46 protein-coding genes and 1 pseudogene (2 of these 47 cut by a window edge) are annotated in these 57,671 nt (G+C 35.7%); 27 read left to right on the top strand and 20 right to left on the bottom strand.

Going from position 1 to position 57,671, the window contains the following annotated elements:
- Positions 1-654 carry the 3' end of a methyl-accepting chemotaxis protein gene (locus ACNARN_RS01870; protein ID WP_198620007.1) on the top strand. It extends 945 nt beyond the left edge of the window, so 654 of the gene's 1,599 nt are visible here — the last part of the coding sequence; its start codon lies beyond the left edge, outside the window; the stop codon is at positions 652-654.
- An 89-nt stretch (positions 655-743) separates the two neighbouring features.
- Here ACNARN_RS01870 and ACNARN_RS01865 read toward each other — a convergent pair whose 3' ends face one another.
- Positions 744-1,742, bottom strand: a complete 999-nt coding sequence (locus ACNARN_RS01865) for a 2-hydroxyacid dehydrogenase (protein WP_109372260.1) — start codon at positions 1,740-1,742, stop codon at positions 744-746.
- Positions 1,743-1,891: 149 nt separating this feature from the next.
- Between ACNARN_RS01865 and ACNARN_RS01860 the strand changes: the two genes are divergently transcribed.
- The 3 genes from ACNARN_RS01860 to ACNARN_RS01850 are packed head-to-tail and all read left to right on the top strand — an operon-like array spanning position 1,892 to position 5,074.
- Positions 1,892-4,528, top strand: coding sequence for a YdbH family protein (locus ACNARN_RS01860; protein ID WP_416304070.1), 2,637 nt, complete (start codon positions 1,892-1,894; stop codon positions 4,526-4,528).
- Entirely contained in the window at positions 4,525-4,731 is a 207-nt protein-coding gene (locus tag ACNARN_RS01855; protein ID WP_100159376.1) for a YnbE family lipoprotein, read from the top strand. The genes ACNARN_RS01860 and ACNARN_RS01855 overlap by 4 nt, the downstream gene beginning before the upstream one ends.
- Before the next feature lie 10 nt (positions 4,732-4,741).
- Entirely contained in the window at positions 4,742-5,074 is a 333-nt protein-coding gene (locus tag ACNARN_RS01850) for a YdbL family protein (protein WP_198620009.1), read from the top strand.
- A 97-nt stretch (positions 5,075-5,171) separates the two neighbouring features.
- Here ACNARN_RS01850 and ACNARN_RS01845 read toward each other — a convergent pair whose 3' ends face one another.
- From ACNARN_RS01845 to ACNARN_RS01825, 5 genes are all read right to left on the bottom strand, one after another.
- Positions 5,172-5,735: a fimbrial protein gene (locus ACNARN_RS01845; RefSeq protein ID WP_416304069.1), complete on the bottom strand. Its 564-nt coding sequence runs from the start codon at positions 5,733-5,735 to the stop codon at positions 5,172-5,174.
- A 21-nt stretch (positions 5,736-5,756) separates the two neighbouring features.
- On the bottom strand, positions 5,757-8,126 hold the full coding sequence (locus ACNARN_RS01840) for a fimbria/pilus outer membrane usher protein (RefSeq protein WP_416304068.1): 2,370 nt from the start codon (positions 8,124-8,126) through the stop codon (positions 5,757-5,759).
- Positions 8,116-8,817: a molecular chaperone gene (locus ACNARN_RS01835; RefSeq protein WP_416304067.1), complete on the bottom strand. Its 702-nt coding sequence runs from the start codon at positions 8,815-8,817 to the stop codon at positions 8,116-8,118. Before ACNARN_RS01835 ends, ACNARN_RS01840 begins: the two co-directional genes overlap by 11 nt.
- 93 nt (positions 8,818-8,910) lie before the next feature.
- Positions 8,911-9,462 (bottom strand): fimbrial protein, encoded by a 552-nt coding sequence (locus ACNARN_RS01830; RefSeq protein WP_198625662.1) that lies wholly within the window; start codon positions 9,460-9,462, stop codon positions 8,911-8,913.
- A 338-nt stretch (positions 9,463-9,800) separates the two neighbouring features.
- Positions 9,801-10,424, bottom strand: coding sequence for an FMN-dependent NADH-azoreductase (locus ACNARN_RS01825; protein WP_198620014.1), 624 nt, complete (start codon positions 10,422-10,424; stop codon positions 9,801-9,803).
- A gap of 233 nt (positions 10,425-10,657) precedes the next feature.
- On the opposite strand from ACNARN_RS01825, the gene hrpA reads away from it, so the two are divergent.
- The gene (gene hrpA, locus ACNARN_RS01820; RefSeq protein WP_198625661.1) at positions 10,658-14,554 is read left to right on the top strand and encodes an ATP-dependent RNA helicase HrpA; all 3,897 of its coding nucleotides are present in this window, start codon (positions 10,658-10,660) and stop codon (positions 14,552-14,554) included.
- A gap of 252 nt (positions 14,555-14,806) precedes the next feature.
- On the opposite strand, the gene ACNARN_RS01815 is transcribed toward hrpA, so the two are convergent.
- Both ACNARN_RS01815 and ydgH read right to left on the bottom strand, forming a co-directional pair.
- Complete coding sequence (locus tag ACNARN_RS01815) at positions 14,807-16,201, bottom strand: basic amino acid/polyamine antiporter (RefSeq protein ID WP_109372269.1); 1,395 nt, start codon at positions 16,199-16,201, stop codon at positions 14,807-14,809.
- Between the two features lie 264 nt (positions 16,202-16,465).
- The gene (gene ydgH, locus ACNARN_RS01810; RefSeq protein ID WP_100158325.1) at positions 16,466-17,419 is read right to left on the bottom strand and encodes a DUF1471 family protein YdgH; all 954 of its coding nucleotides are present in this window, start codon (positions 17,417-17,419) and stop codon (positions 16,466-16,468) included.
- 386 nt (positions 17,420-17,805) lie between these two features.
- On the opposite strand from ydgH, the gene pntA reads away from it, so the two are divergent.
- Both pntA and pntB read left to right on the top strand, forming a co-directional pair.
- On the top strand, positions 17,806-19,335 hold the full coding sequence (gene pntA / locus ACNARN_RS01805; protein WP_416304066.1) for a Re/Si-specific NAD(P)(+) transhydrogenase subunit alpha: 1,530 nt from the start codon (positions 17,806-17,808) through the stop codon (positions 19,333-19,335).
- Between the two features lie 11 nt (positions 19,336-19,346).
- Positions 19,347-20,735: a Re/Si-specific NAD(P)(+) transhydrogenase subunit beta gene (gene pntB / locus ACNARN_RS01800; protein ID WP_198620018.1), complete on the top strand. Its 1,389-nt coding sequence runs from the start codon at positions 19,347-19,349 to the stop codon at positions 20,733-20,735.
- A 72-nt stretch (positions 20,736-20,807) separates the two neighbouring features.
- Here pntB and uspE read toward each other — a convergent pair whose 3' ends face one another.
- Together uspE and ACNARN_RS01790 are read right to left on the bottom strand one after the other, a co-directional pair.
- Positions 20,808-21,758 carry a universal stress protein UspE gene (gene uspE / locus ACNARN_RS01795; RefSeq protein WP_416304065.1) on the bottom strand — a complete coding sequence of 317 codons (951 nt, stop codon included), beginning with the start codon at positions 21,756-21,758 and terminating at the stop codon, positions 20,808-20,810.
- Positions 21,759-21,899: 141 nt separating this feature from the next.
- Positions 21,900-22,658 (bottom strand): FNR family transcription factor, encoded by a 759-nt coding sequence (locus ACNARN_RS01790; protein ID WP_036912995.1) that lies wholly within the window; start codon positions 22,656-22,658, stop codon positions 21,900-21,902.
- A 506-nt stretch (positions 22,659-23,164) separates the two neighbouring features.
- Here ACNARN_RS01790 and ACNARN_RS01785 point away from each other — a divergent pair.
- The 7 genes from ACNARN_RS01785 to ACNARN_RS01755 all read left to right on the top strand — a co-directional run bounded on the left by ACNARN_RS01785 (position 23,165) and on the right by ACNARN_RS01755 (position 31,351).
- Complete coding sequence (locus tag ACNARN_RS01785) at positions 23,165-23,317, top strand: hypothetical protein (RefSeq protein WP_198625658.1); 153 nt, start codon at positions 23,165-23,167, stop codon at positions 23,315-23,317.
- Positions 23,318-23,331: 14 nt separating this feature from the next.
- Positions 23,332-24,216 carry a 4Fe-4S binding protein gene (locus ACNARN_RS01780; protein WP_416304064.1) on the top strand — a complete coding sequence of 295 codons (885 nt, stop codon included), beginning with the start codon at positions 23,332-23,334 and terminating at the stop codon, positions 24,214-24,216.
- A 124-nt stretch (positions 24,217-24,340) separates the two neighbouring features.
- Complete coding sequence (locus ACNARN_RS01775; protein WP_198620021.1) at positions 24,341-25,366, top strand: NAD(P)H-quinone oxidoreductase; 1,026 nt, start codon at positions 24,341-24,343, stop codon at positions 25,364-25,366.
- Positions 25,367-25,882: 516 nt separating this feature from the next.
- A complete protein-coding gene (locus ACNARN_RS01770) occupies positions 25,883-27,718 on the top strand; it encodes a tyrosine decarboxylase (RefSeq protein ID WP_368926670.1) in 1,836 nt (611 codons plus the stop codon).
- Between the two features lie 418 nt (positions 27,719-28,136).
- Positions 28,137-29,033 (top strand): PadR family transcriptional regulator, encoded by an 897-nt coding sequence (locus tag ACNARN_RS01765; protein WP_368926672.1) that lies wholly within the window; start codon positions 28,137-28,139, stop codon positions 29,031-29,033.
- Positions 29,026-29,181: a hypothetical protein gene (locus ACNARN_RS01760; RefSeq protein ID WP_164996164.1), complete on the top strand. Its 156-nt coding sequence runs from the start codon at positions 29,026-29,028 to the stop codon at positions 29,179-29,181. Before ACNARN_RS01765 ends, ACNARN_RS01760 begins: the two co-directional genes overlap by 8 nt.
- 658 nt (positions 29,182-29,839) lie before the next feature.
- On the top strand, positions 29,840-31,351 hold the full coding sequence (locus ACNARN_RS01755) for a carbohydrate porin (protein WP_416304063.1): 1,512 nt from the start codon (positions 29,840-29,842) through the stop codon (positions 31,349-31,351).
- Between the two features lie 124 nt (positions 31,352-31,475).
- Here ACNARN_RS01755 and ACNARN_RS01750 read toward each other — a convergent pair whose 3' ends face one another.
- Positions 31,476-32,261, bottom strand: coding sequence for an ATP-grasp domain-containing protein (locus ACNARN_RS01750; RefSeq protein WP_198630515.1), 786 nt, complete (start codon positions 32,259-32,261; stop codon positions 31,476-31,478).
- A 252-nt stretch (positions 32,262-32,513) separates the two neighbouring features.
- On the opposite strand from ACNARN_RS01750, the gene ACNARN_RS01745 reads away from it, so the two are divergent.
- The 5 genes from ACNARN_RS01745 to ACNARN_RS01725 all read left to right on the top strand — a co-directional run bounded on the left by ACNARN_RS01745 (position 32,514) and on the right by ACNARN_RS01725 (position 37,442).
- Positions 32,514-33,170 carry a hypothetical protein gene (locus tag ACNARN_RS01745; RefSeq protein WP_416304062.1) on the top strand — a complete coding sequence of 219 codons (657 nt, stop codon included), beginning with the start codon at positions 32,514-32,516 and terminating at the stop codon, positions 33,168-33,170.
- Between the two features lie 281 nt (positions 33,171-33,451).
- Positions 33,452-34,015: an alkyl hydroperoxide reductase subunit C gene (ahpC, locus tag ACNARN_RS01740; RefSeq protein WP_006536680.1), complete on the top strand. Its 564-nt coding sequence runs from the start codon at positions 33,452-33,454 to the stop codon at positions 34,013-34,015.
- 69 nt (positions 34,016-34,084) lie between these two features.
- On the top strand, positions 34,085-35,650 hold the full coding sequence (ahpF, locus tag ACNARN_RS01735; protein WP_416304061.1) for an alkyl hydroperoxide reductase subunit F: 1,566 nt from the start codon (positions 34,085-34,087) through the stop codon (positions 35,648-35,650).
- 164 nt (positions 35,651-35,814) lie between these two features.
- A complete protein-coding gene (locus ACNARN_RS01730; protein ID WP_198619477.1) occupies positions 35,815-36,807 on the top strand; it encodes an alpha/beta hydrolase family protein in 993 nt (330 codons plus the stop codon).
- A gap of 155 nt (positions 36,808-36,962) precedes the next feature.
- The gene (locus ACNARN_RS01725; protein ID WP_198619478.1) at positions 36,963-37,442 is read left to right on the top strand and encodes a hypothetical protein; all 480 of its coding nucleotides are present in this window, start codon (positions 36,963-36,965) and stop codon (positions 37,440-37,442) included.
- Positions 37,443-37,537: 95 nt separating this feature from the next.
- Here ACNARN_RS01725 and ACNARN_RS01720 read toward each other — a convergent pair.
- A pseudogene (locus ACNARN_RS01720) lies at positions 37,538-37,762 on the bottom strand (PEP-utilizing enzyme); the annotation flags it as partial.
- A gap of 12 nt (positions 37,763-37,774) precedes the next feature.
- A complete protein-coding gene (locus ACNARN_RS01715) occupies positions 37,775-38,098 on the bottom strand; it encodes a hypothetical protein (protein ID WP_416304060.1) in 324 nt (107 codons plus the stop codon).
- Positions 38,099-38,438: 340 nt separating this feature from the next.
- Between ACNARN_RS01715 and ACNARN_RS01710 the strand changes: the two genes are divergently transcribed.
- The 5 genes from ACNARN_RS01710 (at position 38,439) to ACNARN_RS01690 (ending at position 43,138) form a co-directional block, all read left to right on the top strand.
- On the top strand, positions 38,439-38,939 hold the full coding sequence (locus tag ACNARN_RS01710; protein ID WP_368926710.1) for a GNAT family N-acetyltransferase: 501 nt from the start codon (positions 38,439-38,441) through the stop codon (positions 38,937-38,939).
- Positions 38,940-39,130: 191 nt separating this feature from the next.
- Complete coding sequence (locus ACNARN_RS01705) at positions 39,131-40,039, top strand: AEC family transporter (RefSeq protein WP_416304059.1); 909 nt, start codon at positions 39,131-39,133, stop codon at positions 40,037-40,039.
- A gap of 114 nt (positions 40,040-40,153) precedes the next feature.
- Positions 40,154-40,723, top strand: coding sequence for a hypothetical protein (locus tag ACNARN_RS01700; protein ID WP_416304058.1), 570 nt, complete (start codon positions 40,154-40,156; stop codon positions 40,721-40,723).
- A 6-nt stretch (positions 40,724-40,729) separates the two neighbouring features.
- A complete protein-coding gene (locus ACNARN_RS01695) occupies positions 40,730-41,620 on the top strand; it encodes a hypothetical protein (RefSeq protein ID WP_416304057.1) in 891 nt (296 codons plus the stop codon).
- A gap of 66 nt (positions 41,621-41,686) precedes the next feature.
- Positions 41,687-43,138: an AMP nucleosidase gene (locus ACNARN_RS01690; protein WP_196734528.1), complete on the top strand. Its 1,452-nt coding sequence runs from the start codon at positions 41,687-41,689 to the stop codon at positions 43,136-43,138.
- A gap of 98 nt (positions 43,139-43,236) precedes the next feature.
- Here ACNARN_RS01690 and ACNARN_RS01685 read toward each other — a convergent pair whose 3' ends face one another.
- Together ACNARN_RS01685 and ACNARN_RS01680 are read right to left on the bottom strand one after the other, a co-directional pair.
- Positions 43,237-44,229, bottom strand: a complete 993-nt coding sequence (locus ACNARN_RS01685; RefSeq protein ID WP_198619482.1) for a tyrosine-type recombinase/integrase — start codon at positions 44,227-44,229, stop codon at positions 43,237-43,239.
- 342 nt (positions 44,230-44,571) lie between these two features.
- The gene (locus tag ACNARN_RS01680) at positions 44,572-45,606 is read right to left on the bottom strand and encodes an isoaspartyl peptidase/L-asparaginase family protein (protein ID WP_102086673.1); all 1,035 of its coding nucleotides are present in this window, start codon (positions 45,604-45,606) and stop codon (positions 44,572-44,574) included.
- Positions 45,607-46,457: 851 nt separating this feature from the next.
- Here ACNARN_RS01680 and ACNARN_RS01675 point away from each other — a divergent pair.
- Genes ACNARN_RS01675 through ACNARN_RS01665 form a run of 3 tightly spaced genes read left to right on the top strand, consistent with a single transcriptional unit; the run spans position 46,458 to position 51,424 of the window.
- Entirely contained in the window at positions 46,458-47,531 is a 1,074-nt protein-coding gene (locus ACNARN_RS01675) for an HlyD family secretion protein (RefSeq protein WP_102086674.1), read from the top strand.
- Positions 47,532-47,539: 8 nt separating this feature from the next.
- A complete protein-coding gene (rbbA, locus tag ACNARN_RS01670; RefSeq protein ID WP_180949084.1) occupies positions 47,540-50,296 on the top strand; it encodes a ribosome-associated ATPase/putative transporter RbbA in 2,757 nt (918 codons plus the stop codon).
- The gene (locus ACNARN_RS01665; RefSeq protein ID WP_102086676.1) at positions 50,297-51,424 is read left to right on the top strand and encodes an ABC transporter permease; all 1,128 of its coding nucleotides are present in this window, start codon (positions 50,297-50,299) and stop codon (positions 51,422-51,424) included.
- Between the two features lie 22 nt (positions 51,425-51,446).
- Here ACNARN_RS01665 and kdpE read toward each other — a convergent pair whose 3' ends face one another.
- The 5 genes in view from kdpE to kdpA are tightly spaced (at most 11 nt apart) and all read right to left on the bottom strand, a layout consistent with a single transcriptional unit that may run on beyond the window.
- The gene (gene kdpE / locus ACNARN_RS01660; RefSeq protein ID WP_100158294.1) at positions 51,447-52,130 is read right to left on the bottom strand and encodes a two-component system response regulator KdpE; all 684 of its coding nucleotides are present in this window, start codon (positions 52,128-52,130) and stop codon (positions 51,447-51,449) included.
- The gene (kdpD, locus tag ACNARN_RS01655) at positions 52,127-54,847 is read right to left on the bottom strand and encodes a two-component system sensor histidine kinase KdpD (RefSeq protein WP_102086678.1); all 2,721 of its coding nucleotides are present in this window, start codon (positions 54,845-54,847) and stop codon (positions 52,127-52,129) included. Before kdpD ends, kdpE begins: the two co-directional genes overlap by 4 nt.
- A gap of 1 nt (position 54,848) precedes the next feature.
- Positions 54,849-55,445, bottom strand: a complete 597-nt coding sequence (kdpC, locus tag ACNARN_RS01650) for a potassium-transporting ATPase subunit KdpC (RefSeq protein ID WP_102086679.1) — start codon at positions 55,443-55,445, stop codon at positions 54,849-54,851.
- Between the two features lie 10 nt (positions 55,446-55,455).
- On the bottom strand, positions 55,456-57,513 hold the full coding sequence (gene kdpB / locus ACNARN_RS01645; RefSeq protein ID WP_102086680.1) for a potassium-transporting ATPase subunit KdpB: 2,058 nt from the start codon (positions 57,511-57,513) through the stop codon (positions 55,456-55,458).
- An 11-nt stretch (positions 57,514-57,524) separates the two neighbouring features.
- On the bottom strand, positions 57,525-57,671 hold the final stretch of the coding sequence (kdpA, locus tag ACNARN_RS01640; RefSeq protein ID WP_416304056.1) for a potassium-transporting ATPase subunit KdpA. 1,557 nt of this gene lie beyond the right edge of the window; 147 of the gene's 1,704 nt are visible here — the last part of the coding sequence; the start codon falls outside the window, past its right edge; it ends in the stop codon at positions 57,525-57,527.

The raw sequence follows: 57,671 nt of genomic DNA, 5'->3' as shown, positions 1-57,671 counted from the left end.
GAAGCTAGCAAATTAGCACTAACAGCAACGGCATCTGCTCAAAATGGCGAAAATGTGATGGATAGCGTGGTAGAGACCATGTCTTCAATCTCTGAAAGTGCGAAAAAAATTGCAGATATCAATGACATTATTAACAGCATAGCCAATCAAACGAATATTTTGTCACTGAATGCGGCAGTTGAAGCAGCAAGAGCAGGTGAGCAAGGTAGAGGATTTACCGTTGTTGCGTCTGAAGTGCGCAGTTTAGCTAGCCGCAGTGCCGAAGCTGCAAAAGAGATCAATGAGTTGATTACGCACTCTGTTAATAAAGTGCATGTTGGTTCGCAACAGGTTGCTCAAGCTGGACGTTCAATGTCAGAGATCGTTACAACCATTAATCAGGTAAATGACTTTATGCAACAGATTGCCCTTGCTTCTAATGAACAAAGCATGGGTATTAACCAAATCGCGTTGGCCGTCAGTGAAATGGATACCGTTACTCAGCAAAATGCAGCATTGGTTGAAGAATCAGCAGCTATCACAGCAAATATGGATGATGAAGCTCATCAATTAGCTAAATTGGTTTCACAATTTACAGTAGATGAAGAGAACGAAATTCTTTCACGTTTTGATTCAACACAATCAACAGAAGTTATCGACACTCAAGGAAAATAAGTGTCGTATCGATGATAAATAAAATAAGCCCCCTTGGCTAATCTATGGCGAAGGGGGCTTTTTATTACATTTATTCTTAATGCCTAGAATTAAGCTTTGATCTGATTAACGCACTCATTACCTGAAGCAATCTCTTTAATATTGTGCAGAGTTGTTTCACTAATACTGATTAAGGCTTCTTCTGTTAAAAATGCTTGATGCCCAGTAAATAACACGTTATGGCAAGAAGAAAGACGACGGAAAATATCATCCTGAATAACGTCATTTGATTTATCTTCAAAGAAAAGATCGCGTTCATTTTCATAAACGTCCATTCCCAGTGCACCAATTTTGCCTTGTTTCAATGCATTAATCGCAGCCGCAGAGTCAATCAATGCACCACGACTGGTGTTAATAATCATCACACCATCTTTCATCTGTGAAAAAGCAGTTTCATTTAATAGATGATGATTATCTGCGGTTAATGGGCAATGTAATGAAATTACATGGGAGTTTGCGTAAATCGTCGCCAAATCAACATATTCGGCACCTAAATCAAGTACAGCTTGGTTTGGGTAAGGATCATAGGCAAGTAACTTCATGCCAAAACCCTTTAATATGCGTAATGTTGCTAATCCTATTTTACCTGTACCAATAATACCGGCAGTACGATTATGCATATTAAAGCCAGTTAAGCCTTCTAATGAGAAGTTAGCATCACGAGTACGTTGATAAGCTCTGTGTATACGACGATTAAGTGACAGCATCATACCAACAGCATGTTCTGCAATAGCCTCTGGTGAGTAAGCAGGAACACGAACAACAGTAATGCCTAATTCAGCAGCGGCTTCTAAGTCAACATTATTAAAGCCCGCGCAGCGTAATGCGAGAATACGTATATTAAGGCTAGCAAGTTCTTGTAAAACCGCACGATTTGCATCGTCATTGACGAAAATACAGACAGCATCAGCGCCAACGGCATTTTTTGCAGTTTGTTCTGTTAAATTAAAATCGAAATATTCAATATCATAATGATATCCATTATGTTGATTGACCCATTCCATGTGCTTACGATCATAATGTTTAGTACTATAGGAAACGATTTTCATCCAGTCTTCTCTACTCTCGATTAAATTTTTATTCAGAGGCTAGAAAAACAAGAATTATCCAGCCCCAATATGAAAGAAATTAATACTATCATTATAAACAATTTAACGAGGTAAGTGGATGATTCAGGTTTGTTTAAAAGGAATATAATGTGTTGTTAAGAAAAACAATCAAATGGACAGGGACGATACTACTAGGCGCCGGCCTAATAGGCACTGCTTTATGGGTGTCTATTCCTCGTTGGTTACCTGTTGTTGCTCATTATTACTTACCTGAAGGTGTAACTCTTTCTTTATCACAGCCCAAATTACAGCGTATGGGTGTTTCAATTGAAAACATCGTATTAAAGACAGAGAGTTGCACTTTAGCTAATCTTGATAACTTTGTTTTCTCTTATCAAAAAGAACAGATTGATAAACTGCAATTTAATAGCCAGCAACTTGCCATTGATGAACAATGTTTTTCAATGATGCCTGTAAGTAAGCAAGAAGAAACTGCAACCGTTCCTCTTGAGATAAATTCACTACTGACTTCAATACCTCATTTATTTGTCAACATCGAAAATGTACTCTTAAAAGAAAATGCGCGTTATCAAGGTTCTTTGCAATTAAGAACACAAAATAATGGAAGATTAATGACTTACCAAGGAGAAAATGTACAACTTGGTATTTTTATTAGAGATAACCAATGGCTTGATATTAAACGGTTCAAAGTTAATTTGCCTGATAACAATAACATTGAACTTGCTGCTGAAATAGCGCTTCCTCTTGATGTTGCTTCATTACCAGAAAAAGGAACCATTGATGCGACACTATTGACGTCTCACTACGCTCACCCATTGGTTATTATTCTTGAATGGGTAGGAAAATCTGGCACGATTTCGCTTGCTGAACAAGGTGGTGGCCATGCATTGGCTTTATTACCTTGGAAAGTGACATCCGAAAATATAGTGATTGAACAAGGTCGTTGGGAATGGTTTGGATTGGATCAACCTTTGCGAGGCGGTGTAAATATTAATATCGCTCAATGGCAAAAAGGATTGGCGGATTTAAGACTAACTGCACGATTAAACGTGATGACAGAAGGCAAAGCGGGAAAAGGGAATTTAGTGATATCGATTCCTGAAACCGCAGTAAATTGGTTAGATGCACAAATCCCTATTCAAATCACTGGTATTGTTAATAAAGAATTAATGCAAGCCAGTGCGCAATTACCTGTTAAAGTCACTGGCATGTTGACCGATCCTACTGTTGAATTTCAATCTGGCTCTTTGTTTCGTTTTAAAGGACCACTCACTGAAACGCTTACCATCACAGATGCTCGTTTACCTTTAGCTGGAACCACACTTTCATCAAATGGTTTTAATGGTCGTTTAAATGCGATAGTCGTTGCCCAAGATAGCATTTGGGGGGATTACCGTATTCATTTTCAAGGTAAGGCGATTGATTTTTTACCTGACAATGGGACTTGGCAATGGCGCTATTGGGGAGAAGGGGATTTATTACCTTTAAAAGCACGTTGGGATATCGCAGGAACAGGGTACTGGGCTGATAAAGTGGTTAGTTTTGAGAAACTCAATACAGGTTTTGATGTTTTAAAATATCAAAATACTACGATGACTGCCCCTCGATTATCTTTAGAAAGTCCGTTTCGTTGGGTAAGAGATGATAAAAAGCCTGTATTTAATGGAAAACTAAAATTAACGAGTCAACGTATTGATTTTCCTGCTGGTGGTTTTTTAGATAAGGCCGATTTTATTGCCACAGTTAATGGTGATTCCCCTTTTAATTTTAATGTAAAAGGCGAATTAAGTGCTAAACCCAATATAGGACCTATTGCAATAAATACGCGTTGGGATGGCGCAAGATTAAGAGGTCAAATGCGTTGGCCTTCACAACCTATTGATGTTTTTCAATCGCTCTTGCCTGAAGATTTAGGGATCACTCTTGATAAAGGTGAACTCTACACACAAGCAGATTTTTCTATTGCACCAGAACAAGGATTAATAGCAGGAGGGCATCTTGTTGTTAAACAAGGTGGAATGTGGCTTAAAGATGGTGTTTTAGAAGGTTTAGATTTTATTTTGCCTTGGCGTTTAAATGGCGACGAATGGCAATTAGGTGTTAAACAGCCTGTCCAGTTACGGATAAAGCGTGTTAATAATCTTTTTGACATGACGGATATTACGGCTGATCTTCAAGGTTTTTACCCTGCAACAGAAAATAAACCGTTAGTTCTATCTAATGTGAATGTTGCTATGCTTGATGGAACCATTTCATTGGCAAAACTCACAATTCCACAACATGATGCAGCGATTATTTCTCTTGATAACATTCAATTAAGTCATCTTTTTACTTTGTTAAAAGTGACGCAGTTTGCGGCATCAGGTAAAGTTAGTGGTGAATTTCCGTTTTTTATTAATAATAACCAATGGATTATTAAAGATGGTTGGCTGGCTAATTCATCTTATTTAACGTTAAGACTTGATAAGGATTTTGTGGATTCTATTGATGAAAATAATATGTCTGCGGGCGTTGCTATGGCATGGTTGCGCTATTTAGAGATCAGCCGTTCTTGGACTCGCGTTAATTTAAGTAATTTGGGTGAGTTGGTATTAGAAGCAGAAATCAATGGAACGAATCCTCTAGAAGATAAACGTCGACAAGTTAATTTAAATTATCGACATGAAGAAAATGTCTTCCAATTATGGCGAAGTTTACGATTTGGTTCACAATTGGAAGAGTGGTTAGAAAAGAGCTTATCAGATTTAGGGAGTGAGTCAGAGTGAAACCATTATTCTTAAGAAAACTATTCTTACTAACAGCTTTGATGATGGGAATATCAGCATTAACAGGATGTATTCGGTTAGAAGTCGCCACACCGGATAAGCCCATTAACATTAATATGAATGTAAAAATTGAACATGAAATTAATGTAAAAATAGACCGACAAGTTGAAGATCTCTTAAAAAATAACAGCGCCATTTTTTAAAGGATAAATGATGAATTATAAAAAATATTTTTTAAGTTTTGCGCTAATGATAGCTTTAGGCAGTGCAAATGCCATAGCATTAACGCTTGATGAAGCAAGATCACAAGGATTAGTAGGGGAAACCTTTAGTGGTTATATTGAGCTTGTGCAAACTAATAACAAGCAGGCTCAACAACTTGCTGATGAAATAAATCAAGCAAGAAAAGCAAAATATGCTGAAATTGCTAAAACTAACCAAGTAACACCTGATTCTGTTGCTCGACTAGCAGGTGAAAAATTAGTCGCAAGAGCTAATGAAGGTGAGTTTGTAAAGGGGATTAATGGAAAATGGGTAAAGAAGTAGTTAAATCTTAAATACAGACTTAACCTCATTTTATTTTTAAAGCACGATATATTATAAATTTCTATCGTGCTTTTTTGTAGCTAATTTTTATGACTAATTAATCATTACCACTAAAATTAACAATATCGTCATTGATCATGACAATGAAATTAATGTTTGAGCGTATATAACCGGATGCAGGAGGCATATTATCTTTTTTAACATAGTTAACTAAAAAATAAAATTCAGCTTCTCCATCAGTCAGTTCTTCAGTAAATTCGCTCCTTTTATTAAGATTGATGGGTCTTTCTTCCTCATTGTACAATAATTGAAAAGCAATATTATTACTTGCATCGGGAGCACTAATCATATTTTTCAAGTAACCTGTTGTATTATCAATACTCGTATTTTCAATTTTTAAGCGAATATTCCCATTACTCTTAGAACAATCTTTTATATTAATAAGGATAATGTGAGGATCAATATTCGCTAATTCTCCTTTCTCATATGAAGAAAAGTCATTTCCGTTAATAGAAAATCTATCACTTGTATTTTCATAAATATGATCTATATCACAGCTTAGAGGAATATCGTGATCACCACGTCTTGGTATTGATGAAAATGAAAATGATGAATAGAGTAAAATTATAATTAAATAGAAGAAATATTTTTTATTTTTCATATTTAGTACTTTTGTTTTGAATTAAAGACAATTAACTTCTTTTTTTATCAGGTTTTTTTTCTTTTCATCGGAACTCAAATTATAATTAAATTGACACTGTTTATCTTCTCCCCATTTTACTTTTATTAATCCATGATCAGGAATACCAGAAAGAAAAATAACATTATTTTCTGTCACCAATCCTTGGGAAATAATATTATCCTCTTTATCTAGTACGGTAACTGTTGAAGCAAAAGGAAGTGGGGTTATTGATTTGAAAATAATACGATAACCTGTTTTCATTGGAAAAGTAATTTTAGATATTGCACCTAATGTAGGAATAATACTCTTGCTGTAATATTCGGTTTCAACGGATTGGGGGAGTGTAGTCGCATTTAGTTTGATTTTATTTATTCGATAAGGCGTGATGTTATTTAAAATTAGGTTACCAAAGATATCTGTTTCTAAATTAGATGAAAATGATGTTTTAATACCAGTAATACCCTGTGTACTCACTAATGCAAAGGTTTTTCCTAAACGGGGTGTCAGAGTAATACCTTCGGAATGAAGTACTAATGCACCATTAATTGAAAAATTAAGATTGTAATTATTCTCTGATTTATTTCCAGAGAAACTATAAGATTGATAATTATTTTGATAGCGTGTATTAGCAGAAAATTGATTATATTTTCTTTTAGGATGATGTGTATGTTGATAGTTTATTGAATATCCTAAATTATTATTAAGCAATGCTCCTCCTAGATTTGTACTATTTGTATAACGTTTATTATTGACTTGATAGCATGTTTGATTGTTCATCCAATGATGATGTTCAATATTACCTATAGGAATATGAAAATTAAATGAAAAATAATGATCCGAAAAATATTTCTCTTTTTTGAAATCATACTTTAAATGATAATTTACCCTATTAAATGAGGATGAAAAGGATGCTCCAATTTCAAATTCTTTCGATGAATCATGGTATGTTTTACCGTGATAATGCAAAGAGAAGTAGCCTAACTCATTAATATTTTGAGATAAAGATAGTGAATGGTTTTTTTTAATATTGTTTTTTGATAATGAATTACCTAAATAATGATAGAAAGACATTCCCGAAGTAAAGTGAGTTTGTGTCATGGGAATACTTTTCTGATAACGAAATTGATATTTAATTTTATTATTGTTATTTTTTTCATAACTTATATTTGTCGCTAAACCACCTAAAATACCTAAATCTAGAGATAGTCCAGATAAATAGGTTTGTCTTTTATCATGTTTTTTTATTGCACTGTAAGAAGTGATTTTTTGGCTTAGACCATATGAAAATTCGCCTAAAAGAAAAAGAGATTTTTTGTTATTTGGATGATCAGATAATGTGCCTGAGATGATATTATATTGATAACTTCCTTTATTTAATTGATTCGGTAATGATGCAAAATAGTGTGTCGAAATTTTTACTCTTCCATCTGCTTCTTTGATCTCCAAAGTGAGTTTTTCACTTCCTATTGAAGGTAATGAATTTAAAAGAAAGGGGCCAGGAGGAACCGTTGTTTCATAGATGATCTTATCACCCTGCTTTATGATAATTTGAGCTTGTGTATCAGCAATACCTTCAATAATCGGGCTATTAGCATAAAGAGTTTTGTTCGAAATTAAATTATTGGATATTAATTGAAAGCCAATAATTTTATCATTTGATAATATTCGTGTCGTAGGTGAAAATTTACCTCCATAAAAAAGAGAAGAAAAAGAATTAATTTGTCGATAGGTGTAAATTGATGAAAGCTTAGATTGATAACGATCTTTATTCCAATTAAATCCACTTTGACTACGTACACGCCAAGCTCCCATGTTAATACCTGAGTGTAAATTAAGTTTTTGCTCAGTCGATTTTTTTTGGTGATATTTAATCCAATAGGAATATTGAGTGAATAATGCGGTAATTCCGTCATCCCAATCTTGTTCATTGATGACATAGTCTGTTTTTTTTATTAATGCTTTTTGCGGAATGATTAAATTTAATTTTTGATTGGAAAATTGGTATTTAAAATCTATCGAATAATCGCTTAAAGGAGTTATTTCCTGATTTTCTTTTGCTATTTTATAAAAACCAGTATCAATACCAAGAGAGGTTAAATCATTGATAGAAAGACAAGGAGTTAACTTGTTATCTACATTTTTAAAATAAAGGAGCTTTGCCATTTTCTTTCTATTATTAATATGAATAATCGAATGATAAAACCCTTCAGGTTTTTTATCTTCAAGAAGTAGTTTAATCGTTTCATCATTAATATTAGAAAATGAATTAGAATAAAGAGAGAGGAAATTATTCTGAGCGATAGCATCTTTGGTGCAAATAATTATAAAAATAAAGAAAGTGAACTCCATTTTTTTATATTTAATCTTCATTTATTATGGCCTTATCTGTTGCATTTATTTCCACGCCATATTGATTAATTGTTTTCCATTTAATTAATCCATCTTCTTTAATTATATTTTTTGTATTGTGTTTTTTTAATGGAGGTATGGTTTTGCTTTTATTCATCAGTAGTACACCATTGTAACTAACATTAAGCAAAGTAATAAAGTAGGGTGTGGGATTGTTTATAATAAACTCATTATTTTTATTTTTTAAAAACTCAATTCTTTTATAAGCATCTTTTGCACCTTTTTCTATTGATATTGGTCTATATATTAAATTATAGACAGAATTCATTGATATATGTAATAAATTTCTATTTTCATCTGAATTAGATAGCAATGGTATTCTCTTAATGTTTATTTTATATAGTGTTTCTCGATCTTTTTTTTCTATTTCATCTGTTTTAAAAATTTTTAAAGAATAGCTTTCATTTTTTTCTATTTTAAAAAGTGGGGGAGTGATAATAAAAGGTAATTCTGTATCATTATTTTCATCATAATGAGAAATCCAGCTTTGTATAAAATAATCATTATTTGTGTTATTTTTTATTTCAATAATCTCCTGACCTTTACTTTCAATAAAAATAAATTTATCCTTATTTATTTCTATTGATGCGTAACCATAAGTAGGGATGATTATAAATAGAGATAGTGTGGTGGTTATTATTTTTTTAATCATTTTCTATTGTTATATAGTAATATTATATTATTATTTATAAATAAGGAATGTTAAAACAAAGCTGGATAACCAGCTTTGTTTACTTTTTAAATTTTAATTTAGGTCTTCAATATCAGAATAAATAACATCAAAACTTAAGCTAGCCGTTACTTGGCCAGGTGTTGCGCTTGCATTGTCTGGTTTTTTATAATTGGCTAGAAATTCATAACTTGCCGTATTATCATCACCATCAATATTTACTTTAAATGCTGGATTTTCTGCTATTGATAAGTCTATTTCATTTCCATCTGCATTTAAAATAGCAACAGATACATTACTACCATCTTTTGCTGTATTTTTTAATATACTTTCTCCATTATTTTTAACTCTTAATTTTATATTCTGAAGGCCATCAGAACAATTTGTAAAATTAATGTTAATTGGTAGTGCGTCCACGTTTGCCAAATGGGTATCTGCAAAATTATTTGCTTGAACGTCATGTAATTTAATTGGTGCTATATTTTGTAACTCACAGCGAAGATTTGGTGTTACTAAGCCACTAATTTCAACTGAACCTATACCATTTTCTACATATTCAACTGCATTTGATTGGGTCGATAAAAAACTTGTAGATAAAATGAGCATTGAGAGTAAATTCTTTTTCATTTAAAATTCCATTTATTGAATTAATAAAATTATTTAATAATCTTCTTATCTCTAGAAGCAAAAAAATATTATTAATTTATCTTTTTAAAATCAAATTTAATTCAATCCTATATATCTATTTTTAGCGTGAATAATAGAATAAATTCTTTTTTTAAAACTAATTCTTAAATTATATTTTTAATAAATCAGGTTATTTCAGAATTATCTTCTTTTAAGGTTTTTTAGTTATAACTCAATAAGGTCTTTTTTATAAAAAATTAAGTGATATTGATATATCTTTAATATTTAGATATAAAAAAAGCACCTAGTTAGGTGCTTTTATAAAAAGATAAAATTAATTATTTTGCGGTGATATTTTTTGTACTAATTACAGTATCAATTTCTTTTTGTGCTTGCAGATGAGATTGCTGTGCATATTCTTCACCAAATGCAGTACCCTCAGCCATAATAAATTGTACGTCATTGATACCGATAAAAGCTAAAAACTGTGTAAGGAATGGAACAATCAAATCAGAAGGTTTATCTTTATGAACACCACCACGACTGGTTAATACAACAGCTTGTTTGTTTTCGAGTAAACCAACAGCACCCGCTTCTGTATAAGTAAATGTTTCGCCTGCGCGAGCAATAAAATCGATATAATGTTTTAATTGCGCTGAAATTGAGAAGTTATACATTGGTGCAGCAATCACAATCATATCGTGTGCTTTTAATTCATTAATTAGTTCATCTGATAAAGCTCTAGCTGATTTTTGCTCATCAGAGAGTATGGAAACATCTTTGCCAAAGGCAAATAAGGTGGCTTGATCTAGAGCTGGTATAGGATCTTTAGCGAGATCACGTACAGTAATCAGGTCGTCTTTATGGTTTTTTTGCCAATTTTCAATTAAGTAATCGGTCATTTTATTACTGTGTGAATAGCTATCTAAAATGCTGGATTTCAGTACAAGGATCTTTTTCATTATTTTCTCGTGGTCTATAAAATGTTCTATTTATTTAAATTTATTAGTTAAGAGTAGTTTACCCAATCTTTAAAATATCACATCACAATCCTTTGAATATGCTATTCAAAATTATTGATTATATGAAATCATATACTAAGAAATTTAATCAAGCCTTTATGTGCAGATAGTCTGTTGTGATATTATGAACTCAATAGTTTTGATTAGAATAACCTCAAAAAGGATAATAAAAGGTGACATTATCATCTGCCACGCTCTATCAAGAAATAGAGCAATTATCGTTGCGGGAGCAGCAGCGATTAAGAAAACGTCTACGTGGCGTCGCTAAAATTAATAATGAAGAGTCTAAACAAGCGGTATTAAGTGCAATTAAAGAAGATATTAATACGGCACAACAGATGATAATTCGCCGTCGTGCTAATTGTCCTGAAATTACTTACCCAGAAAACCTGCCTGTTAGTCAAAAGAAAGATGCTATTTATAATGCAATAAAAGATAACCAAGTCGTTATTATTGCAGGGGAAACTGGCTCTGGTAAAACAACACAGATCCCTAAAATTTGTCTTGAATTAGGACGAGGGATCAAGGGGTTTATTGGACATACTCAGCCTCGTCGTTTAGCTGCACGTTCAGTAGCTGAACGTATCGCTCATGAATTAAAAAGTACGTTAGGCGGATCTGTAGGTTATAAGGTTCGCTTTAGTGATCATGTTGGCGATAATACCCTCGTTAAGCTAATGACAGATGGTATTTTATTGGCGGAATTACAGCAAGATAAGCTGTTACTACAATATGACACTATCATTATTGATGAAGCCCATGAACGTAGTTTAAATATCGACTTTATTCTTGGCTATTTAAAGCAGTTATTACCTAAGCGCCCTGATTTAAAAATCATTATTACTTCTGCAACCATCGATCCTGAACGTTTTTCCAAGCATTTCAATCAAGCACCGATTATTGAAGTATCTGGTCGAACTTATCCTGTTGAAGTGAGATATCGTCCTATTGGTGGTGACGAACTTGACAGTGATAAGGATATGACCGATGGCATTGTTGATGCTATTGATGAATTAAGCAGAGAAAGTGCGGGTGATATTCTTATTTTTATGAGCGGTGAGCGAGAAATTCGTGACACTGCTGATGCGCTGAATAAATTACAACTTCGCCATACTGAAGTATTACCTTTATTTGCCCGTTTATCTAACAGTGAACAAAACCGAATTTTTCATCCTCATAATGGCAGGCGCATTATTTTAGCCACTAACGTTGCCGAAACTTCATTAACTGTGCCAGGTATTAAGTACGTTATTGATACCGGTTTTGCGCGTGTTAGTCGTTATAGTTATCGCACTAAAGTACAACGACTTCCAATAGAGCCTATTTCTCAAGCTTCAGCAAATCAGAGAAAAGGGCGTTGTGGTCGTGTTTCTGATGGTATTTGTATTCGTCTTTATTCAGAAGATGATTTTATTTCTCGTTCTGAATTTACTGATCCAGAAATATTAAGAACTAACCTTGCATCTGTTATTTTGCAAATGACGTCGATAGGGTTAGGTGATATTAGTGCTTTCCCATTTATACAGCCACCTGATAAACGCAATATTCAGGATGGTGTCCGTTTATTAGAAGAACTAGGCGCGTTACAAGACGAAACCGACCACAATGGTGCTTATCGTTTAACCCCAATGGGGAAACAACTTGCACAACTTCCTATTGATCCTCGTTTGGCGAGAATGGTACTTGAAGCACGTAAATATGGTGCAGTAAAAGAGTTGATGGTTATTACATCCGCACTTTCAATTCAAGATCCTCGTGAAAGACCGATGGATAAACAACAAGCTTCTGATGAAAAGCATCGACGCTTCCAAGATAAAGATTCTGATTTCTTGTCTTTTTTAAATATGTGGGATTATTTAAAAACTCAACAAAAAGAGTTGAGCCATTCCCAATTTAGAAAGCTATGTCGCCAAGAATTTTTAAACTTTATGCGTGTTCGAGAATGGCAAGATGTTTATACGCAATTGCGACAAGTTGTTAAAGAATTAGGTTTTCCTGTTAATAGCGAACCCGCTGATTTTAGAAGTATTCACGTTGCTCTACTCAGTGGCTTGTTGTCACATATTGGTCAAAAAGATGCCGATAAACAAGAATTTACAGGTGCGAGAAATGCTCGTTTTTCTATTTATCCTGGCTCTGGTTTATTTAAAAAACCACCAAAATGGACAATGGTGGCAGAGTTAGTCGAGACGTCTCGTTTATGGGGACGAATCGCAGCGCGCGTTGAACCTGAATGGATTGAACCTATCGCCGAACATCTAGTGAAACATCACTATAGCGAACCACATTGGTCAAAAGCGCAAGGCGCTGTAATGGCTAATGAAAAAGTTACGTTATATGGTTTACCTATTGTTGCCTCTCGACCTATTAATTATAGCCAAATTGATCCGTTATTATGTCGTGAGCTATTTATCCGCCATGCGTTAGTAGAAGGTGATTGGCAAACTCGTCATGCATTCTTCCGTGAAAATTTAAAATTACGGACTGAAGTGGAAGAGTTAGAGCATAAATCTCGTCGTCGTGACATTCTTGTCGATGATGAAACAATGTTTACTTTCTACGATCAGCGAATACCACAAGACGTTGTTTCATCACGTCATTTTGATAAATGGTGGAAAGAAGCACAAAAAGCATCACCTGATCTGCTTAACTTTGAAAAAAGTATGCTTATCAAGGATGATGCCAAACGTGTTAGCGCACTAGATTATCCAAATTATTGGCATCAAGATAATTTAAAATTACGCTTAACTTATCAATTTGAACCGGGTACAGCGGCTGATGGTGTCACTGTTCATATTCCATTACCGATTTTAAATCAGGTAAAAGACGAAGGTTTTGATTGGCAAATTCCAGGTATTCGTCATGAATTGATAGTGGCCTTAATTAAGTCATTACCAAAGCCTATCCGTCGTAATTTTGTACCAGCACCTAATTATGCTTCTGCTTTTTTAGAACGTGTTCCTCAAGTTGAAGGCGGCTTACTCGATAAACTCGAAAACGAATTACGCCGAATGACAGGAGTGACCGTTGATAGAGAGAGTTGGCAACTTGATCAAGTTGCTGATCACTTAAAAATGACATTCCGTGTTGTTGGCGATAAAAATAAAACGCTGGCAGAAAGTAAAGATCTCAATAAATTAAAAGAGAACTTAAAGGAAAAAGTGCAAGAAACATTATCAGCAGTAGCGGATGATGGTATCGAACAACAAGATTTACATATTTGGAGTTTTGGTGATTTGCCTCAGCGTTATGAGCAAAAACGGGGTGGCTATTCAGTGAAAGCTTATCCAGCACTCGTTGATGAAAAAAACAGTGTGGGTATTAAGCTTTTTGAAACAGAATCTGAACAGCAAGCTTCAATGTGGGAAGGAGTAAGACGACTATTATTATTAAATATTCCGTCACCGATAAAATACCTACATGAGAAATTACCAAATAAAGCAAAACTTGGTCTTTACTTTAACCCTTATGGTAAAGTGTTAGAGTTGATTGATGATTGTATTGCTTGTGGTGTTGATAAACTAATGGCGTCTTATGGTGGTTTAGTTTGGCAAGAAGGCGAGTATCAAAAACTGCAAGAATATGTCAGAGCTGAACTAAACGATGCTGTAGTCGAAATAGCAAAACAAGTTGAATCTATTTTGACTCAAGTTTTTGCCATCAATAAACGTTTAAAAGGGCGGGTGGATATTAGCGTTGCTTTTGCATTGTCTGATATTAAAGCTCAACTTAGTCAGTTAGTTTTTCCTGGTTTTGTTACCTCTCATGGATGGAAACGTCTTGCGGATATTCCTCGTTATTTGAGTGCAATTGAAAAACGAATGGAAAAACTGGCCATTGATCCTAATCGCGATCGCGCTCAAATGAGCAGAGTTGAAAATGTTATTCAACAGTGGCAACAGTGGTTAGGTAAGCTAACAGAGAAACAAAAGCAGCAAGAGGAAGTGCAAAATATTCGTTGGATGATAGAGGAACTGAGAGTAAGCCTGTTCGCTCAACAGATAGGTACACCGTATCCAATATCAGATAAACGTATATTGCAGGCGATGGAACAAGTTAGTTTTAACTAATTTAATAGTGACATTTTTAAACCCACGGGAACTCATGCTTCTTGTGGGTTTTTATTGCCTAGCTAATAAATAGCTAGCTATTTATTAGTTACAACATACAATGTATTTCTTAATTTATAACTACCTAACCATCGATATTAAAAAAAACAGCTTAGCAGGGGAATTTTTTTGACTTAAGTGAAATTGATTTTTGGAGAGAAGGAAGGGAAAGGTAAGAGAGGCACTGTTTTTCGAGTACCTCTCAGATTGTCTTTAGTAAATAGTTAAGTAGCCTAATGCCGGAATAGCGCCAAATAAGACTAGTGCTAACAGAATTCGCTCACTTATATGCAATGGTTTTTTATCTTTATACTGCTTGCGTGTATATAAAAACATTAGGATACCTGGTGCATACAGAACGACAGAGAGTAATAAATTAATAACACCTGATGCATAAAGTAGCCATAAACCGTAAAGACTTGCAGGTATGGCTATTAATAATAAGGCACGGCTACTGCGTGCAATTGCCACTTTAAATAAAAATGCACCGACGAGAAAGTAAGGAACAAGGATCATCTCTGATGCAATGGTCAGTAATGTATTGTAGTTACTTCCCGTCAACCAAATTAAAACTAAAGAGAATTGGACTGCACAATTGGTAAACCATAATGAAGATGAAGGCGCATCATTTTTATTCTGCTTCCCTAATTGTTTAGGGAAAGAGTGATGTAGTGCGGCAATATAAGGCACTTCTGCCGCCATAATTGTCCAACTTAAATATGCACCACATACAGAGAGAATAAGACCCGCTGCAATAATTATCTCGCCTATGTTACCAATAAGCTGAACAAGTAACGGCGCCATTGACGGGTTTTTCATCGCTGCTAATTCTGCTTGGCTAACTAAACCTTGCGATAATAAAGTGACAAGAATATAGATAACTAATGCGATGACAACGGCGAGTACTGTTGCTAAACCAACATCACGACGATTTTTAGCTCTTGCGGAAACTACGACCGCGCCTTCAATACCAATAAATACCCACAGTGTAATCAACATGGTATTTTTGACTTGATCCCAAACAGGGACACCCAGATTTACACCTTTAAAATCAAGGGTAAATATATCCATATTGAAAGCTAATAGGGCGACAATAACAAATAACCCTAAAGGAAGGAGTTTTGCCATTGTCGCCATTAAATTAATGCTGGCTGCAGTTTGAACACCACGTAATACAAGAAAATGGACAACCCAAAGTAAGATTGACTCTCCAATTAATGCTTGCCATGTATTCCCATCACCAAAAATAACGTTCTCTGGTGTATCTGTAAAAAAACTAAAGGCAGCAAAAACAATAACAAGATAAGAAACGTTAGCAACAACAGCGCAGACCCAATAACCCCATGCTGAACAAAAACCAATAAATTCACCAAATCCTTCTTTCGCATAGGTAAAAATGCCACCATCAAGATCAGGTCGAAGGCGCGAGAGGAGTAATAAAGATGTAGCAAGAAAGAGGATGCCAATGCCAGTTATCACCCAGCCAATAATCAATGCGGCAGGGCTGGCAACTTCGGCCATATTTTGAGGCAAACTGAATACACCTGCACCAACCATTGAGCTTAATACTAACGCGGTGAGTGATATTAAGCCAAGTTTCTTATTCAAGGATAATTACCTACGTGATTAAAATTGTAAATAAATAGCGTATTTTCTTGTTTTTTGGTCAGTAAATAGAATAAATATGAATATCTCAAATTTAAATAAAGATAAAAACACTAAAAAACAGCGAGATTTTACGGAGAGTTGACTTGGTTGTCTATGCATTAAATCATAAAAATTATGCACTTTTACAAAATGAGGTTGGTTTTGATGATATTTTGAGTAAAAAAAACCTCGCATCAGCAAGGTTTTTTTAATTAGGACGCTTTATTACTTGAATAGGTCAGCGGTAATAGTGACTGTACCACCATCACTTTGCCATTCATTTGTAATATGGTAATACTTGGCACCTTTTGCAGCTGCACGTTTAGCAACTTGATAAGAAATCTCTGGTGAGTTTACAAAGTATCCGCTAAATGTAATGGTATCAAATGGATCCATTAATGCAGCAGCTGCTTTGTTGACTTCTTGGATTTCAGTACCATCAGGTAATGTGACAGTGTAACGACCACTAGCACCCGAAGTTTGTGTATCAGCAAATGTTCCTACACTTCTATCAAAATCAGTGTTTGATGCAAGACCTGGTTTCTCAACTTTATTGGCAGCGGCTCCGCCTTCTGCAATAAGTGCGCGACCTGCATCTGAGTCATAAGGAACGACAGCCTCTGGTGCTTGAATTGCACGTTTAGGCGCATCTTTTTTGTAGATATAAGCTGTTACTTCTTGGTTACCACCATCATTTGTTGATACGTTACGTACAATAAAGAATGATGCAGCACCTTTTTTAGCAGCTGCTTTTGCAATTGCGTCGTTAATATCAGGGGTTGTAGGGTAGTAACCGCGGATAGAAACTGTATCAAATGGTTGTAGCAGAATTGCTTCAGGTTTTGGTAGTTCTTTCACGCCATGAAAGACGCGATAGCTTTCTTGATCTGCTTTGGGTGCATCTTTATGGTATAGATCAGCAGTAACACTCATGTTGCCGCTATCACTAATATCATCTAGGCCTTGAATATAGAAACTATCAGCACCGACTTTATCCGCACGACGAGATACCGCATCAGCGGCTTCATAAATAGCGTTAAAACGACCGATAACTGTAATTCTTTCAAATGGTTTTAGTTCTGCAGCTTGTTCGGGTGTTAATTCCTGAGCAGCCTGCGCAACAGTGATATTAGTTAAAGACAACATCGCTGCTGCGATGACTGAGGTTTTCAGCTTCATACAAAATCCTTCCGCCTTGCGCAATTAATATTGGTCATGTGCTGAACGTCGTGGTTTATCACATAGGGATTAATTATTACATGTAATAATAGCATTTGTCGCATTATTTTATTTAGCGAATCACCACAGAGTCAAATGACCAGTATATGTTACCAGATATTTACCTGAATATAGTGAATAATTCATAAATATGCCTTTTCGACTAAAATGATCTAATTAAGTTCAATTTTAGCTTTACACAGATATAGATTATTGGTTTTATTTTCAGTAGGTTATTAGAACTCCGATTAATGGCATGCATATTATTATTTTTAACATTTTTTTTGCATGAATGTGAAGTTAACGGAGAAGTTTTAACAGAACTCTATGGATAAGAAGGGAAAATTATGCGAATTGGTATACCCAAAGAGCGACTTTCTAATGAAACAAGGGTTGCAGCTACACCAGCTACAGTGACTCAACTCATAAAATTAGGATTTACAGTCGCAGTTGAAAATGGCGCAGGTATTGCCTCAAGCTTTGAAGATAAAGCTTATCAGGACGCCGGTGCCGAGATCCTCGCTCTTCAAAATGTTTGGGAATCAGACATTATTTTGAAGGTAAATGCACCTCTGGATAATGAAATTACGTTGCTACAAGATGGCGCGACACTGGTAAGTTTTATTTGGCCAGCTCAAAATGCGGCATTACTCGAAAAGTTAGCTGAAAAGAATATTAACGTGATGGCAATGGATAGTGTGCCACGTATTTCTCGTGCACAATCTCTTGATGCGTTAAGTTCAATGGCAAATATTGCAGGCTACCGTGCTGTTGTAGAAGCTGCCCATGAATTCGGAAGATTCTTTACTGGACAAATTACCGCCGCAGGTAAAGTACCACCAGCTAAAGTGATGGTTATTGGTGCTGGAGTTGCAGGTCTTGCTGCGATTGGTGCCGCAGGAAGTCTTGGTGCAATTGTTCGCGCATTTGATACTCGCCCTGAAGTTAAAGAGCAAGTTCAAAGCATGGGTGCTGAATTCCTTGAGCTTGATTTTAAAGAAGAAGCGGGCAGTGGTGATGGCTATGCTAAGGTAATGTCAAAAGCATTTATTGATGCTGAAATGGCATTATTTTCAGAACAAGCAAAAGATGTTGATATCATCATTACAACGGCATTAATTCCAGGAAAACCCGCTCCTCGTTTAATTACGAAAGAGATGGTCGATTCAATGAAGCCAGGAAGTGTTGTAGTCGACCTTGCGGCTCAAAATGGTGGCAACTGCGAATATACCGTGCCTAATGAAGTCTTTACGACAGAACATGGTGTAAAAATCATTGGTTACACTGATTTAGCTGCTCGTTTACCAGCACAGTCATCTCAACTTTATGGTACTAACTTAGTTAATCTATTGAAATTATTGTGTAAAGAAAAAGACGGTAATATCAATATTGATTTTGATGATGTTGTCATCCGTGGTGTGACTGTAATTCGTGCGGGTGAAGTAACATGGCCTGCGCCACCAATTCAAGTTTCAGCACAACCTAAAGTTACTCCTGCTGCAAAACCACAAGAAAAACCCGTTGCTAAACCGGTTTCACCTTGGAAGAAATACAGTTTATTAGCGATAGCCTTTTTATTGTTTGCATGGCTTGCAAATGTTGCACCGAAAGAGTTTTTATCTCACTTTACGGTATTCGCACTTTCTTGTGTTGTAGGTTATTACGTTGTTTGGAATGTAAGTCATTCATTGCACACGCCATTAATGTCAGTAACAAATGCAATTTCAGGCATTATTGTCGTTGGTGCTTTACTCCAAATTGGTAGTGGTGGCTGGGTTAGCCTATTTTCGTTTATCGCAATATTGATTGCGAGTATTAATATTTTTGGTGGATTTACTGTTACTCAACGTATGTTGAAAATGTTCCGTAAAGGATAAGGGAGACAATTATGTCCAGCGGAGTTGTTACAGCGGCATATATTGTCGCCGCAATATTATTTATTTTCAGCCTTGCCGGCTTATCAAAGCATGAAACCTCTAAACAAGGTAACTACTTTGGTATTGCAGGGATGGCAATTGCATTGTTCGCAACCATTTTCGGGCCTTATGCTGGCAATGTGAGTTGGATCATTATTGCAATGGTAATCGGTGCCGTTATTGGTATTCGTTTAGCTAAAAAAGTCGAAATGACTCAAATGCCAGAATTGGTCGCAATCTTGCACAGCTTTGTAGGTTTAGCGGCAGTTTTAGTGGGCTTTAACAGTTATCTTGACCACAATACAGCAATGGATCCTGTTATGGTGAATATCCACCTAACAGAAGTCTTTTTAGGGATCTTCATTGGTGCTGTTACATTTACGGGTTCGATTGTCGCTTATGGTAAATTAAGTGGGAAAATGTCATCTAAACCGATGATGTTACCTAATCGTCATAAATTAAATCTTGCAGCTTTAGTGGTTTCTTTTTTATTGATGGTTTGGTTTGTTAAAACTGACAGTGTTGGTTTACAAGTTTTCTTAATCATCATAATGACTGTGATTGCCTTGGCATTTGGTTGGCATTTAGTTGCGTCAATTGGTGGTGCGGATATGCCAGTTGTTGTTTCGATGCTGAACTCTTACTCAGGATGGGCAGCAGCAGCAGCAGGCTTTATGTTAAGCAATGACTTGTTAATTGTAACGGGTGCATTAGTGGGTTCTTCAGGTGCTATCCTTTCTTATATTATGTGTAAGGCGATGAATCGCTCTTTTATTAGCGTAATAGCGGGCGGATTTGGTACTGATGGCTCAGCCTCAACAGAAGAAGGTGAAATGGGTGAGTACCGCGAAACAACCGCGGAAGAAGTGGCTGATATGCTGAAAAATTCAACCTCAGTCATTATCACTCCAGGTTATGGATTAGCGGTTGCTCAAGCACAATACCCTGTTCATGATATTACTGAAAAATTACGCCAGCGTGGTGTGAAAGTGCGTTTTGGTATTCACCCAGTAGCAGGGCGTTTACCGGGTCACATGAATGTATTGTTAGCAGAGGCTAAAGTGCCTTATGACGTTGTATTAGAAATGGATGAAATCAATGATGATTTCTCTGACACTGATACAGTCTTGGTTATTGGCGCTAACGATACAGTAAACCCAGCGGCACAAGATGATCCAAATAGCCCAATTGCAGGTATGCCAGTATTAGAAGTGTGGAAAGCGCAAAATGTTATTGTGTTTAAACGCTCAATGAATACAGGTTATGCAGGGGTTCAGAATCCACTATTCTTTAAAGAGAATACACAGATGTTGTTTGGCGATGCTAAAGCCAGTGTGGATGCAATTTTAAAAGCACTGTAATAGATACAGATAGCGAATAGAAAAAAGCCAGTCAAAATTTTGACTGGCTTTTTTATTTAGTATACAGAGCGTTTAATCGTGATCATTATCAACAGTAATAGGGCAGGTAAAACCATCAGGTTTGATAGCCAATAAATCACATTTGATATGATCAATCAGTTGCTCCGCAGTATTTCCTAAAAATGCGGCTGAAAGCCCCGTCCTTCCTAAAATACCCAAAACAACAATGCCAGCATTTAACTCTTCACAAACTTGAGGGATCACTTGTTCTGGCAATCCTTCTTTAACATGTGTTTTCTCTTCGGGAATGCTGAATTTCTGGCGAAGTTCCTTCATCGCAATAAGGTGTTGACCGCGTAGTGCATTGTTATAAAGATTAGGATCAAAATCAGGTAGCTCAATCGCAATATTAATCGGCGCAACGGGATAGGCGCTAAGTAAATGAACATCAGGATCTTTTTGTATGCGATGAGATAAGTCGGTTGTTAGCTCAATCAGTTTCAGATTAAGGGCATCATGATAAGATTCTTCATTCGATAAATTTGCGGCGACAACGATAGTACCGTATTCAGGCCACTCTTTATCTTTGACCATCCAAACAGGGCAAGGACATTTTCTAAGCAATTGCCAATCCAGAGGCGTAAAAATGAGTGAACCTAATTTATCATGTTGGTGAGCCATTTTTATGAGTAAGTCATGTTGATGTGCAACAACTTCTTCAATAATGGCTTCATAGGGGCGATTATGCCAAATGACTTTTATATCAATCTCTATGCCCGCTTCAAGGTAATAGCGTGCTTGCTGTTTGATCCAAGCTGCCTTTTGGCTGATAACACCTTTACGCATTGCATTACGTTCATCGGGAGATAAAAGGGTTGTCATGTCATAAGAGAGATCATAAACAGGTAGAAAAGCTTTTATCCGCCCACCATTACGCTGAACGATATAGACAGCACGGCGAAGTGCTGGTTGGTCATCTTGGTTAGGATCAATGACAACGAGAAGGTTTTGATATTTTTCCATTGTAATATCCTCTTTAGGGCTGGATTTATCCATCTACAATTTAAAGATAACCCAAGAAGATAAAATGCAATAGTACAAAATAGAAAACGGGGCACAAATTTGTGTGCCCCGTTATAAAATTAGCGTGTGAAATGTAACAGATTAAACTTCAACTGATGAAGGAAGTTTGCCTGCAAGTTCACTTAACAGTGTACTATCTTCGATAGTAATGTATTTGCCTTTAACGCTTAACATGCCACTTTTCTGGAAGCGACCCAGTAAGCGACTAATTGTTTCGACAGTTAAACCTAAGTAATTACCGATATCACCACGAGTCATGGTTAAACGGAATTCGCGAGGAGAAAAACCACGCTGTGCGAAACGGCGTGAGAGGTTATAAATAAAAGCAGCCAGACGTTCTTCTGCATTCTTTTTCGATAGCAGTAAGATCATTTCTTGGTCACCTTTGATTTCACCACTCATTAGGCGCATCATTTGTTGACGTAAGTTAGGCATTTTGCCTGACAGGTCATCCAAAGTTTCGAATGGAATTTCACAGACCATAGATGTTTCTAAAGCTTGTGCGAAACTTGGATGTTCAGTATTAATAATGGCGTCAAAGCCAACCAAATCACCAGCAAGATGAAATCCTGTTATTTGCTCGTCGCCTTCTTCCGTGATGGTATAACTTTTAATTGTACCGGAACGTATGGCATAAAGTGATTTCAGCTCATCACCTGCTTTAAACAAGGTTTGACCTTTCTGGATGGGCTTTTTACGCTCGATAATATTATCGAGTTGATCAAGCTCATGCTCGTTTAAAGTAAACGGGATGCAGAGCTGGCTAATACTGCAATCCTGACAATGGATTGCACAACCGCCAGATTGGATTCGGCGAACGACGCGTTTTTCTGGGATCATAAGCTTGCTCATTACAAATAAAAATATTGATATGCGTCAATTTTAACACATATTGCAGTAATTAGTAAGGGGAATAACGGTACGTGTGGAAATAATTCTGAATGTAACAAAACATGTATCTTGATAAAAACAATGTTTTGCTTAAAGGTCTATTTAGAACAATTTGCGCTAACCCTATACTCAATTGGTATATTATTCGATTTTCTAACGAAGTCATAGTGCTATTACTAAATTATCCTTGTCAAAAGCCAAAAATGAAGAGGCGCTTCAATATTTTTTACCTTTATATTGACATTTTATTTACGACTCTACCTTAAATTCGTATTTTTTATGCATAACTCTTTATTTTTATAACAAAAGATTAGGTAAAGTTAACTAGATGTATTTTTGATGCAACTTAATGCTACCTTGAAGCAGTCATTTCAACAAATGATGCAATAACGTTCCCTCACACGCCTATCATTGCGTATAATGAAACATTCGGATTAAGAATATCTGCATAGCTTATGTCAGTTCTTGATATTTTAATGATGGGATACAGTGTATGGAAATATCGTAATGCTGTATTTACTTCAGGATTGCGTATGGTGTTAGCAAGTAGCGCAATAATACTGATTGCAGAAATTCTTAATCGTTTTGCATTTTTTATTGTTAAGTAGTGGAGTAGTGATGTATGAGGCGTTTTATTAAGGTAGATCTTCCTCCTGAACCGATTATTAATGATAAATGTGTTAGAAAACGCCTCAAACAAAGCCTATGTGATAGTTGTTCCAAAGTTTGCCCTGTGGGCGCTATCACTTTTGCTCACTTAGATGTAAAAATAGACAATGAACTCTGTTTTCAATGTGGTAATTGTCTATTTACCTGTCCCGTTGACGCGATAGAAAATATCGCGCCTCACGAAAGAACACACCAAGATAATTACCTTGTTGTTAATCATGATGAACCGTTAGCAAGTACAGAAGAATTATTAGTGTGGCATCGCCAATATCAAATTAGAGGAATGAAGATAGCACAGCCTTTAGTGGATAAATGGCTTCCTGTTTTAGCAAACTTAAATCTTCAACTAAAAACATTACAAGAGCCTATTTGGCAATTAATTATCACAGAGCCTACTGATATTGATAGCGGACGTCGTTTTATGCTTTTTCGTCAAAAATTAGATGAAAAATCGCTCAATAAAAATCAAGTAAGAACAGGATTAAATGCAAGAAAACAACTTTATCCTGAAGATAGTTGGTTCCAAATTCAGTTAGACAAAGACAGCTGTATTCTTTGCTCTGCCTGCGCCAAAGTGTGTGATGAAGGTGCGATTAAACTTGAAAACAATATATTCATGCTTGATGAAAAGCGTTGTACGGGTTGCATGAATTGTGAAGTGGTTTGTTTTCCTAAATCTATCCATGTTAATGAACAAGTTGCTAAAAATAACGAAACAACACATTACCATTATTATAATGCCCACTGTGAAAAATGTCGTTTAGCCTTCTTATCTTGGACTCCAGATGCAAAATTGTGCCCGATTTGCATACAACATCAGAAGCAAGGTTGGTTATAATCTCTCTCAAATAGACTTAAGTTATTTATTGCTTAATAAGCTCACATCCTTATTAAAGTGAGAGATAACATGTTAATTTTATTTATTATTAAGTTTTGAGAGTGGCAAAATAAAATGGGAGCATATGATGAAAACAACTGTTTTACCTGCGGATATGTTAGAAATTGCCATTATAGAGCCTGGTGGTATAGATAAATTACAACCCCAACTATCACCGATACCGCCACTTCCTCCACATTATCTTTTGATCAAAGTTGCAGCTTCTGGTGTGAATCGCCCTGATATTTTTCAACGTCAAGGCAGTTATCCGCCACCAGCAGATGCTTCACCTATTCCAGGTCTTGAAGTTGCTGGAGAGGTTGTTGCATTAGGGGAAAGTTGCACTAAATGGCAGTTGGGCGATAGAGTCTGTGCTTTAGTTGCTGGTGGTGGTTACGCTCAATATTGTATTGCGCATGAAGATATCGCATTACCGTCAATGAATTTAACGGACATTGAAGCAGCAGCATTGCCTGAGAATTTCTTTACTGTCTGGGCTAATTTATTTCAGTTAGGAAAACTAAAACAAGGTGAATCTGTTCTTATTCATGGTGGAACATCGGGAATAGGATCAACTGCCATCATGCTTGCTCACACAATAGGTGCGACAGTTTATACAACAGTTGGCTCTGAAGAAAAAGCTGCCACAGCCCGCGCGCTCGGCGCTGATTATGTCATCAATTACAAACAGGCCGATTTTGCTAAAGAAATTCCTATTTTAACTGAAGGGAAAGGCGTTGATGTTATTCTCGATATTATTGGTGGGGATTACGTAGAAAAAAATTATCAAGTTGCCAGCAAGTTTGGGCGCGTTATACAAGTGGGCATGATGAAAGGAATGCCTAAAAATTTAAATATGATGCCAATGATGATTAAGCGTTTAATTCATACTGGTTCAACGATGCGATCTCGCTCAATAGAAGAGAAAGCACAAATAGCGCAAGAATTAAAACAGCAAGTGTGGCCACTTATTGCTGAAGGAAAAATTAAACCAATCATTAATGCTATTTTTCCATTAAAAGAAGTGGGTAAAGCACATGAGTTAATGGAGTCTGGTGATTTAATTGGTAAGGTAATGCTTGAAATCTTATCTTATAACGGAAAAGAGTAAAAATAAGAGTGCTTAAAACGTATTTGATATAAGAGTAAGCACTTCTGTTACTTTCTAAAAAGCGAATATTCCGAAAAACACATGTTAAATATTTCATGTGTTTTTTTATGTATTGAAGAAAAAATGAATAACATTTAAATAAATAAATTCTTATTTTAGATAAGTAATTTAATATCTATTCTTTTTAATAGATATTAAGCAATAGAAATATTCATTAATTCTGATTAAGGTAGATTTAAATATTGACCTTATCAAAAATAATATCACATTTACAGAAATATAACTTAAATCAAAATTAATAGTGAATTTAGTAAACTAACAAATAAAGCTAAATCATTTATCATTAAAGTATCTTTTGCTTAAATCAAACTAGAAAAATGTTAACTGATATCAATAAAATAAAGAAGATTCTTACTCATCATGTAGTATATCATTTGAATAAAGATTAATTATTGACGATTAATAAACACAAATTTCATTAAAACAGATAATAAAAATTTATATATAGGTGCGATGATGGCAAATTACAAACAAACCTGTCTGAGTGCTACAGAGCGTGTATACCATACCCGAACCATTGATATTCTTACATGTTATCATCGAGAGATGGCAAAAATACTAATGAATAGTGAGTATTCTTTTCCTAAAGCAAATAAAATGAAAAGAAATAATAGCGAGAGTTTAGACGCTAAAATAAAAAGTAACACTATTGAAAAAAAAGCAGTAGATAATGCTTATGAACGTATTTTAGAAACTTTAAAACAACAAAATAATTATAATCAATCTGATATTGAACCTTATTTTTCCCATCATCATTCACAAGTGATGCAATTGGCGAAATTTGGTTATCTTTCTGCATTAGCATGCAACTCAGATAATGTTTTTAATAATCATTCCCCCTTACTAAAAGAACAAGAAAAGAAAATTACAGATGATCTCTGTAAATTAATCGGTTTCTCATCAGAAGATGCATTTGGTCATATCACAACAAGCCACACTCTTGCTTGCTATGAAATATTATGGGCACTTAGAAATTTAAAAACATTACCAATGGCAATTGCTCGTCATCCAAAATCACGGGATTTGGTTGCAGATAAAAAAGCCTTTGAGTTATTCAATATGTCTGTCACCGATATTTTAGCAATAAGCGAACAACTCAATGAGCGTGGGATTTTTGATGATGTTAGTCATTTAACATGCCGAGGAACAGGCATGACAAAAACAATGCATTTAGGAAAACTGCTTGTTCCTGTTTCCCGTTTTGAATTTTGGAAAAAAGCAATGGATATCCTTGGGTTGGGATATGACAATCTTATTGCATTGCCTATTGATGAAACATTTAAAACCGATATTGAAAAAACACGCAGTATTGTTTTTCGCCTGATTGAACAAGGCGAGCCTATTCTTGGCGTTATAGGAATATTAGGCACACCGTCTTATGGTTGTGTTGATAAGTTAAAACCACTTTTTGAACTAAGAAAAGAGTGTGAGGAAAAATACAACAATTCATTTTATATCCATATTGATGCATCGCAATTTGGTTATATGAAAAGCTTATTTCTTGATGACAATTATGATCTTATTCCTTATCAGATTTTATGTAAGAAATTAAAGAAAGAAGCACCACTACTGCAATTGACATCTGAAATATATGAAAGCATCACACAACTTTCTTTCGCTGATTCAGTCTCTTTTGAACCATTTCAAGCTGGATTTTCACCATATCCAACTGGTGTAGTATGTATTAAAGATGCGCGTCTTAGTCGTTTTTTAACAAGTCCCCCTAGATTATGTCCAGATCAAGCAGATAACGTTCCTGAAATTGATGGTATTCAATCCGCACCGGCAGTGGCGTCGATGTGGAGTGTGCATCAACTCTATCCTTTTACTTCATCTGGATATGGAAAATATGCACAAATTCAATGGGAAACGCGTGTCAAACTTGAGCAGTTTTTTAATCAAGCCGCAGCTTTCGAAAAAGAAGGTGATCACTATTATATTCGTATTTTATCTGTATCTGACTTTAATAAACTAAATTTTGCGATTGTAAAGAAAGGAAATAAGGACTTAGAAACGCAAAATGATCTGAATAAAACAATCTATGAAAACTTGGTTATAAAAAGTCATCATAAACAAGATTTAAGTTTATTAACGTTTTGTGCTCGTAATAGCGATGATGCACCAGCGCAGTTTTGTTCTGAGTGCGGTTTTGATAACAATGAGTGGGAAACTATCAAATACTTAAATTTGTTGCAGCTTACTATAAAAAGTACTGAAATTTGTGATGATCAACAAATTGAAGCTGGATATCAATATATTAAGAAAGTAGTTTTATCCGCATTAGACCAGTAGCAATATCTCTTTTTTATATTTCCTACAATTAAAATAAATTTTGTTAAAAAGCGAAGTAGTGGGTTGTTACTCATTATCTTCGCTTTTTTTAAATGAATTAAAGGTGACAGTGTCACTCTTTGTATTGTAAATATGTTCTTTTTTGTGTGCATCTAAAGCTAAAGGTGTCTGCTTTTTATTCATTATTGTTAATTATCTTCTTTTATTTTTATTGATAGCACGTAAAAGCAAGCTAGAGAATGATAATCATTCATAATTAAGGCTACGTTTGAAAGATATAATCATAGATAAATCATATTGTTAATAAGAAAGAGAATTTAGATGTGTATTTAGATATATCTAAAACTTGATCATTTAGATATATCGGATTATATTACACCCATGAATTCGATATATCTAAAACAATGAGGGAATATTTATGATGATTCGAGCATTAAACTCACTTTATCAACAACGTGCTGAAAATGGCGGACATGGTCACGGAAAAGGGCGTTGTGGTGGTAAAGGCAAACATAGCCAGCACCAAGAAAATCATGGTGAGCATTGCTGTCATGGTGAACACAGTCATGGACACGAAGGTCGTGGCGAATGCTGTCACGGTGAACACGGTCATGGACACGAAGGTCGTGGCGAATGCTGTCATGGTGAACACGGTCATGGACACGAAGGTCGTGGCGAATGCCGTCATGGTGAACACGGTCATGGACATGAAGGTCGTGGTGAGTGTTGTCATGGTGAGCATGGTTCTGAAGGGCATGGAAAACAACGTGGTCGTGGATGCGGTGGCAGAGGTAAAGGCCAAGGTCGCCAGTTAAAACGTATGTTTGATCATGGTGATTTACGCGTTCTGCTACTTAGCATGATCTCGAAAAAACCAAGCCATGGTTATGAAATTATTAGAGAAATAGATGAGGCATCTTCAGGATTATATGTACCTAGTCCAGGTGTTATTTATCCAACGCTAACACTACTTGAAGAGCAAGATCTATTAGTTGCGACGATTGCTGAAAAAGGCCGTAAAAACTACAGCATTACACCTGAAGGCACTGCATTTTTAGCAGAACATCAGGATATAGATGCCAATATTCAAAAGAAACTGGCTTATGCGAGAGATTTATCTCAAAACGCAGGTGGTGTTTCTGAGGAAATTGAATCTGCTGTTGGTAAATTAAAAGCAGTTTTACGCCATAAATTAGTATTAAAAGAGCTCTCTGTGGAAAGAGCAGGACGTATTGCTTCTATTCTTAATGAAGCAGTTGAGAAAATTGAAGCTATCAATGAGGCATTGATCTCAGAGGAAAGGGAAGATGAATAAAACAGATACTCAGCTACAAAATTCAAGAAGAAATAATGAAATAGACAAAGATGATTTGGAAAATAATCCAGCAGTAAAAGAACAAATTTGCCCTAAAATGCCAGTTTCTTATTTTCGTAGAGCGTTACGTAAACCTGGCAGAATATGATAATGATGGACGGAGGTTATAATGATATGACCTCTGTTATTTTCCCTTCAATCAAGCTATTCCTACCCACTTGTTATCATTATAAATGGTTTCTAAATATCAAAGCCGCCTAATTCCTGATAAAACTCTCTTTATCTTCTATCGCTATCTAAGTTAATCCTTAACTTCATTTATTTGTAAATCATCATTTTTTGATGAGGATTACATCGTTTTTCTTAGGTTATTGTACTAACCTCAAAAAAATCACAAATGATTGTGGAAATGTTCCATATTAACTATTATTTTATTTAGCTAGTGAACCCATTATAAAATTTGAAAACTTAAACCAGAGATATGCTTGAAATAATAAATTAAATACTGAATCAAAATAATAAGCGTTTGTAAGTACTTAAACGAGAATAAGTACCTTAGTTCAAACGTAGCCTTACTTATGATGTAGGACGCTAGTCAGCATAAATAATGGCAAAGTGATGAGGTATCGGTTTATTTATTGTTAAGAATAGAAATAATGATGCGAATAACTGATTGATATTTATAAAAATATTATCGAATAAAAATAACAATACGCTCACCAGATAGAACAATCAATCAACTAAATTGATTGTTATGTATTTGCCGTACCTGTTAAACCAACATTTGCTAATTTAGGAATATTCGAATGAAAGTAAAAGCATTATCTGTTGTGATAAGTTTAATACTCGCTACACCATTATGTGCAAATGCACAAACTGATATAAGTGCTATTGAAGCAAGATTAAATGCACTTGAACAACGTGCAACTGCTGCTGAAGCTAGAGCCGCTGCCGCAGAACAAAAAGCGGCTCGCCTTGAGCAATTAATTAATTCCAACAGCCTATCTAAAACGGATCATGTTACAACCGTCGGCATGGAGCAACGCGTTGCTATATTAGAAAAGCAATCTGATGAGGCTCAAGCAAAAGTAAACATTGCACAAACTCAGCTTAATGAAATCCAACAAAAACAATCGGCTCAGCTTGCTAGTACGAAAAATAAAGAAGGTACGGGCTTTTTCTCTACCAATACAAATTGGGGTGATCTCAAATTGTATGGTGACGTTGAATATAATATCGATGCGGCGAGTAAAAAAGGGCAACTAACCTCGATGAGAATGATGCCCGGTAATCAAAAAGACTTTGATGATAATGAAAAATGGTCACTTAACGGGCGCATTTTAATTGGTGTGGATGGTGAACGAGAATTAAAAAACGGCAATTATGCTGGTTTTCGTGCTCAGCCTATGGCTGACATGACAGGTAAAATGAATCTAGATGATGCTGTTTTCTACTTTGGTCAACGCGATAAATGGCAATATAAAATTGGTCGTTATGAAGCTTACGACATGTTCCCTCTAAACCAAGATACATTTGTTGAGTATTCAGGTAATACAGCAAATGATTTATATGGTGATGGTTTTGGCTATATCTATATGATGAAAGAAGGGCGAGGTCGTAGTAGTGACGGTGGTAGTATGATGGTTAATACACACTATAACGACTGGTATTTTGAGCTAAATGCTTTAGTTGAAGATGGAACTTCTGTTTTTAAAGACAATGAATATCATGGACGTAAACTTGATAATCGCAAAAATGTTATTTATATGCGTCCTGTTGTTGCATGGCAGAAAGATAATTTAACTATTGCAGGAGCAATAGATGCAAATGTGATAAACAAAGCCTATGGCTATGATGATGAAAATGGAAAATTCCAAGATCAATCGCGACGTACAGGTTATGGCTTAACTGTAAAATGGGACACTTTAGCTGATGATCCTATTAACGGTATTGTTGCAAATTTAAGTGCTGCTTATCTCGACGCTAAAGATGAAAATGATTTTTCTATTGGTAGTAATGTGTTGTGGCGTAAATTTCAACTTGGTTATATTTATGCTCATAATGATATTAAAACTTACTATCACAAAAACGGGAATAGCAGTGGTCAAAATGACACCTATTTAACGCTCAATCCTAGTAAGTACAATATCAACACTGTATTTGCTTCTTATGAACTGCCTAATATTTTAGATATGGATAATTTTAAAACCTATTTAGGTGCTTATTATTCACGTATAGATGGTAAAGACGACATTAATGTAAATAGCAGTGATAAAGATCGTTATGGTGCCCGTATTCGCTTTAAGTATCTATTTTAACTTTATTTTTAGTACTTCTTGTTAGAGATTGATTTTATATAAAGACTTCAAGATACAGCGTATTGTTGGCTAATTGAGGTCTTTATATTTTTATATAGTTTGCTCAGTGTTGGGACATAAAACATCAGATACCCGATAAGAAAAAAGCCTTAACTAACTTTTCAGCTGACCACTCTTTAATGTCTGAAACTTGCCCATCACCAATTTCAACTAAACGTAATTCTCCTACTGCATTTTTGACTACATCAATGGAATAGAAGGGTGTGTTTACATGCTGCGCTACTTTTTTTACAAACTCAGGAATTTCATCATCCGCAGAGAATATTTTCTTATTTAAAACAAAATATCTGCGCTCACTATCATTAATAAATTCCTCAACATAGCGAAGACTTACACCACCTTCAATGTTTCCCCTAAACTGTGCAATAAGTTTTAGTATTTCTCTAATTTCATCTGCATTTTTAGCGATGGAACCTCTCGTGGTTGTTAAAGATTTTACATAGTCTTTTACAAAGTAAGCTGGCCATTGAAGTTGGTTAGTTAAGCTTTCAAAGTCAGTATCCATAGTTGTGATAACTGTTCTTGGTGTGAACTCTTTACAATTTTCATACCAACCCGTTATATGATGGTTACGGATATAATCTTCAGAAGTTTCAAGCATTTGACCACCATGAGTATTCACAGCATGGTATAGCTGTTGATATTCGTCTTTATTTAGCATCCATCCACGCCAAATAACAGGAGAGTCTGATTTAAAAGGATGTGAAAACTTATATTTACCCAATGCCATATCTTCTGATGAGAGTAACAAACAATGAATATTTAGCATTTGAGCGCAACGATATTCTTGTTCAAAGGCCTCATCAGGTTTTCCTGTTTTTGAATAGTCATCAGGGTAAATTATTTGCATAAGTAATTCCTTTTAATTAAATAGGTTTGATGAAGAAATATCCTAACGTTTTATTTAACGACTTGAACCTTTTTTCTCTTAATTACATGTTCTCTTTTCTAAGTTGTGAGATCTCTCGATTTTTTGATCTTTTTCGACTAGGTATCTGATTTTACTCGTGCCATTGTTTTATTTCCTGCCATAATCGGTTTAATGTTTACAGACGCTGACTAGCGTATTAAGTGCAGATGATATTTATCAGGAAACAATTCAATGCCTTTCTATATACAACGCAGTAATTCAAATAACGACAAGACCTATAAGAAAAATAGAACAAAACCACTATTAATAGGCTTAACCTTAATTCCTTCATTTGTGTTTGCTAATGATCTTTCTCAATTACCGCAAAAAGAACGTGTCGCTTACTTTACGCAAGCTCAGCAAGCGGGGATCACTGGTGTTGCAATTAAAACAAAGCCTGTCCTAGCAAGACCAGCCAAAGAAGGTGAGATCATTACAACGATAATTAAAGGTGAAGGGATTGAAACAGTTTCAGAACCTGCAAAAGCAGGAGATTGGGTAGTACAAAATATTTGCCCAGAAACAGGTAATGAGGAAATCCTGGTAAGGAAAAACAAATTTATTCAGCGTTATAGCGAAACAGATAAAAATAAGATCAAAATCAATATAACGGCTTATCCCGATAATTATCAGCCTTTTATCCCTAAAGGTATCGAAATGAATTATTTTATTGTGCCTGAATCTACACCCGCGTTTGCAATGAAGGCTCCTTGGGGAGAATTACAACGTTTTCAATCGGGCGATGCCGTTGTGCAATCCACAACAGATAGCCAAGATGTTTATCGTATTCAAAAGGCAGCATTTGAATGTACTTATACTATTCTTAAACCTGCCAAATTAGCGCAATAATATTGAATCTATCTATGCTGGATTGAATATTAATTTTATAATTCATAATGTTATAATCATTTCGTTGCTGAAGCTAAGAATATTAAACAGAGAGTAGGCTAATAGAAAGTAGGCGTAATTGACTTGTTGTCCATTTGCTTTAATAGCTACATTTCGTTAACCTATCTCTATCAATTTCTTCAACTCATTAGGTAAAACCTATTGAACTGATAGCAGGAATGTATTAGCTATTCTCAAATGGAATAGGTACATTAGTCCCATACCAAACAGGAGGAAATACAATGTCTTTAATTAATACCCCAATCAAACCATTCAAAAACATGGCATTTAAAGACGGTCAATTCGTTGAAGTGACTGAAAAGGACGTCGAAGGCAAATGGAGCGTTTTCTTCTTTTACCCTGCAGACTTCACTTTTGTGTGCCCAACTGAATTAGGTGACTTAGCTGATCATTATGCTGAGTTCCAAAAAATGGGCGTAGAAATTTACTCAGTTTCTACTGACACACATTTTACCCATAAAGCATGGCATAGCAGCTCAGAAACTATCGGTAAAATCAAATATGGCATGATTGGCGATCCAACTGGCGCATTAACTCGTAACTTCGAAAATATGCGTGAGAACGAAGGTCTTGCAGACCGTGGTACTTTCGTTGTTGACCCACAAGGTATCATCCAAGCAATTGAAATCACAGCTGAAGGTATTGGCCGTGATGCATCAGACCTGCTGCGTAAAGTTAAAGCTGCTCAGTATGTAGCTAGCCACCCAGGCGAAGTTTGCCCAGCAAAATGGAAAGAAGGTGATGCAACTTTAGCTCCATCACTGGATTTAGTTGGCAAAATCTAAATAAGAATTAAGCCACTAAAAAGTTATTTATCGGGTGTTTCGGCACCCGATTTTATTGAGGGTGCAAAAATGTTAGATAATAATTTAAAAGCTCAATTGAAAGCTTATTTAGAACGATTAACCCAGCCAGTTGAATTAGTAGCAACATTAGACGACAGTAAACATTCTGCTGATATCCAAGCGCTATTAAAAGAAATCGAACCATTATCCGATAAAGTCACTTATCGTGAAGATAATAACGCAAATGTACGTAAACCATCTTTTCTTATTACCAACCCAGGGAAAGAAACTGGTGTTCGTTTTGCAGGTTCACCATTAGGTCATGAATTTACTTCATTAGTTTTAGCATTACTGCAAACTGGTGGACACCCATCAAAAGAAGCACAAGAATTACTTGAACAAATTCGTCAGTTAGACGGTGAGTTTCATTTCGAAACCTATTATTCGCTCTCTTGTCATAACTGCCCTGATGTTGTTCAGGCATTAAACTTAATGGCGATTTTAAATCCGAAGATCACACATACTGCGATTGACGGAGGCATGTTCCAAAATGAAATTCAGGAACGTAATATCATGGGCGTTCCTGCTGTATTCTTAAATGGTAACGAGTTTGGTCAAGGCCGTATGACCTTAGCTGAAATCGTTAACAAAGTAGACAGCAATGCAGAAAAACGTACTGCAGAATTATTGAATCAAAAAGCTGCATTTGATGTATTAATTGTGGGTAGTGGTCCTGCGGGTGCATCTGCAGCTGTTTATTCCGCTCGTAAAGGTTTAAATACAGGCCTTATTGGCGAACGTTTTGGTGGTCAAGTTCTTGATACTGTTGATATTGAAAACTACATCTCAGTACCAAAAACTGAAGGTGCAAAACTTGCAGGTGCATTAAAAGCTCACGTTGATGATTACCAAGTGGATGTGATTGATAGCCAAACTGTTAGTCGCTTAATTCCGGGTGCATCAGAAGGGGAATTACATCAAATTGAAACAACATCAGGTGCAATTTTAAAAACTCGTAGCCTAATTATTGCAACAGGTGCTCGCTGGAGAAATATGAATGTTCCCGGTGAAAATGAATACCGTACTCGTGGTGTAACTTATTGCCCACATTGTGATGGCCCACTGTTTAAAGGCAAAAGAGTTGCTGTTATTGGTGGTGGTAACTCAGGTGTTGAAGCTGCAATTGACTTAGCTGGCTTAGTTGAACACGTAACAGTATTAGAATTTGCTCCAGAAATGAGAGCAGATGCGGTATTACAGAAAAAATTACGTAGCTTAAGCAATGTAGAAGTTATCTTAAATGCGCAAACTACAGAAGTATATGGTGATGGCACTAAGTTAACCGGTCTAAAATATAAAGATCGTACTAATGATTCTATGCATGATATTGCATTAGCAGGTATTTTCGTTCAAATCGGTTTATTACCTAATACACAGTGGTTAGAAGGTACTGTTGAGCGTAATAAGATGGGCGAAATTATTGTTGATGCTCGTGGCGAAACTAATATCAAAGGTGTATTTGCTGCCGGCGACTGTACAACCGTACCTTATAAGCAAATCATCATTGCCGCTGGTGAAGGTGCAAAAGCCTCACTTAGCGCATTTGATTACTTGATTCGCACAAGTGCAAAATAAGCAAATCAACGTTAAAAAATTTAATTATTTTATATCGTTTAAAGCATCTCAATCGAGATGCTTTTTTCTGCATTAATTTCCACTTACCTTAAAAATCCTATTCATAAACCCCAAATAACCTATGCTATTATCACGCAAAATTAATAATTTATAGGGAAGTTGATATGAATATAAATAAAATGTGTTTTAGACAAGTTGTACCTGCGCTATTTTTTTCCCTGCTATGTGCTAGTTCTTTTTCTGTCAACGCAGATATTGAAGTGCGTGATGAAACTTTATATGAAGCGCATCAACGCTTTAAAACAGAAATTATAAACGACAGTTTTGATAATATTGATCCGCCTTGGGAAGCGCCGCCTGAAATATTTAATGTTATTAAATATCCGGCAAAACCAGGAGATATGTATGCCTATTTAACACCACCTCCAGCAAATAAAAAAATGAAATTACCTGCTGTAATTTGGTTAAATGGAGGCTACGGCGGAATTGGTGGTGATGATTATTTTTGGCAACCTAAACCAGTTGATAATGACCAAACAGGTGCAACTTTCCGTGATCCCAATATGGTGTTGATGATCCCGTCTTTCCGAGGTGAAAATACTAACCCAGGTCGTTATGAAATGTTTTATGGCGAATTAGAAGATTTAGAATCAGCGAGAGAATATTTAGCATCACTGCCTTATATTGACTCTAAGCGTATCTATGTCGTTGGACATAGTACGGGGGGAACTAGAGCATTATTAGCGAGTGAATATAGTGACAAATTTAGAGCTATTTTCTCTTTGGGTGGAATACCTGATCTTAAATTAAGAGCTGAAGGAGATATGATAGTTGAATTGCCTTTTGATAGAAATAACGAAGAAGAGTTTAATGTTCGCTCTGTATATCGCTATATTAAATCAATAAAAACACCAACTTTCTATTTTGAAGGGCGTGACTATTTTTGGAATGAGTTTAATGAGCTACGAGCGGTTGCAATGGTGCATGATATTCCATTAAAAATATATAACATTAAAAATGGTGACCATTTCAATATCATTGTACCTGTCAGTAAATTAATTAAAGATAAAATCTTGTTAGATACTGATACAACTAAAGAAAGCAATATTCGATTCACTAATGAAGAGATTAAGTGGATCAATAAGCAGGTTAGATGATTATTAATAATTTAATTTTTAATAATGATATCCGCTCTTTTATTTAATCGATAAAAGAGCAGTATTTTTTAAACTAATACATTATTTTGATAAAGATATTAAGTGTATTATGATTAAAAGGATTAAATTATCATTTAAAAATGAAGGGATTTGTTATGCAAGCTAAACTTGCTTATCAATGGAAACAACAAAGACGTGGGAGACTCTCTTTTTTAGGTCTAGAAATTGCTTGGACAATTTTCTTTTCTATTGCAGAAAACTTAGCTGATCGATGGTATATAGAACTTTACCCCGAAAAAATGGAGTCAATTACTGAAAGTTATTTTTACTATCACTTTTCTTTTACACCATATGGCCTAATAGAAATGGTGTTTTTAATAGTACAAGTCTACATATTTACACTTATTTTATCTCAACGAATAAGAGATATAGGTATAGGCTATCCTATTATTATTTCAATTATTTTAACGGCTAGTCCTATTTTATTAACACCATACTTATTATTTAATGCACCATCTATGTTAATGGTATTGCTTTCTATATTATTAATCGCTGGGTTGGTTGCTTTATTTGCACCATCAGCTTATAAAGTCGATATTTATACTAATAAAGACGCCAAAGAGAGTAAAAAATAAAATAATCAGTTAAAAGACAGATTGATAGTATGAAAAATAGAAAAAGCATCTGAAAAGATGCTTTTTCTGCTTAATAGGCATTATTGATCTAATAATTAAGATAAGATTTCTATAATACCTTTTTGTCCATCAACCCTTACTTTTTGCCCATTTTTTAAAATATTTAAGATATTGCGAACACCCATTACTGCGGGTAATCCCAATTCTCTAGCAGTAACCGCACCATGAGATAATGGCCCACCACTTTCTGTAATAATGCCAGATGCACGGTAAAAAAGTGCTGTCCAAGCAGGGTTAGTTGTTCTTGCAACTAAAATGGCATTCTGCGGAAATTAGGCAAAATTCTCTGAACCATAAACAAGATAAACTTCACCTTCAACAATACCTGCACTACCAGCTAGTCCCTTTAATTGATGCTCATTTGTATTTAGTGCATTACAACTATCCTCACCATAGATCCATTGTGGTGTGACTGATTTTGCTTTTAGATATCCCGCCTTATTTTGGTATATATGATGACGTAACTGATTCCACTCAGTAGGGTTATCTGCAAGAATTGCATCAGCTAAAGGTTTTTCATTAGCAAAATAAATATCCATTGGGCAATCTAAGACGCTACGAATAACCAATCGCTCTCCTAATGCTTTTAATGCCACATAACCATCAAATGCACTGTTCCGATGACTACATAGAATTAACTTTGGATGTGTATTTTCAGCTTGAGATCTACTAGGGTAAATAAGTGAAATTTTGGAAAAGTAGATTTCTCTAATTGCACTCGAGATGAATCGATAATAAAAAGGAAGTGGAGAACCAGCAACAAAAGAGGAGGTTTTTTTATTGATGAAGGCAATGTTGAATTAGGCATAAGATTTCCTTACATTATTCCTTCTTCAAAAACATATCACGCTCTTAAAAAAAGTAACACTAAAAAATTAAAATTTAAAAAGCATTATTAGAATAAATTGTTTCACTAATTTGAGGCTGTTAATTCTAATGAATAAGATGGAAATAAGTATGATTCAACTTAGACTCGCTGAACCACAAGAAGCCAGAAGGTTATGGTATTTACGAAATCAAGCGTTGCGATTTGGTTGTGAGAATGTTTATCCATCAGAGATTTTAGCCGCTTGGACTCCTGATAAAATGCCTGAAGGATATCGGCAGGCTATTATTGATAATCCATTTTATGTGATTGATTATCAAGAATACAATATTCCTGTTGCTTCAGGTTTTTTAGATGTTAAAACTGGTTTTGCTGAGGCCATTTTTACATTACCTGAATACATGGGGAAAGGATTTGCAGGACTAATTTTAAAACAACTTAAACATGAAGCAATTAAGAGAGGTCAATCCAAGTTGTTTTTAGATGCAACACCTAATGCAGTATTATTTTATTTAAAACAGGGTTTTAAAGTATTAGAAGAACGTGATTATTATTCTGATTTAGCAAAAGCAAATTTACCTTGTTACCGCATGTGCATTGATTTAGATTAGTTGTTTTTATTTTAACCATTTTTAAGGATGGTTTTTATAATAGACTAATAATAAAAAAGCTATTCTTAAAATGCGGTATAAATTTATTTTTATCATTTTTTGAATTAGCTTTTATATTAAATAACATGAAATAGCAATTTGCATAATGTTGCGATATTGTAAAGTATCACAATATCTCTAGGATAAATATTATGCAAAATGTGTTATTAACGTTATGGCCGTTATTTGCGTTAATTGCGCTAGGTGCAATTTTAAGAAGAAATAAAACGTTTGAGCCTGCGTTTTGGGTGGGGGCTGAAAAATTAAATTATTTTTTACTTTTTCCTGCTTTACTAATTAATAGTTTGGCAAATGCACCTTTATCTGATCCTCAATTACCTCACCTTGCTGTAGCTATTTTTTCTGTAGTCATTATTGTCACTATTTTGTGTGTTATTTTGAAAAAAATCACAGGTTGGCCAGCTGGACGTTTTGGAGCAATCGTTCAAGGCAATATTCGATTTAACACCTATTTAGGTTTAGCTATTGTCGCTGATTTATTTGGTGTTGAAGGATTAGGAATAGCCGCCTTGATATTAGCAACACTGGTTCCTTTATCAAATGTCACTTCAGTACTTTGTTTAACCGCAGGGCAAAATGTGACATTGCGTCAACTAATATTACCTATCATAAAAAACCCTTTAATTATCTCTTGTGTTATTGGGATCATAATAAATCTATCAGGAATTGGTCTTCCTTTTGGTAGTGATCAATTTCTCAAGTTGTTATCAGCAACCAGTTTACCTTTGGGGCTTATTTGTATTGGTGCAGCATTACATTTATCAACACTAAAAGCAGAAAGTAAAATGATTAGTATTAATACTGTTACTCGTTTACTTATTGTACCGATAGTAGCATATAGCGTTGCTTATTTTTTAGCTTTGTCTCCGTTAGTCATGATGCTTTTGGTTATTTTCTTTTCGATACCAACGGCACCCACGTCTTATATTCTAACCAGACAATTAGGTGGGGACTCTGAACTCATGGCAGGGATTATTACATCTCAAACGATATTTGCAGTAATAACATTGCCTATAATATTGAGTATATTAGCAATTTAAATTTTTATTTAATAGAAATAAATTTCTTAATTTAAAGGTGTTTTTTTTATATCTATTTTTTTAGTTCAAAATTATCCTTTTTATAAAATAAAGAAAAAGGGATACAGGATAAATATGAAAGTAAATGTAGGTGGTGTGGAGATTACAAATCAAAAAATAGAAAAAATAAAAAAAACTGATGAAGTATCTGCAGCATTAACGATATGGGAAAAAATACAAAAATTCTTCCATATCGGTAATATTGAAGAAAAAGAAAAAATATTATCTTTAATTAAAGAGGTTTTTATTAATAAAGAACCAAATTTATATCAAAGAATAGAAAGTTTTGAGGCTATGAAAGAATTATCAAAAAATAATAATTCAAGTGATGATTTTAAAATAAAAGTAGTAGATGATTTACTGTGCTTATCTATTGGTAAAGTGGATGTTAAATATGAATTTACTAAAGAAGAAGATGTAATAGAAATAGAAAAAATAAAAAAAATACAAGAAAACCTTATTGAGATAAAGTTACCTAAAACTTGCGAGTTAGATAATGAGGTATTTAAATACTTAATATTAGAACTCATTAATAAAGAAAATACTAATTATTTTGACGAAAAAGGAATGATAAATATAGATAACATTGATAAAAAGAAGACAAAAGAAAATGTAATGAAATCCATTATTAATGAAATGAAATGAAATGAAATGAAAAGAAAAATAAATGCTGAAGTTATCGATGAATCTATTTTCTATAGTGAAAATATAAAATATCTTGAAAAAAAGACTGAGAGGTTAAAGGTTAATGCCAATGAGTTTATACTAAATTTAAATAATTTAATTAAAAATAATGCAATTTCTGTAACGCTTGACGAAATTACTAATACACTTCATAAAGATTTATTAAGAATGGATTATCATCTATTGGGTAAAGAGTTAATTGACAAAAATATACTAAAATTAGAGATAAAAAAAATTTCTGAAAGTAATGAAAATGAAGAGACGAAAGAAAATAAAATTGAATATCTAAAGTTTAACTTGATGAATGAAGGCTTAAATAAAATACAAAAAATATTTGAAGATGTTGATGTTGATAAAAAGATTATCATTTATAATTTAATATCTCAAGGTGTATTCAATATAGTAAAAGATTCTTTTCATGGTATAGATCCTTTATTTTTATTGGGTTTTTCTCCGATTGATGGAAAATCTACAATAATGATTGATGAAGATAAAGATGAAAACCTAGTAATTACTGTATCTAATAAAAAAACATTAAACGAAAAAGACGAGTTAGGTAAAAAAAATGCTGATTCTTTTTTTTCTAAATATATAAATCAAGGTCTAACATCTTATACCAAAAGTAAAATTAATTTATTGCATTTTTTATGTGATAATGCACTCAATAAGCCGTCTAATTTAACAGAGGTTTTTAATATATTGGATGAAAATGATGTTTATCAGGAACTTGATCCCTCTAAGAGCATACCTCTTTTAGAAGAAAATATACAATTAGTTTTTACCTATAACGTTAAAAATAAAAATATCAGCGTAGATCCACAGAAAAGTTATTATGAATATTCCTATCTAAATATTTAGCACTATGGCATAGAGAAGCTTCTTGCTATTATGGTTATAAACCAATAATAAATAAGAGGCTCTTTTATGCCACAACCTCATAACCTAGAAATTCAAAGAATTATTAATGAGTTAAAACAACAATATCAAAATGCTGTTGATGCATTACGCAATGCCATTATTGATTATGTTCAAGATGGAAAATTACCAGATATAAAACAAAGAGCTGAAGGAATATTTGCTTACCCTCAATTAACTGTACATTGGTATGGTGAAGTTAAAACAGAAGATAAAACGCGTGCTTATGGTAGATTATCAAAATCAGGTAATTATTCTACCACGATTACTAATCCGGCTTTATTTGAAAATTATCTGTCAGAACAACTGCAACTTATTGCTGATGCTTACCATGCTACTTTTGAAGTAACTGCTTCAAAACAAGAAATTCCTTATCCTTTTGTCATTGATGGTACAGGCATTGGTTTTGATAGAAAGATGAGTGCCTCTTTAGCAAAATACTTTCCTACTACTGATTTGTCTAAAATTGGTGATGAAATTACCGATGGTTTAATCAGTGATAGGGATATTTTACCTCTTTCTCATTTTGATGCATTGCGTACTGATTTTTCATTAGCACGTTTAAAACATTATACGGGAACATTACCTGAAGATGTTCAACCTTATATTTTATATACAAACTATAATCGTTATGTTGATGAGTTTGTTCGTTGGGCTTGTGAACAAGTTGCAGATAAGAATAGCGCATATTGCGCACTCTCTTGTGCGGGGTTTCAGCAAATTACGGCGGAAACCGTTGATCCTGAAAAGTTAATTTCTGATTTAACTTGGAAGAAATATCAAATGCCTGCCTATCACTTAATTGCTAAAGAAGGTCCCGGAATAACATTAGTGAATATTGGTGTTGGCCCTTCAAATGCGAAAACAATTTGCGATCACTTAGCGGTTTTACGCCCTCATGTTTGGTTAATGATTGGTCATTGTGGCGGGCTACGTGAAAGCCAGCAACTTGGTGATTATGTTTTGGCTCATGCTTATTTACGTGATGATCATATTTTAGATGACGTTTTACCTCCTGATATTCCTATCCCCAATATTGCGGAAGTACAACGTGCACTTTATGATGCTACGAAGATGATCAGCGGTAAACCAGGGCATGAAATAAAACAGAGATTAAGAACAGGAACTGTTGTTACAACGGATGATCGCAACTGGGAATTACGTTTTTCCGTTTCAGCGAGAAGATTTAACTTAAGTCGCGCCGTCGCTGTTGATATGGAAAGTGCCACAATTGCTGCACAAGGTTATCGTTTTCGCGTTCCTTATGGCACCTTATTGTGTGTATCAGATAAACCGTTACATGGTGAAATTAAATTGCCTGGTCAGGCTAATCATTTTTATGAAGGTGCGGTATCAGAACATCTGCAAATTGGTATTCAAGCGATTGAGCTATTAAAAGAAGAAGAAGATAAATTACATTCTCGTAAGTTAAGAACGTTTAACGAACCACCTTTCAGATAAAATACAATAAAATAACAGCAAAATAGCATGTTATAAAAATAAGCTTAATTTAAATACCCAATTTAATTTATTAAATTGGGTATTTTTCAGAATAAAAACTAAAAACGTAAATGTCGAGCTGCTTTTCTTAGTCGATCATCTCCGCGTCTATCATAACGCTGAGTTGTCATAATACTGGCATGTCCCATTGCATCTTTTACCGTGACAATATCTTCACCGTTATCAAGCATTGCTGAAGCAAAGGTTCTTCTCAAATCATGGGGAGCAAATTTATCAATACCACTTTCTTGTTGGCGTATTTCTAAAATATAGTAAATGGCTTGGTCTGTTATTCGCTCATCAGTAACATCATCGAACCGACGAATTCGAGTAAAAAGGGCGCCATCTTGAGTACCTCTTATTTCATCGATCCATAATTGAACACGATCCCAAGTATCATCAGGCATATAAGACATGCGTTCTTTATTACCTTTACCCCTGACAATAAAGGCTTGATCACGAAACTGAATATGTTCGTAATTTAGAGCCACAATTTCTGAGCGACGTAATCCACAACCTAATAGCACGCTTAATATTGCGGCATCTCTTAAACCTTTCGATGAATTGTCTTTTTCACAACTTCTAAATAAAGCACGGATTTCACTGCTAGTTAGTGCACGCCCTTTGGGTAACCGACTTCCTCTTACCGATTTAACTTGGCGGATATGCTGATAACTTTCAGTATCCATTTGTTTCATTGCCCAAGCTTCTAAAGCAACACCTTTTAAGGCAGCAAGATAAGTATTGATAGTGGCGGGGGCTTTATTGGCATCAGACAACATATCAATAATTGCTTGAATATGATGACGACGAAGTGCTCCCCATTGGCAATTTTTAAGAGAAGAGAAACCGATCATTTTGGCAACAATAGTTAGAAACGATCCCATTGTTTGACGACTACGTTTTGAACCTAAACTCATTAAATATGCCATTGCAGGGTTAGTATGAGCAGGCGAGGTGAATGTTGCATTCAGATCCAATATTGCTTGTTTTTCAGACAACACTAGCGATGTTTCGGGTGTTAAATCCTGATCGTCGTGGTGAAATTCCACTGTGATTTCCTTATTAAATCAACATAACCATGATGAATATTCTAACAGATCCAAAAAAGAAAAAAGCTACTTTTTCAAAGGATCATTTTAATAAGTAGAATCGATCTTGTATGCTTTACCATCATATCGTTTATTAAATGAGCTTTTTGGGGGTGAATAATAATCGGAGCGCGTTAATGATAAAAATAACGTTAAATAGATTTAAGATAGAATGCAGGAAATAAGGGGGGAATAGGCTTATATTATGAGTTTCGTACCCAATGTTTTATCTTTTTTCTTTTTAGAAAAGGAGAAGATCAAACATAAATATTGGGTACGAAATAGAAAAATAACCGTTTAAATTTACTCTTTATAAATGGCGACAACTGGCTTTCCATCATTACCAATCGTGCCACGATACATACCTTCAGAATTAAAACTCATTGTGTAGTTACCTGTTTTATCTAATACGATAACACCGCCACTACCATCAATCGCTTTAACTTCATCAAGTGCATTTTGAGCAGCTTCTTCTAAAGGTAAATTTTTATATTTAACTTGGGCTGCGATATTAAATGCCGTTAATGTTCTGATAAACATTTCACCAGATCCTGTTGCAGATACAGCAACGGTTTCATTATCAGCATAATTACCCGCACCAATAATTGGGGAATCACCAACTCGGCCATAACGCTTGTTTGTCATGCCTCCCGTCGAAGTTCCCGCTGCCAAGTTGCCATGTTGGTCAAGAGCAACTGCACCAACAGTGCCATATTTATAATCGTACATCATAGGATCAACAAAAAGAGCAGCTGTTTTACCATCATGGTCTAAAACGACTTGTTCTTTCTCTATTGCTTTTTGAAGTTGTTGCCAACGATGTTCAGTCCTAAAATAGGAAGGATCAACAATTGTAAGCCCTTGTTCTTTAGCAAAAAGATCAGCACCATTAGAAACCATCATAACATGTGGACTTTTTTCCATCACTGCAATGGCTGCGTTAATTGGATTTTTAACCGTAGTTACACCCGCAACAGCGCCAGCTTTACGGGTTTTACCATCCATAATAGAAGCATCAAGTTCATTACGACCATCATGGGTAAAAACGGCACCTTTCCCTGCATTAAATAAGGGGGAATCTTCCATCACATTAATGGATTTTTGAACAGCTTCTATGCTGGTACCTCCACTATTTAAAACAGCATATCCAGCATTTAATGCCTCAGTTAGTTTTTCTTTATATTCTTTTTCTTGTTCTGGTGTGATGGTGTCTTTAGTAATTGTTCCTGCACCACCATGAATTACAAGGCGAATAGGGGTATCAGTATTTGCGAAAACAGAGGTAGCAAACAGTGTGCAAAGTGTTATTGTAGCGAGTTTATACTTAATATTATTCATATAACCCTTCTTGTTTTTAATTAAAATTGACGTGGTATCATCATATGGATTTTACGATCTTGATCTTAAATTCTAATTAACTACATCAAAGTACTTTGATAACTAACTGCAATAATCACTATATAAAAAGTTTAAAGTGTAAGTGGTCTGAACACTCAACTTTCTTTTTAAATTATCGATCTTCATCATGTAATAGACTGATTTCGTTATTTTTCAAATGGAAAAGTTAATGGGGTGTATATTTTTAATGTTTCTTTGTTTAATGAAGATAATAAATATAAGACGTAGCTAATAGTATTTTTTTAAGAATAAAAATAATAATGTTATTTTTACTTTTTGTTTTTATTTTATATTATGAAATTTAAAATATAAAATTTATTAAATAATATAATAAATACAATTTTTGATAATTTTAAATTAGGGATAATTCGGTTATTAATTGGGGTTTTATCAAAAAATTAAGTTTTATTTTAATATTGATTAATATTTGATAACGTTTTGTTATTATTTCATTTGTATTTTAATGTAACGAAAACTAACTTTCTATATACAATTTGTGTGTTTCCTCGAATAATCAAAAATAGATGGTAGATTATGTGATAAAAGTACTACATTAATTTGGGTTAAGGCTCTATTATAATGACATAACATTTATAATTCATAAGGTTAGCTTTTAATATTTTATTTTTTTATAGTGAGTGCGTTAGCTTTATCAATACAAATGAACTATTTTTAAATATAAATAAAAAATAAAAATTAATACGTCTCATTATTTAACTATTTTCTTACATACAGCGGATAAACATATTTTTGGTATTCTTTTATGGCTAAAGGAAGGTTAAATAATTTATATGAAAAATCAAAAAAAGAGTCGTTTTTTTATTTATAGCATCATTCTTGTCGCGGTTGTTGCTGCGGGAATTTTTTGGTGGAAATCTCAAGCACCAACACTTCCTTCAGGATTTGCTCAAAGTAATGGGAGAATAGAAGCAACAGAAATCGATATTTCAACAAAGAGTCCGGGAAGAATAGACTCTATTTTAGTTCAAGAAGGTGATTTTGTTAAAGCGGGTGAAGTGTTAGCAAACATGGACACTCGAACACTTAAAGAACAACTTCATGAAGTTCAAGCTCAATTAAACCAAGCAAAAAGCAGTGTGGTCACTGCACAATCTGCATTATCACAACGTAAAAGTGAACAACTTGCAGCTCAGGCAGTTGTTCGTCAACGTATTGCGGAGCTTGATGCTGCACAAAAAAGACTTAATCGTTCTCGTGCATTAGTAAAAACTAATGCTATTTCTATTCAACAATTAGATGATGATATTGCAAGAACAGAAGGAGCAAGAGCGGCGGTTGAAGCAGCTAAGGCTCAAGAAACCGCAACCATTGCTGCAATAGAATCGGCAAAAGCGGGGATCATTCAAGCTAATACAAAAGTGGATGCTGCAACGGCAACCGAAAGACGCATCTTAGCAGAATTGGATGACAGTATTTTAAAAGCACCGCGTAATGGTCGTGTTCAGTATCGTGTCGCAGAGCCTGGTGAAGTTTTAGGCGCTGGCGGCCGTGTATTAAATATGGTCGATTTAAGTGATGTTTATATGACGTTCTTTTTACCAACAGAAGCTGCTGGTAAAGCTGCATTAGGAAGTGAAGTTCACATTATTTTAGATGCGGCACCTCATATCGTTATTCCTGCAAAAACAACCTACGTTGCTAGTGTCGCTCAATTTACACCAAAAACTGTTGAAACTGATAATGAACGATTAAAACTCATGTTTCGTGTAAGAGCGCGTATTGCACCTGAATTACTTGAAAAACACCTTGAATATGTCAAAACAGGATTACCGGGTCGTGCTTATATTAGATTAGATAATAACCAATCTTGGCCAACTGATTTAGAGGTGAAATTACCGCAATGAGTCAAACAATGAGAACGCAAAGTCATTCTCATATCATTGAATTGACTCATGTATCCCAACATTATGGCGATACCAAAGCGCTTGATGATGTGACATTGGCTATTCCTGCTGGAAAAATGGTCGGGCTAATTGGTCCTGATGGTGTAGGGAAATCGAGCTTGATCTCTCTTATTGCTGGTGCGAGAGAAATCCAAACTGGGCAAATAATTGTTTTAAACGGTGATATGAATGATGTTGAACACCGAAGAGCTGTTTGTCCTCGTATTGCTTATATGCCTCAAGGATTAGGTAAAAATCTTTATCACACACTTTCTGTTTTTGAAAATGTGGATTTTTTTGGTCGTTTATTTGGTCAATCAAAACAAGAGCGGGCAGAACGCATAAATGATTTACTTGAAAGTACGGGTTTAGCCCCATTCCGTGATAGGCCTGCGGGTAAACTTTCTGGAGGAATGAAACAAAAACTGGGTTTATGTTGTGCGCTTATTCACGATCCAGAGTTACTTATTCTCGATGAACCCACTACTGGGGTTGACCCGTTATCCCGCGCGCAATTTTGGGAATTAATTAATCGTATACGTAAGCGTCAAAAAAATATGAGCGTATTAGTAGCGACCGCTTATATGGAAGAAGCTGAACGTTTTGATTGGTTGGTTGCTATGGATGCCGGAAAAATATTAGCAACAGGCCATGCCGATGAATTAAAAGCCCAAACTCATACTGATGAACTAGAAGCTGCTTTTATCGAGTTATTGCCAGAAGAGAAAAAGAAAGATCATCAAAAAGTGATTATCCCTCCAAGAGATAAAAGTGACGATGATACTATCGCCATTGAAGCACAAGATTTAACCATGCGTTTTGGGCAATTTGTTGCAGTAGACCATGTAAGCTTTCGTATTCCTAAAGGAGAAATTTTTGGATTCTTAGGATCGAATGGTTGTGGTAAATCAACTACTATGAAAATGCTGACAGGTTTACTCGAAGCGAGTGAAGGGCGAGCTTGGTTATTTGGTCAAGAAGTTGATCCTAAAGATATTGAAACACGTCGTCGTGTTGGTTATATGTCTCAAGCATTTTCACTTTACAGTGAATTGACTGTACGACAAAACCTTGAATTACACGCCAAGCTTTTTCATATTCCAGAAGAGGAAATTCCTCAACGTGTTAGGGAAATGAGTGAGCGTTTTAATTTAACGGATGTTGAAGAAATAATGCCTGATGGTTTGCCATTAGGAATTCGTCAGCGTTTGTCGCTCGCCGTTGCTGTTATCCATAAACCTGAAATGTTGATATTGGATGAACCAACTTCAGGGGTTGATCCCATTGCGCGAGATATGTTCTGGAATTTGATGGTTGACCTATCAAGACGTGACGGTGTCACTATTTTTATCTCAACTCACTTTATGAATGAAGCGGCACGTTGTGACCGAATGTCGCTGATGCATGCTGGTAAAGTATTAGTCACAGATACACCTGAAAATTTAGTTAAAAATAGCCAATTTGATACGCTTGAAGAAGTCTTTATTGATTACCTTAAAAAGGCATCAGGTGAACAAGAGGCACCTGAACTTGATGAAAAAAGCCTACAACTTCCAGCATCTAGTCATGAAAGTGCAGAAAAAGCGTTAAAGCAACGATTTAGTTTACGGCGTTTATTTAGCTATAGTATTCGTGAAGGTATGGAATTACGCCGAGATCCGGTACGCCTTACTTTAGCGCTATTAGGTACGGTGATCTTGATGTTTATTATGGGTTACGGTATTAGTCTAGATGTAGAAAATCTACGCTTCGGTATTATGGATAGAGATAAAACAGGGTTAAGTCAGGCATATAGCCAAAACCTTTCAGGCTCTCGTTATTTTATTGAAAAGGCACCTATCACCGATTATGACCAACTGGAAAAGCGGTTGCGTAGTGGTGATATTACGGTTGCGATTGAAATTCCTCCTAACTTTGCGCGAGATGTTGCCAAAGGCCATACTGTAAAAATAGGTGTCTGGATTGATGGCGCAATGCCTAATCGGGCTGAAACTGTTCGCGGTTATATTCAGGCAATGCATACAACATGGATGCTTGATATGGCTATGCGTCAACCAACTAATGTGGTTGATAAATTATCACCTATTAATATAGAAACCCGTTATCGCTATAATCCTGATGTAAAAAGTTTACCCGCCATTGTACCAGCAGTTATTCCACTGTTATTGATGATGATCCCTGCAATGTTAAGTGCATTGAGTGTCGTTCGTGAAAAAGAGCTGGGTTCTATTATTAATCTTTATGTTACACCTATCACCAAAGCAGAATTTTTGCTAGGCAAGCAATTTCCTTACATCTTGTTGGGTATGTTTAACTTTTTTATGCTCTGTGCGCTTTCTGTCTTTGTGTTTGGGGTAAGTTTTAAAGGGAGTATGTTAACGCTTTCTTTAGGTGCATTACTCTATATCACCATTGCTACTGGAATGGGATTACTCATTTCTTGCTTTATGAAAAGTCAGATTGCAGCCATTTTTGGTACTTCAATTATTACCTTAATTCCAGCAACACAATTTTCAGGAATGATTGATCCTGTTTCGTCACTGGAAGGTATAGGTAAATGGATAGGGCATATTTATCCTACATCTCACTTTTTAACTATCTCAAGAGGAACATTCTCTAAGGGATTAAACCTTTTTGATTTACCTTGGTCTTTTATTCCTTTGCTTATCACTATCCCAATTGTTATTGGGTTGAGTATCTTTTTCTTGAAAAAGCAGGAGGCTTAAATGTGGCGCACAATTCAAAATGTGTTTAATTTAGGCGTAAAAGAGCTACGCAGTCTCTCTCGTGATAAAGCGATGTTGGCGTTAATTGTGTTTGCTTTTACTGTGTCTATTTATTCATCAGCAACTGTTACACCCGGTTCGTTGCATCACGCGCCGATTGCTGTTGCTGATCAAGACAAATCTCAGCTATCTGCACGTATTGTAAATAGTTTTTATATGCCTTATTTCTTACCTCCAGCTGAGATTACTCCTGAGCAAATTGATGGTTTATTAGATAGAGGAGCTTATACCTTTGCACTCGATATTCCGCCTAATTTTCAGCGTGATCTCTTAGCAGGTCGAAAACCTGAAATACAAGTTAATATTGATGCAACGAGAATGAGCCAAGCTTTTTTAGGTAATAGCTATATTCAAAATATTGTAATGGGTGAAGCAAAAACCTTTTTAGCGAAAAATAGAACCAACGATCCACTGCCTGTTGATTTGGAAGTTAGAATGAGTTTCAACCCGAATCTGACACAATCTTGGTTTGGTTCTGTTATGGCAATTATCAATAATATCACTATGTTATCGATAGTATTAACAGGAGCAGCATTAATAAGAGAGCGAGAGCATGGCACCATTGAGCACTTACTGGTTATGCCTGTAACTCCCTTTGAAATCATGCTTTCTAAGATATGGTCAATGGGATTGGTTGTATTATTGGCATCAGCTATGTCGCTGGTCTTAGTCGTGAAATCTTTACTTCATGTTCCTATCGAAGGTTCTGTTCTACTGTTTATGTGTGGTGTTGCTTTAAGCTTATTTGCGACAACCTCAATAGGCATTTTTTTAGGAACAATGGCTCGCTCAATGCCTCAATTTGGTTTATTGATGATTATGGTATTGTTGCCATTAAATATGCTATCAGGAGGGATGACATCACGAGAAAGTATGCCCCAGTTTGTACAGGATGTAATGCAAACAATGCCAACTACACACTTTGTTAGCTTAGCTCAGGCTATTTTATATCGTGGTGCTGACTTCTCGATTGTGTGGCCACAATTCATTATCTTAATTGTTATTGGCTCTGTGTTTTTTTCATTAGCATTATTACGTTTTAGAAAAACCATTTCGGCAATGGCTTAATGTCATTATGTTATAGAAAATATTAAGGCATAAATCGATAGCCGATCCCCGTTTCTGTCATTAAATGCACTGGACATGCGGGATCGGTTTCTAGTTTTTGGCGTAAATGTCCCATATAAATGCGCAAATAGTGACTGTGTTCAACGAAATTTGGTCCCCAAACATGTTGCATTAAATGCCGTTGAGTAAGCACTTTACCGCTGTTATTAACCAATTCGCTTAGCAAACGAAATTCTGTTGGTGTTAAATGAACGGGTTCATTTTGACGAGTAACAATACGATTAACCCAATCAATTGTAATATCGCCAAACGTAAATTGCGTGCTCTGTGTTTCTTGTTTAACAAAACGGCGTAGTGATGCTCTGACTCTGGCGAGTAGTTCACTGATGCCAAAGGGTTTAGTCAGATAGTCGTCCGCTCCTGCATCAAGCGCTTTCACTTTATCTTGTTCCGAATCTCGCGCTGAAAGTACGATAACGGGTGTACTACTCCATTGGCGAAAGTCTTGAATAAAACACAGCCCATCTTTATCAGGTAAACCCAGATCAAGAATGACTAAATCAGGTTTTCTTGATGCGGCTTCAATTAACCCACGTTGACATTCATTGGCTTCATAAACACGAAATCCTTCGTTCTCTAAAGCAAGCCGAACAAAGCGTAAGATCTCTTTTTCATCTTCAATAATTAAAATGTTATATGGAGTCACTGTTTTATTTCAATCTCATCAATATCAGGGAGTGATTTTAAAGGTAAAACAAAGTGGAAACTTGCTCCACCTTTTTTATGGTTTTCAGACAAATTAAGGTTTTCAGCCCAGATTTCACCTTCATGTAAGCGAATAATCGCGCTACATATTGCTAGACCTAATCCAACACCAGGAATTGCGGATTCTTTTACTGCGCGTGAAAATTTATTAAAAATAAGTTGTAGTTGGTCAGTTGGAATACCATCGCCTTCATCCCACACTTCAACATGAATTTTAGAAGCTTCAATATAGGCTCTTACTCCAATTTTTGTGCTTGATGTCGTATATTTCACTGCATTTTCAAGTAAGTTCGTGATAACTCGTTCAATTAAATTACCATCGCAATAGAGCAATAAATCAGCGGAAATATCAATTTCTAATGGATGTTTATCAAGTAAATAAGAGAGAGAACGAATGGCACTTCCTGTAATTTCTTGCAACGAATTCCATTGTAAATTCACTTGAATGCCGCCAGATTGAATACGTGCCATATCAAGTAAATTATTGACCAAGCGTGAGGTGGTAAGGATCTGTTGTCGAATTTGGCTAACTTGTTCTGTATGAGATGAACCTTCAGCGCTTAAATCGAGAAGTAAAATCTCTGATTGTCCAAAAAGAACAGTAAGCGGTGTTTTTAAATCATGAGAAAGCGCAGCCAATAATGCATTTCTTAATTGTTCTCGTTCGATGTTAATTCGAGATTGTTCTGCAATTTCAGCCTGTTGTAATCGCTCAAGTGCATTAGCAATCAAACCATTAAAAGTTTGCAATAGCTGCTGTTGTTCAGGGATAAGCAGTTGGCGAAGATTATTCGGTTCAATCGCTAAAATAGCTAAAACTTGTTGAGATGCTGTAATCGGATGCAATTGATAAGGCACACTTGGCAGAGTATCTGTGCCTGCACCAGCAATTTGGTCTTTATCACAACACCAACGTGCAATTGCATTATCAATAGGTAAATGCCCCATACCTTGCGCATAAAAAGGTGTTAATTCACCTTGTTTGTTGGGAAGCAATAAGCAAACTTTGGCATCAAACGCACTTGATAAAAAATGGTAACTGGTACGAACAACGTCTTGTAACGTTACCGCTCGACCCAGTTCTCTTGTCATTTCAAATAAGTGGCGAGTGCGTTGTTCTCGATAACGGGCGACACGAGTTTGATAACGCATACCCGCAGTTAAATTACCGACCACTAATCCTACAATAAGCATGACGGTGAAAGTGATCAAATATTGCATGTCGAGTACAGCGAGTGAAAAGTGGGGCTGTACAAAAAACAAGTCAAAACTAATAACGTTGATTAATGCTGCAAAAATAGAAGGACGACGACCAAAAAAGAGTGCAATTAATACAACACCCAATAAATAGAGTGTCACTAAGTTGGCTTTATCAAGGGCTAATAGAAATGTGCGAGAGAATAAGGTTATCGCTAAACATAATCCAATCGCTGTTAAATAGCCTTTTATCTCTTGTCGCCATTTATCATTTTGCAGTGGTGCTGTTTTGGTTTTATAACGAATGTCCTCATCATTGAGAGCAACACTAATAACATGGAGGTCGGGTGCATAACGTGCTAATTTTTCTGCAAAACGCATCCGTATCCAACGTTTTAACCATTGCCATTTTTGGTAAGCACGTTGACCAATAATCACTTTTCCAAGATTATGCTCTCTGGCGTAGCGGATCACCGCTTTTTCAGCTTGATTATCAGAAAGGATCGCGGTTCTTGCACCTAGATGTTGTGCCAGTTTTAGCGAGTGTAAAATAGCTCGGCGTTTATGCTCTCCAATTTGATGAAGCTTAGGGGTTTCAACATAAATAGCATGCCATTGGCAACCAAAAGCGGCAGCATAACGCGCTGCCGTGCGAACTAATTTGTCGTTACCGCCATGAGCACCAAGGCATACCATCAGACTATCTGTGGTGTGCCAAACAGGAGCCGTTCCTTGGCTATCTCGAAACTCTTTAACTTGTGTATCAACTCTATCTGCCATACGGCGTAAAGCTAATTCTCGTAGTGCGATTAAATTACCTTTACGAAAAAAGTGTTCGATGGCCCGTTCTGCTTGTCCAGCTAGATATACTTTGCCTTCATGCAACCGTTGTTGTAGATCATCAGGCGGTAAATCCACCATAACCACTTCATCAGCACTATCAAAAATATAGTCAGGGATCGTCTCTTGGACACGAATTCCTGTAATACTTCCCACGATATCATTAAGACTTTCAATGTGTTGCACATTTATTGTGGCAAGTACATCAATACCTGCATCCAACAGCTCTTCCACATCTTGCCAACGCTTAGGATGCCGGCATTTATGAGGGTTACTAAATGCCAGCTCATCCATTAAGATCACCGCTGGGTGTCTGGCTAATGCGGCATCTAAATCAAATGCGACAAGCTTTCTACCATGATGATGAATACGTTGTGGCGGCAATAAAGGTAATCCGTGAAGTAATGCCGCCGTTTCTTGTCTTTGGTGCGTTTCGACAATACCAGCAAGCACATCAATACCTTGCTGGTGGAGGCGTTGAGCTTCTTGCAACATGGTGTAAGTTTTCCCTACACCTGCACAAGCCCCAAAAAATATTTTTAGTCGTCCACGAGTTGTTGTTCGCGTTGAAGCGAGTAAATCATCGGGTGAGGGACGTTGCCATTGTTGGTCATGTTCCATTTTATTGAACACTCACTCTTTTGTGTTTTTCTGCACTTAATCTATCAAGTGCCTGATTAAGCTTAAAGACATTAATCACAGGCTCACCTAAAAATGAGATTAATGGTGTTGTCGTATTCTCTTTTATTAATTGCTTAATCTCATCTTTAGTGAGTTGACGAGAGTGTGCAATATTTTCAACTTGGTAATAGGCCGCTTGTAATGAAATATGAGGATCAAGTCCACTCCCTGATGCGGTCACTAAATCAACAGGAACAGCCTGATCATTATCAACCGCTTTTTGCCACATTTGAACGCGTTTCGTGACCTCATTAAGCAATAATGGATTTGAAGATGCTAATTGGCTAGCGCCTGAAGCCATGCTGTTATAGGGCATTTCTGACGTCATTGATGGACGACTTTTAAAATAATCATCCCGTGTAAATTGTTGCCCAATAAATTCAGATCCAATGAGCTTGTTATCTTGATAAACCAATGAACCATTCGCTTGCCATGGGAAAATAAGATTGGCTAATCCTGTAACAAGCAAAGGATAGGCGAGTCCGGTTATTAATGTGAGTAATAATAACATTACTAAGGATGAACGAAATAGATGCATATAGAGCTCCTTAAAACCCAATAAACGCTAAGATCATATCGATGATTTTAATGCCAATAAAAGGGACTAATAATCCGCTGATCCCATATAAAGAGAGGTTACGGCGCAATAATGAATGCGCAGAAACAGGGCGATAATGCACACCTTTAAGGGCAAGAGGGATCAAAAAGACAATGATTAAGGCATTAAAAATAACTGCAGATAGCATGGCAGATGCTGGTGAATGTAAGTTCATGACATTAAGCATGTTGAGCTGTGGGTAGGTGACAGCGAAAGCCGCAGGAATAATGGCGAAGTATTTGGCGATATCATTGGAAATACTAAATGTGGTTAAAGCGCCCCGTGTCATTAGCATTTGTTTACCAATATGCACAACTTCGATTAATTTTGTTGGATTAGAGTCTAAATCGACCATATTTCCCGCTTCTTTGGCAGCTTGAGTGCCTGAATTCATGGCAACAGCGACATCCGCTTGTGCCAAAGCTGGAGCATCATTAGTACCGTCACCCGTCATTGCGACTAATCGACCTTCTGATTGATATTGGCGAATTAATGCCAGTTTTGCTTCAGGTGTTGCTTCAGCCAGAAAATCATCAACACCAGATTCTGCTGCGATAGCCGCCGCCGTAAGATGATTATCACCGGTGATCATGACGGTTTTTATACCCATTTGGCGAAGTTGAGCAAAGCGCTCTTTAATTCCACCTTTCACAATATCTTTAAGTTCAACAACACCTAAAATTTTCTGATTTTCCACTACCACCAGCGGTGTTCCTCCGGATCTCGCTACTTGCTCAACTATCGCGGTGACTTCATCAGGAAAATGGCCGTGACTGACTTCAATATGGCGACGAATAGCATCAACGGAACCTTTGCGGATCAAGCGTTCTCCTAAATTGACACCACTCATTCTTGTCATTGCAGAGAAGGGAATAAAAGAAGCTCCAATTGACGCTAAATCACGTTCGCGCAAATTAAAACGCTGCTTAGCGAGGATCACAATACTTCTGCCTTCGGGCGTTTCATCTGCAAGCGAGCTTAATTGTGCTGCATCAGCAAGTTGTTTTTCGCTAATACCCGAAAGAGGGATAAAACGAGAAGCTTGACGGTTACCGAGTGTAATCGTGCCTGTTTTATCAAGAAGTAAGACATCAACATCACCGGCGGCTTCAACAGCACGCCCACTGGTTGCAATCACATTGGCATCTAACATGCGGCTCATTCCCGCCACACCAATTGATGAAAGCAAGCCGCCAATCGTTGTGGGAATAAGACACACCAACAAAGCAATTAAAGTGACAACAGAAATAACCTCACCATGACCTTGAAATTCGACAGCAAACACACTAAATGGATAAAGTGTTATACAAGCCAATAAGAAAATCAGCGTCAGTGCAGTTAATAAGATGGTCAAAGCAACTTCATTCGGCGTCTTTCTACGCTTTGCACCTTCTACCATTCCAATCATGCGGTCGAGAAATGAATTACCTGCCTCAGCAGTGCAGCGAATAATCAGCCAATCTGACAATACTCGAGTGCCACCAGTCACAGAAGAAAAATCGCCACCTGATTCACGAATAACAGGTGCTGATTCACCCGTAATCGCACTTTCATCAACAGAAGCACCACCTTCAATGACTTCACCATCACAAGGAATAGTTTCGCCAGCGTTGACTAAAACGATATCACCTTTATGCAATGAGAAAGAGTCAACGGTTTCTTTCGAGGCATTAATGTCTGCATGATGTAAACGTATCGCTTTGGATTGTTGTTTAGCACCTCGTAAGCTAGCAGCTTGTGCTTTGCTTCGACTTTCTGCTAATGATTCAGCGAAATTGGCAAATAGCAATGTCACCCATAACCAAAACATGACTTGTGAAGTAAAGTGATTATCATCAGGAAGATAACCTAACAGCGAAGCAATCCAAATTCCGGTAGTTAAGAGCGCACCCACATAAACAATAAACATAACGGGGTTACGCCATTGTGCTTGAGGCGTACATTTTTTTATCGCATCAAAGAAAGCCGATATCACAGTTTTTCTGTCAAATAGTTGAGTTTTTTTCATGATACGTTTCCTTATTTAGCCCAGAACAGCTGTAAGTGTTCTGCAATAGGGCCAAGTGCTAATGCCGGAACAAAAGTTAAAGCGCCGATCATTAATACAGTGAGGATCAATAACAAAATAAATAGCGGTGAAGTGGTAGAGAGTGTTGCTAAGCTTTC

This window comes from Proteus sp. TSJ240517, from assembly GCF_047921575.1.
Classification (GTDB): Bacteria; Pseudomonadota; Gammaproteobacteria; order Enterobacterales; family Enterobacteriaceae; genus Proteus.
The sequence above is the reverse complement of the archived record's forward strand: the minus strand, read 5'-3'. Positions and strand labels throughout refer to the sequence as shown.

Bases quoted from the DNA above. Each gene is read 5' to 3' on its own strand.
- ACNARN_RS01865 (WP_109372260.1), bottom strand. From the start codon at position 1,742: ATGAAAATCGTTTCCTATAGTACTAAACATTATGATCGTAAGCACATG.
- ACNARN_RS01850 (WP_198620009.1), top strand. From the start codon at position 4,742: ATGAATTATAAAAAATATTTTTTAAGTTTTGCGCTAATGATAGCTTTA.
- ACNARN_RS01845 (WP_416304069.1), bottom strand. From the start codon at position 5,735: ATGAAAAATAAAAAATATTTCTTCTATTTAATTATAATTTTACTCTAT.
- ACNARN_RS01840 (WP_416304068.1), bottom strand. From the start codon at position 8,126: ATGAAGATTAAATATAAAAAAATGGAGTTCACTTTCTTTATTTTTATA.
- ACNARN_RS01835 (WP_416304067.1), bottom strand. From the start codon at position 8,817: ATGATTAAAAAAATAATAACCACCACACTATCTCTATTTATAATCATC.
- ACNARN_RS01830 (WP_198625662.1), bottom strand. From the start codon at position 9,462: ATGAAAAAGAATTTACTCTCAATGCTCATTTTATCTACAAGTTTTTTA.
- ACNARN_RS01825 (WP_198620014.1), bottom strand. From the start codon at position 10,424: ATGAAAAAGATCCTTGTACTGAAATCCAGCATTTTAGATAGCTATTCA.
- ydgH (WP_100158325.1), bottom strand. From the start codon at position 17,419: ATGAAGCTGAAAACCTCAGTCATCGCAGCAGCGATGTTGTCTTTAACT.
- pntA (WP_416304066.1), top strand. From the start codon at position 17,806: ATGCGAATTGGTATACCCAAAGAGCGACTTTCTAATGAAACAAGGGTT.
- pntB (WP_198620018.1), top strand. From the start codon at position 19,347: ATGTCCAGCGGAGTTGTTACAGCGGCATATATTGTCGCCGCAATATTA.
- uspE (WP_416304065.1), bottom strand. From the start codon at position 21,758: ATGGAAAAATATCAAAACCTTCTCGTTGTCATTGATCCTAACCAAGAT.
- ACNARN_RS01790 (WP_036912995.1), bottom strand. From the start codon at position 22,658: ATGATCCCAGAAAAACGCGTCGTTCGCCGAATCCAATCTGGCGGTTGT.
- ACNARN_RS01785 (WP_198625658.1), top strand. From the start codon at position 23,165: ATGTCAGTTCTTGATATTTTAATGATGGGATACAGTGTATGGAAATAT.
- ACNARN_RS01780 (WP_416304064.1), top strand. From the start codon at position 23,332: ATGAGGCGTTTTATTAAGGTAGATCTTCCTCCTGAACCGATTATTAAT.
- ACNARN_RS01775 (WP_198620021.1), top strand. From the start codon at position 24,341: ATGATGAAAACAACTGTTTTACCTGCGGATATGTTAGAAATTGCCATT.
- ACNARN_RS01770 (WP_368926670.1), top strand. From the start codon at position 25,883: ATGGCAAATTACAAACAAACCTGTCTGAGTGCTACAGAGCGTGTATAC.
- ACNARN_RS01765 (WP_368926672.1), top strand. From the start codon at position 28,137: ATGATGATTCGAGCATTAAACTCACTTTATCAACAACGTGCTGAAAAT.
- ACNARN_RS01760 (WP_164996164.1), top strand. From the start codon at position 29,026: ATGAATAAAACAGATACTCAGCTACAAAATTCAAGAAGAAATAATGAA.
- ACNARN_RS01755 (WP_416304063.1), top strand. From the start codon at position 29,840: ATGAAAGTAAAAGCATTATCTGTTGTGATAAGTTTAATACTCGCTACA.
- ACNARN_RS01750 (WP_198630515.1), bottom strand. From the start codon at position 32,261: ATGCAAATAATTTACCCTGATGACTATTCAAAAACAGGAAAACCTGAT.
- ACNARN_RS01745 (WP_416304062.1), top strand. From the start codon at position 32,514: ATGCCTTTCTATATACAACGCAGTAATTCAAATAACGACAAGACCTAT.
- ahpC (WP_006536680.1), top strand. From the start codon at position 33,452: ATGTCTTTAATTAATACCCCAATCAAACCATTCAAAAACATGGCATTT.
- ahpF (WP_416304061.1), top strand. From the start codon at position 34,085: ATGTTAGATAATAATTTAAAAGCTCAATTGAAAGCTTATTTAGAACGA.
- ACNARN_RS01730 (WP_198619477.1), top strand. From the start codon at position 35,815: ATGAATATAAATAAAATGTGTTTTAGACAAGTTGTACCTGCGCTATTT.
- ACNARN_RS01725 (WP_198619478.1), top strand. From the start codon at position 36,963: ATGCAAGCTAAACTTGCTTATCAATGGAAACAACAAAGACGTGGGAGA.
- ACNARN_RS01710 (WP_368926710.1), top strand. From the start codon at position 38,439: ATGAATAAGATGGAAATAAGTATGATTCAACTTAGACTCGCTGAACCA.
- ACNARN_RS01705 (WP_416304059.1), top strand. From the start codon at position 39,131: ATGCAAAATGTGTTATTAACGTTATGGCCGTTATTTGCGTTAATTGCG.
- ACNARN_RS01700 (WP_416304058.1), top strand. From the start codon at position 40,154: ATGAAAGTAAATGTAGGTGGTGTGGAGATTACAAATCAAAAAATAGAA.
- ACNARN_RS01695 (WP_416304057.1), top strand. From the start codon at position 40,730: ATGAAAAGAAAAATAAATGCTGAAGTTATCGATGAATCTATTTTCTAT.
- ACNARN_RS01690 (WP_196734528.1), top strand. From the start codon at position 41,687: ATGCCACAACCTCATAACCTAGAAATTCAAAGAATTATTAATGAGTTA.
- ACNARN_RS01680 (WP_102086673.1), bottom strand. From the start codon at position 45,606: ATGAATAATATTAAGTATAAACTCGCTACAATAACACTTTGCACACTG.
- ACNARN_RS01675 (WP_102086674.1), top strand. From the start codon at position 46,458: ATGAAAAATCAAAAAAAGAGTCGTTTTTTTATTTATAGCATCATTCTT.
- rbbA (WP_180949084.1), top strand. From the start codon at position 47,540: ATGAGAACGCAAAGTCATTCTCATATCATTGAATTGACTCATGTATCC.
- ACNARN_RS01665 (WP_102086676.1), top strand. From the start codon at position 50,297: ATGTGGCGCACAATTCAAAATGTGTTTAATTTAGGCGTAAAAGAGCTA.
- kdpD (WP_102086678.1), bottom strand. From the start codon at position 54,847: ATGGAACATGACCAACAATGGCAACGTCCCTCACCCGATGATTTACTC.
- kdpC (WP_102086679.1), bottom strand. From the start codon at position 55,445: ATGCATCTATTTCGTTCATCCTTAGTAATGTTATTATTACTCACATTA.
- kdpB (WP_102086680.1), bottom strand. From the start codon at position 57,513: ATGAAAAAAACTCAACTATTTGACAGAAAAACTGTGATATCGGCTTTC.